At 52.6% G+C, this 56,931-nt stretch carries 51 protein-coding genes and 6 pseudogenes (2 of these 57 cut by a window edge); 29 read left to right on the top strand and 28 right to left on the bottom strand.

All coding sequences use genetic code 11. The features are described 5' to 3' along the window. Nucleotides 1-5,218, top strand: the 3' portion of a protein-coding gene (locus JMJ04_RS30995) for a non-ribosomal peptide synthetase/type I polyketide synthase (protein WP_201374208.1). 8,663 nt of this gene lie to the left of the window's left edge; 5,218 of the gene's 13,881 nt are visible here — the last part of the coding sequence; the start codon falls outside the window, past its left edge; the stop codon is at nt 5,216-5,218. A gap of 96 nt (nt 5,219-5,314) precedes the next feature. On the opposite strand, the gene JMJ04_RS30990 is transcribed toward JMJ04_RS30995, so the two are convergent. Then, nucleotides 5,315-7,882 (bottom strand): tetratricopeptide repeat protein, encoded by a 2,568-nt coding sequence (locus tag JMJ04_RS30990; RefSeq protein WP_201374207.1) that lies wholly within the window; start codon nt 7,880-7,882, stop codon nt 5,315-5,317. Between the two features lie 150 nt (nt 7,883-8,032). After that, the gene (gene thrC / locus JMJ04_RS30985; RefSeq protein WP_201374206.1) at nt 8,033-9,175 is read right to left on the bottom strand and encodes a threonine synthase; all 1,143 of its coding nucleotides are present in this window, start codon (nt 9,173-9,175) and stop codon (nt 8,033-8,035) included. A 404-nt stretch (nt 9,176-9,579) separates the two neighbouring features. Between thrC and JMJ04_RS30980 the strand changes: the two genes are divergently transcribed. Further along, nucleotides 9,580-10,425: a metallophosphoesterase family protein gene (locus tag JMJ04_RS30980; RefSeq protein ID WP_201374205.1), complete on the top strand. Its 846-nt coding sequence runs from the start codon at nt 9,580-9,582 to the stop codon at nt 10,423-10,425. A 29-nt stretch (nt 10,426-10,454) separates the two neighbouring features. Here the strand turns inward: JMJ04_RS30980 and JMJ04_RS30975 are convergent, their stop codons facing one another. Further along, the gene (locus tag JMJ04_RS30975; protein WP_201374204.1) at nt 10,455-11,498 is read right to left on the bottom strand and encodes a sensor histidine kinase; all 1,044 of its coding nucleotides are present in this window, start codon (nt 11,496-11,498) and stop codon (nt 10,455-10,457) included. Nucleotides 11,499-11,943: 445 nt separating this feature from the next. Between JMJ04_RS30975 and JMJ04_RS30970 the strand changes: the two genes are divergently transcribed. From JMJ04_RS30970 to JMJ04_RS30945, 6 genes are all read left to right on the top strand, one after another. Beyond that, a complete protein-coding gene (locus JMJ04_RS30970) occupies nt 11,944-12,366 on the top strand; it encodes a MarR family winged helix-turn-helix transcriptional regulator (RefSeq protein ID WP_201374203.1) in 423 nt (140 codons plus the stop codon). A gap of 67 nt (nt 12,367-12,433) precedes the next feature. Beyond that, complete coding sequence (locus tag JMJ04_RS30965; protein WP_201374202.1) at nt 12,434-13,249, top strand: SDR family NAD(P)-dependent oxidoreductase; 816 nt, start codon at nt 12,434-12,436, stop codon at nt 13,247-13,249. A 293-nt stretch (nt 13,250-13,542) separates the two neighbouring features. Continuing rightward, the gene (locus JMJ04_RS30960; RefSeq protein ID WP_201374201.1) at nt 13,543-14,208 is read left to right on the top strand and encodes a hypothetical protein; all 666 of its coding nucleotides are present in this window, start codon (nt 13,543-13,545) and stop codon (nt 14,206-14,208) included. 216 nt (nt 14,209-14,424) lie between these two features. Continuing rightward, nucleotides 14,425-16,533: a histidine kinase gene (locus JMJ04_RS30955; protein WP_201374200.1), complete on the top strand. Its 2,109-nt coding sequence runs from the start codon at nt 14,425-14,427 to the stop codon at nt 16,531-16,533. A 12-nt stretch (nt 16,534-16,545) separates the two neighbouring features. After that, on the top strand, nt 16,546-17,187 hold the full coding sequence (locus JMJ04_RS30950) for a response regulator (RefSeq protein ID WP_201374199.1): 642 nt from the start codon (nt 16,546-16,548) through the stop codon (nt 17,185-17,187). A gap of 38 nt (nt 17,188-17,225) precedes the next feature. Next, nucleotides 17,226-18,515 carry a hypothetical protein gene (locus tag JMJ04_RS30945; protein ID WP_201374198.1) on the top strand — a complete coding sequence of 430 codons (1,290 nt, stop codon included), beginning with the start codon at nt 17,226-17,228 and terminating at the stop codon, nt 18,513-18,515. A gap of 331 nt (nt 18,516-18,846) precedes the next feature. On the opposite strand, the gene JMJ04_RS30940 is transcribed toward JMJ04_RS30945, so the two are convergent. The 4 genes from JMJ04_RS30940 to JMJ04_RS30925 form a co-directional block, all read right to left on the bottom strand. Next, on the bottom strand, nt 18,847-19,377 hold the full coding sequence (locus JMJ04_RS30940) for a type 1 glutamine amidotransferase domain-containing protein (RefSeq protein ID WP_201374197.1): 531 nt from the start codon (nt 19,375-19,377) through the stop codon (nt 18,847-18,849). Nucleotides 19,378-19,401: 24 nt separating this feature from the next. Then, nucleotides 19,402-20,055 carry a nitroreductase family protein gene (locus tag JMJ04_RS30935; RefSeq protein WP_201374196.1) on the bottom strand — a complete coding sequence of 218 codons (654 nt, stop codon included), beginning with the start codon at nt 20,053-20,055 and terminating at the stop codon, nt 19,402-19,404. A 373-nt stretch (nt 20,056-20,428) separates the two neighbouring features. After that, the gene (locus JMJ04_RS30930) at nt 20,429-21,022 is read right to left on the bottom strand and encodes a DinB family protein (protein WP_201374195.1); all 594 of its coding nucleotides are present in this window, start codon (nt 21,020-21,022) and stop codon (nt 20,429-20,431) included. 111 nt (nt 21,023-21,133) lie between these two features. Then, nucleotides 21,134-21,274 carry a hypothetical protein gene (locus JMJ04_RS30925; protein WP_201374194.1) on the bottom strand — a complete coding sequence of 47 codons (141 nt, stop codon included), beginning with the start codon at nt 21,272-21,274 and terminating at the stop codon, nt 21,134-21,136. 599 nt (nt 21,275-21,873) lie between these two features. On the opposite strand from JMJ04_RS30925, the gene JMJ04_RS30920 reads away from it, so the two are divergent. Continuing rightward, nucleotides 21,874-23,223: an RNA-guided endonuclease InsQ/TnpB family protein gene (locus JMJ04_RS30920; protein WP_201374193.1), complete on the top strand. Its 1,350-nt coding sequence runs from the start codon at nt 21,874-21,876 to the stop codon at nt 23,221-23,223. 163 nt (nt 23,224-23,386) lie between these two features. On the opposite strand, the gene JMJ04_RS30915 is transcribed toward JMJ04_RS30920, so the two are convergent. The 3 genes from JMJ04_RS30915 to JMJ04_RS30905 form a co-directional block, all read right to left on the bottom strand. Beyond that, on the bottom strand, nt 23,387-24,148 hold the full coding sequence (locus JMJ04_RS30915) for a DUF4386 domain-containing protein (RefSeq protein ID WP_201374192.1): 762 nt from the start codon (nt 24,146-24,148) through the stop codon (nt 23,387-23,389). 36 nt (nt 24,149-24,184) lie between these two features. Next, a complete protein-coding gene (locus JMJ04_RS30910; protein WP_201374191.1) occupies nt 24,185-24,433 on the bottom strand; it encodes a hypothetical protein in 249 nt (82 codons plus the stop codon). 187 nt (nt 24,434-24,620) lie between these two features. Then, a complete protein-coding gene (locus JMJ04_RS30905) occupies nt 24,621-27,335 on the bottom strand; it encodes a winged helix-turn-helix domain-containing protein (RefSeq protein ID WP_201374190.1) in 2,715 nt (904 codons plus the stop codon). Here JMJ04_RS30905 and JMJ04_RS47170 point away from each other — a divergent pair. Further along, nucleotides 27,334-27,516 carry a hypothetical protein gene (locus tag JMJ04_RS47170; RefSeq protein ID WP_236038544.1) on the top strand — a complete coding sequence of 61 codons (183 nt, stop codon included), beginning with the start codon at nt 27,334-27,336 and terminating at the stop codon, nt 27,514-27,516. The two genes, JMJ04_RS30905 and JMJ04_RS47170, sit on opposite strands and share 2 nt — an antisense overlap. Before the next feature lie 534 nt (nt 27,517-28,050). Then, on the top strand, nt 28,051-29,349 hold the full coding sequence (locus tag JMJ04_RS30900) for an erythromycin esterase family protein (protein WP_201374189.1): 1,299 nt from the start codon (nt 28,051-28,053) through the stop codon (nt 29,347-29,349). 146 nt (nt 29,350-29,495) lie between these two features. On the opposite strand, the pseudogene JMJ04_RS30895 reads toward JMJ04_RS30900, so the two are convergent. From JMJ04_RS30895 to JMJ04_RS30880, 4 genes and pseudogenes are all read right to left on the bottom strand, one after another. Continuing rightward, nucleotides 29,496-30,035 (bottom strand): annotated as a pseudogene (locus tag JMJ04_RS30895) (peroxidase-related enzyme). Further along, a complete protein-coding gene (locus tag JMJ04_RS30890; RefSeq protein ID WP_201374188.1) occupies nt 30,016-30,372 on the bottom strand; it encodes a carboxymuconolactone decarboxylase family protein in 357 nt (118 codons plus the stop codon). The pseudogene JMJ04_RS30895 and the gene JMJ04_RS30890 overlap by 20 nt, the downstream one beginning before the upstream one ends. A gap of 92 nt (nt 30,373-30,464) precedes the next feature. Then, nucleotides 30,465-31,337: a TIGR03621 family F420-dependent LLM class oxidoreductase gene (locus JMJ04_RS30885; RefSeq protein WP_201374187.1), complete on the bottom strand. Its 873-nt coding sequence runs from the start codon at nt 31,335-31,337 to the stop codon at nt 30,465-30,467. Nucleotides 31,338-31,666: 329 nt separating this feature from the next. After that, the gene (locus JMJ04_RS30880; RefSeq protein ID WP_201374186.1) at nt 31,667-33,265 is read right to left on the bottom strand and encodes a UxaA family hydrolase; all 1,599 of its coding nucleotides are present in this window, start codon (nt 33,263-33,265) and stop codon (nt 31,667-31,669) included. Between the two features lie 69 nt (nt 33,266-33,334). Between JMJ04_RS30880 and JMJ04_RS47165 the strand changes: the two genes are divergently transcribed. Further along, on the top strand, nt 33,335-33,592 hold the full coding sequence (locus tag JMJ04_RS47165) for a hypothetical protein (RefSeq protein ID WP_236038543.1): 258 nt from the start codon (nt 33,335-33,337) through the stop codon (nt 33,590-33,592). 494 nt (nt 33,593-34,086) lie between these two features. Here JMJ04_RS47165 and JMJ04_RS30870 read toward each other — a convergent pair whose 3' ends face one another. Further along, entirely contained in the window at nt 34,087-34,506 is a 420-nt protein-coding gene (locus JMJ04_RS30870) for a winged helix-turn-helix transcriptional regulator (protein WP_201374185.1), read from the bottom strand. Nucleotides 34,507-34,739: 233 nt separating this feature from the next. Here JMJ04_RS30870 and JMJ04_RS30865 point away from each other — a divergent pair, with 233 nt between their 5' ends. Further along, nucleotides 34,740-35,267 (top strand): DoxX family protein, encoded by a 528-nt coding sequence (locus JMJ04_RS30865; RefSeq protein ID WP_201374184.1) that lies wholly within the window; start codon nt 34,740-34,742, stop codon nt 35,265-35,267. A gap of 16 nt (nt 35,268-35,283) precedes the next feature. Here the strand turns inward: JMJ04_RS30865 and JMJ04_RS30860 are convergent. Next, nucleotides 35,284-36,144 (bottom strand): annotated as a pseudogene (locus tag JMJ04_RS30860) (RNA-guided endonuclease InsQ/TnpB family protein); the annotation flags it as partial. 62 nt (nt 36,145-36,206) lie between these two features. On the opposite strand from JMJ04_RS30860, the gene JMJ04_RS30855 reads away from it, so the two are divergent. Beyond that, complete coding sequence (locus JMJ04_RS30855) at nt 36,207-36,836, top strand: transposase (RefSeq protein WP_201374183.1); 630 nt, start codon at nt 36,207-36,209, stop codon at nt 36,834-36,836. Here the strand turns inward: JMJ04_RS30855 and JMJ04_RS30850 are convergent. Next, nucleotides 36,790-37,407, bottom strand: coding sequence for a response regulator (locus JMJ04_RS30850; protein ID WP_236038541.1), 618 nt, complete (start codon nt 37,405-37,407; stop codon nt 36,790-36,792). The two genes, JMJ04_RS30855 and JMJ04_RS30850, sit on opposite strands and share 47 nt — an antisense overlap. A gap of 912 nt (nt 37,408-38,319) precedes the next feature. On the opposite strand from JMJ04_RS30850, the gene JMJ04_RS30845 reads away from it, so the two are divergent. The 3 genes from JMJ04_RS30845 to JMJ04_RS47160 all read left to right on the top strand — a co-directional run bounded on the left by JMJ04_RS30845 (nt 38,320) and on the right by JMJ04_RS47160 (nt 40,388). After that, nucleotides 38,320-38,703 (top strand): VOC family protein, encoded by a 384-nt coding sequence (locus JMJ04_RS30845; RefSeq protein ID WP_201374182.1) that lies wholly within the window; start codon nt 38,320-38,322, stop codon nt 38,701-38,703. Nucleotides 38,704-38,994: 291 nt separating this feature from the next. Then, nucleotides 38,995-39,822: an SMP-30/gluconolactonase/LRE family protein gene (locus JMJ04_RS30840; RefSeq protein WP_201374181.1), complete on the top strand. Its 828-nt coding sequence runs from the start codon at nt 38,995-38,997 to the stop codon at nt 39,820-39,822. A 203-nt stretch (nt 39,823-40,025) separates the two neighbouring features. Continuing rightward, nucleotides 40,026-40,388: a PQQ-binding-like beta-propeller repeat protein gene (locus JMJ04_RS47160; protein WP_236038540.1), complete on the top strand. Its 363-nt coding sequence runs from the start codon at nt 40,026-40,028 to the stop codon at nt 40,386-40,388. A 284-nt stretch (nt 40,389-40,672) separates the two neighbouring features. Here the strand turns inward: JMJ04_RS47160 and JMJ04_RS30830 are convergent, their stop codons facing one another. The 3 genes from JMJ04_RS30830 to JMJ04_RS30820 form a co-directional block, all read right to left on the bottom strand. Then, nucleotides 40,673-41,146: an MBL fold metallo-hydrolase gene (locus JMJ04_RS30830; protein WP_201374180.1), complete on the bottom strand. Its 474-nt coding sequence runs from the start codon at nt 41,144-41,146 to the stop codon at nt 40,673-40,675. Beyond that, nucleotides 41,116-41,469, bottom strand: a complete 354-nt coding sequence (locus tag JMJ04_RS30825) for an MBL fold metallo-hydrolase (protein WP_201374179.1) — start codon at nt 41,467-41,469, stop codon at nt 41,116-41,118. Before JMJ04_RS30825 ends, JMJ04_RS30830 begins: the two co-directional genes overlap by 31 nt. A 473-nt stretch (nt 41,470-41,942) precedes the next feature. Next, nucleotides 41,943-42,287: an antibiotic biosynthesis monooxygenase family protein gene (locus JMJ04_RS30820; RefSeq protein ID WP_201374178.1), complete on the bottom strand. Its 345-nt coding sequence runs from the start codon at nt 42,285-42,287 to the stop codon at nt 41,943-41,945. A gap of 613 nt (nt 42,288-42,900) precedes the next feature. Between JMJ04_RS30820 and JMJ04_RS49510 the strand changes: the two genes are divergently transcribed. The 4 genes and pseudogenes from JMJ04_RS49510 (at nt 42,901) to JMJ04_RS30800 (ending at nt 45,222) form a co-directional block, all read left to right on the top strand. Next, entirely contained in the window at nt 42,901-43,368 is a 468-nt protein-coding gene (locus JMJ04_RS49510) for a helix-turn-helix domain-containing protein (protein ID WP_201371899.1), read from the top strand. After that, complete coding sequence (locus tag JMJ04_RS30810) at nt 43,272-44,024, top strand: IS630 family transposase (protein ID WP_236038646.1); 753 nt, start codon at nt 43,272-43,274, stop codon at nt 44,022-44,024. Before JMJ04_RS49510 ends, JMJ04_RS30810 begins: the two co-directional genes overlap by 97 nt. A 94-nt stretch (nt 44,025-44,118) precedes the next feature. Beyond that, nucleotides 44,119-44,607 (top strand): annotated as a pseudogene (locus JMJ04_RS30805) (MOSC domain-containing protein); the annotation flags it as partial. 198 nt (nt 44,608-44,805) lie between these two features. Further along, entirely contained in the window at nt 44,806-45,222 is a 417-nt protein-coding gene (locus tag JMJ04_RS30800) for an MGMT family protein (protein ID WP_201374176.1), read from the top strand. 250 nt (nt 45,223-45,472) lie between these two features. Here the strand turns inward: JMJ04_RS30800 and JMJ04_RS30795 are convergent, their stop codons facing one another. Next, the gene (locus JMJ04_RS30795; RefSeq protein WP_201374175.1) at nt 45,473-46,060 is read right to left on the bottom strand and encodes a TetR/AcrR family transcriptional regulator; all 588 of its coding nucleotides are present in this window, start codon (nt 46,058-46,060) and stop codon (nt 45,473-45,475) included. Nucleotides 46,061-46,191: 131 nt separating this feature from the next. Here JMJ04_RS30795 and JMJ04_RS30790 point away from each other — a divergent pair, with 131 nt between their 5' ends. The 3 genes and pseudogenes from JMJ04_RS30790 to JMJ04_RS30780 all read left to right on the top strand — a co-directional run bounded on the left by JMJ04_RS30790 (nt 46,192) and on the right by JMJ04_RS30780 (nt 47,990). Beyond that, nucleotides 46,192-46,491, top strand: a complete 300-nt coding sequence (locus JMJ04_RS30790; RefSeq protein WP_201374174.1) for an FAS1-like dehydratase domain-containing protein — start codon at nt 46,192-46,194, stop codon at nt 46,489-46,491. A 45-nt stretch (nt 46,492-46,536) separates the two neighbouring features. Further along, nucleotides 46,537-46,902, top strand: a pseudogene (locus tag JMJ04_RS30785) (1-deoxy-D-xylulose-5-phosphate synthase N-terminal domain-containing protein); the annotation flags it as partial. Nucleotides 46,903-46,931: 29 nt separating this feature from the next. Then, on the top strand, nt 46,932-47,990 hold the full coding sequence (locus tag JMJ04_RS30780) for a 1-deoxy-D-xylulose-5-phosphate synthase N-terminal domain-containing protein (protein ID WP_201374172.1): 1,059 nt from the start codon (nt 46,932-46,934) through the stop codon (nt 47,988-47,990). Between the two features lie 471 nt (nt 47,991-48,461). On the opposite strand, the gene JMJ04_RS30775 is transcribed toward JMJ04_RS30780, so the two are convergent. Beyond that, on the bottom strand, nt 48,462-48,833 hold the full coding sequence (locus JMJ04_RS30775; RefSeq protein ID WP_201374171.1) for a response regulator: 372 nt from the start codon (nt 48,831-48,833) through the stop codon (nt 48,462-48,464). Between the two features lie 910 nt (nt 48,834-49,743). Here JMJ04_RS30775 and JMJ04_RS30770 point away from each other — a divergent pair. Further along, on the top strand, nt 49,744-50,331 hold the full coding sequence (locus JMJ04_RS30770) for a DinB family protein (RefSeq protein ID WP_236038539.1): 588 nt from the start codon (nt 49,744-49,746) through the stop codon (nt 50,329-50,331). A 716-nt stretch (nt 50,332-51,047) separates the two neighbouring features. On the opposite strand, the gene JMJ04_RS48200 is transcribed toward JMJ04_RS30770, so the two are convergent. Together JMJ04_RS48200 and JMJ04_RS30765 are read right to left on the bottom strand one after the other, a co-directional pair. Further along, a complete protein-coding gene (locus tag JMJ04_RS48200; protein WP_268887389.1) occupies nt 51,048-51,182 on the bottom strand; it encodes a hypothetical protein in 135 nt (44 codons plus the stop codon). Beyond that, nucleotides 51,179-51,523 (bottom strand): hypothetical protein, encoded by a 345-nt coding sequence (locus JMJ04_RS30765; RefSeq protein WP_201374170.1) that lies wholly within the window; start codon nt 51,521-51,523, stop codon nt 51,179-51,181. Before JMJ04_RS30765 ends, JMJ04_RS48200 begins: the two co-directional genes overlap by 4 nt. Before the next feature lie 233 nt (nt 51,524-51,756). Here JMJ04_RS30765 and JMJ04_RS30760 point away from each other — a divergent pair, with 233 nt between their 5' ends. Beyond that, a complete protein-coding gene (locus JMJ04_RS30760) occupies nt 51,757-52,038 on the top strand; it encodes a hypothetical protein (RefSeq protein WP_201374169.1) in 282 nt (93 codons plus the stop codon). On the opposite strand, the gene JMJ04_RS30755 is transcribed toward JMJ04_RS30760, so the two are convergent. Then, nucleotides 52,004-52,570 carry an RBBP9/YdeN family alpha/beta hydrolase gene (locus tag JMJ04_RS30755; protein WP_201374168.1) on the bottom strand — a complete coding sequence of 189 codons (567 nt, stop codon included), beginning with the start codon at nt 52,568-52,570 and terminating at the stop codon, nt 52,004-52,006. The two genes, JMJ04_RS30760 and JMJ04_RS30755, sit on opposite strands and share 35 nt — an antisense overlap. 310 nt (nt 52,571-52,880) lie before the next feature. On the opposite strand from JMJ04_RS30755, the pseudogene JMJ04_RS47155 reads away from it, so the two are divergent. Beyond that, a pseudogene (locus JMJ04_RS47155) lies at nt 52,881-53,169 on the top strand (ISL3 family transposase); the annotation flags it as partial. Nucleotides 53,170-53,247: 78 nt separating this feature from the next. Here JMJ04_RS47155 and JMJ04_RS49505 read toward each other — a convergent pair. Both JMJ04_RS49505 and JMJ04_RS30740 read right to left on the bottom strand, forming a co-directional pair. Beyond that, entirely contained in the window at nt 53,248-53,547 is a 300-nt protein-coding gene (locus JMJ04_RS49505) for a hypothetical protein (protein WP_476630028.1), read from the bottom strand. A gap of 184 nt (nt 53,548-53,731) precedes the next feature. Then, nucleotides 53,732-54,583: an NAD-dependent epimerase/dehydratase family protein gene (locus JMJ04_RS30740; protein WP_201374166.1), complete on the bottom strand. Its 852-nt coding sequence runs from the start codon at nt 54,581-54,583 to the stop codon at nt 53,732-53,734. A 181-nt stretch (nt 54,584-54,764) separates the two neighbouring features. Between JMJ04_RS30740 and JMJ04_RS30735 the strand changes: the two genes are divergently transcribed. After that, on the top strand, nt 54,765-55,586 hold the full coding sequence (locus JMJ04_RS30735) for a helix-turn-helix transcriptional regulator (RefSeq protein ID WP_201374165.1): 822 nt from the start codon (nt 54,765-54,767) through the stop codon (nt 55,584-55,586). A gap of 211 nt (nt 55,587-55,797) precedes the next feature. Further along, nucleotides 55,798-56,283 (top strand): annotated as a pseudogene (locus tag JMJ04_RS30730) (RNA-guided endonuclease InsQ/TnpB family protein); the annotation flags it as partial. 344 nt (nt 56,284-56,627) lie between these two features. Here JMJ04_RS30730 and JMJ04_RS30725 read toward each other — a convergent pair. Then, nucleotides 56,628-56,931 carry the 3' portion of a zinc-binding dehydrogenase gene (locus tag JMJ04_RS30725; protein ID WP_236038538.1) on the bottom strand. It continues 110 nt past the right edge of the window, so the window shows 304 of its 414 coding nt (coding positions 111-414); its start codon lies beyond the right edge, outside the window; the stop codon is at nt 56,628-56,630.

Below are 56,931 nucleotides of genomic sequence, written 5' to 3'. Positions count from 1 at the left end.
CGGCATTGGCCTGGCTCGCGGCTACTGGCAGCGTGCCGGGCTGACGGCCGAACGTTTTGTGCCAGATGTATTTAGCAAGCAGCCTGGTGCCAGGTTGTATAAGACTGGCGACCTTGCGCGATATTTGCCAGATGGCTCGCTTGAGTACCAGGGACGAATTGACCACCAGGTGAAGGTGCGTGGTTTCCGCATCGAATTGGGAGAGATCGAGGTGGCCCTGACACAGCACCCAGAGGTCCGTGAATGCGCGGTCAGTGTGCGCGAAGATCTTCCTGGTGTGAAACGCCTTATCGCCTATATTGTCTGGAGACAATTGGGAGTACATCTAGAGCACCAGTTGTTGCGCGACTACCTTCAGCAACGCTTACCGGAGCATATGGTTCCGGCACTCTTTGTGCCAATAGAGCAACTTCCACTCTCTCCAAGTGGTAAACTTGATCGTAGAGCGTTGCCAGCGCCAAGTGCTGTCCAGCAAGAGCAGAGTGGCACATTTGTGGCACCACGGACACAAACCGAACAGATTATGGCTCAGATCTGGGCAGCGGTGCTCGGGCTAGAACAAGTCAGTGTCACCGACAATTTCTTCGCGCTAGGCGGTGACTCCATCTTGAGTATGCAGATCATCGCACGCGCCGCGCAAGCCAATATCCGGCTCACACCCAGACAGATATTCCAACAGCAGACCATAGAAGCTCTCGCAGGTGTCGTGAACACCTATACTCCTTTTCAAGCAGAACAAGGAGTAGTCACGGGTGCGGTTCCACTGACCCCCATTCAACAGTGGTTCTTCGCGCAACGCCTGGAACACCCGCATCACTGGAATCAATCGGCGCTGTTGAAGTTGGCCGAAGACGTTGATGTAGATCTGCTTGAAAAGGCTTTTGCGGCCCTTCCACTACATCACGATGCCTTGCGCCTGCGCTTTACTCAGTACGAAGGAAACTGGCAACAGGTCAACGCAGATGATCGACATCTTCCAGCATTTTTCACCACCATCGACCTCGCCGGAAAAAACTCTGAAGAGCAAAAATGTATTATCGAGCAAACGCAGGAACAGGTCCAGGCTAGCCTGGATCTGGCAGATGGCCCACTGCTGCGTGTTGTATGTTTCCAGCGTGGGCAGGCTCAATCAAGCATCCTTCTGGCCTGTATTCACCATCTGATCGTAGATAATGTTTCCTGGCAAATCCTGCTAGATGATGTGCAGGTTATCTATCGAGCACTTCAGCAAAACGCCCAGTTCCATTTGCCACCAAAAACCACCTCCTACCAGCGCTGGGCACAATATCTGATACACTATGCGCAAACGGACGAATTACTCCAGGAGCTTGATTTCTGGTTGGGAGAGAATCGCGGACAAGTGGCGCCACTACCAGTTGACAGCGAAAACAACGCCGCAGACAACACCATCTCTTCCGTACGTACCTATACGCTCAGCCTGAGTAGTGCAGAGACCAGCGAACTGCAAGAAATGATGACGCGAGCATATCAAATCCCCATAAGTGATGTGGTGCTGGCCATGCTTGCCCTGACATTTGCGCGCTGGGCAAAAACCGACACAATTCTGATAGACGCAGAGGGACATGGACGCGAAGAAATATCAGAAGAGCTAGATGTTTCGCGCACAGTAGGCTGGTTCACATCTATCTATCCTCTATATCTACAATTGCAGCAGACGCAGAGTGAAAGCGACGCCTTGCGACATACACTGGATAGGCTACATGCCCTGCCTAATAAAGGGTTTAACTATGGAATTCTACACTATCTGCGCGAAGACCCTGAACTACATAGGCGTTTTCAAGCTCTGCCAGCCGCAGAAATTTTGTTTAACTATGTTGGGCAGCTCGATCAACTCATCGCCTCAGCCGCACTCTTTAAAGAGATTATTCCGTCGAGTGGCTTTGACCGGAGTCCCACAGGCAACAGGAAACATCTTTTCGAGATTATCAGTGGCATCAGAAACGGCCAGTTGTATGTAGACTGGCGATATAGCACACAGAAGCATCATCCTGCGACTATCGAACACCTGGCGGCAGGCTTTAAGCAAGCTTTACGTGCCTTGATTCAACAAAGCCAGTCTGTGGAAGCACGCCTTATGCTCTCGGCTCAATATAATCATCTCCAGCTTACGCCAGTGCAATTTGAGCAGATCATGGCAGAACTAGCGATTCAACCACAAGAAGTCGCAATCATTGACACGCTCTCTCCTGCACAGCAGGGTATGCTATACGAAAGCCTGAGTGCTCCAGGTAAAGGCATTCATATAGAGCAATGGCTCTGCACATTGACAGGCAAGTTAGACATAGATGCCTTCAAGCGAGCCTGGCAATGGGAACTGGATCGACATGCCATTTTCCGTACCGGCTTTACCTGGGAAAATCGAACTGAACCATTACAAGTGGCATTGCATCACGTCCCGCTGGCACTGGATCAGCATGATTTACGCCATCTCTCTCCCACCGAGCAAAGCAGCTATCTTGATCGCTATATGGAGGAAGAGCGTAAGCGTGGCTTCGACCTAGTGCATCCACCACTGATTCGCCTCGCCCTATTTCAGTTAGAGGATAAAACCTACTGCTTTGCATTGACCTATCATCATATTCTTATGGATCTCTGGTGCCACCATTTTGTGGTCAAAGAGGTCTTTGCTTGCTACCAGGCCTATAGCCAGGGGCAATCGTTTCATCTTGAACCGAGTCTTCCTTATACTGAGTATATTGCCTGGCTCAGAAAACAGGACCTTACCGCTGCGGAACATTTCTGGCGTCAAAGCCTGCATGGTTTTATCCATCCCACCGCGCCGGGACGCGAGGGACAGCCTGGTCAACCATCCAACACACGCGAAGGACACGCATCCCAATCACTTCCGCTTGCGCCTGCCACTATGGCAAGGTTACAACAACTAGCGCGCCAGCAACGCTTCACACTCAATACCCTTTTCCAGGGCATCTGGGCTTTGTTGTTGAGTTGTTATAGCGGAGAAGAAGACGTGCTCTTTGGCGTCACTGTCTCAGGAAGACCTCCCGAGTTAGCTGGGGTCGAAAACATGGTTGGCCTGTGCATTAATACCTTGCCATTACGCGTACGCACTGCGGCTCATACTCTGCTCTGGCCCTGGCTAACCGAACTTCAAAATTACAATCTAGAATTACGCCAGTATGAATACACCCCTGCTGGTTTTATTCACGCCTGGAGTGATATTCCCGCTGGAGATGCGCTCTATGAGAGCCTGCTCGTCATTGAGAACTTTCCTGAAAGTTTCTCGACCATGACAGAATTAGCCGACACCCTGGCAATTTCAAGCTCTAAATTAATGGGTGCGCAAACGCGTCACGCACTCGCTCTACTCGTTACGCCGGGAGAAAACGCGAGTGTAGGTTGTATCTACGATGAGCAACGCATCAGTCAACGTATGGCACAGCAGATCCTTGAACATTTTCGCTTGCTCTTAGAACACGTAGCGACAGACGGCAATCAACCGTTGGGAAGCTTACAAAAATATATCCCAGAGCAACAGATCCCCGTGCTTTACCCCGCTCGCGTCAAACAGGTTACAACCAGTAACCTGCCCCGCACCAACGAAGAGCAACTATTAGCACAGATCTGGCAGGAAGTATTGGGCAGCGAACAGATCGACATTCATGCCAATTTCCTGGAAATGGGGGGACATTCTCTGTTAGCAACGCAACTCGTATCACGTATCCGAACCACATTCCAGGTAGAACTCCCGCTGCGTAGTTTCTTTGAGTCGGCAACCATTGCCGGCCTCGCAGTCTTGATTGCAAACACCCCACACAAGCCTGGCTTGCTGCAAGGCTCCATTCCCGTGGCAACGAGAAACCAGCCGTTACCTCTTTCTCTCGCGCAGCAGCGGCTCTGGTTTCTCGACCAGATGTATCCCCAAAATAGTCTTTATAACATCACTCGTGCCTTGCGTATTCAGGGGGAACTGCACAATGAGGTTCTAAAGCTCAGCATTGTAGAGATTATACGCCGACACGAAGCCCTACGTACCACATTCCCCACTATAAATGGAGAGGCGGTGCAAAAAATTGCCCCCCTGGCAAACCTTCCCTGGTCGGAAATCGATGTACGCGACTTACCGGGAGAAGAGCAAGAGGCTCAGGTTGTAGCACAAATCCAGGCCGAAACGCACGAACCGATGGATCTCGCTAACGGGCCATTGATCCGCGCCGTACTCGTAAGGCTGGGAGACGAAGATCATCTACTGATCATAACCATCCACCATATTATTTTCGATGTCTGGTCTGAGGGAGTCTTGGTACGTGAACTCCTGGCGCTCTATCAAGCCTTCACTTCCGGACAACCCTCGCCGCTGGCTGAGCTACCAGTGCAGTACGCGGATTTTGCCGTCTGGCAGCGTCAGTGGTTGCAGGGCAAAGTTCTCGACGAACAGATCGCGTATTGGCAGAGGCGACTTCACAACGCAAGCGCCCTTGTATTGCCCACCGATCACGCTCGTCAGGCATTCCCCAGTTATAAAGGAGCGATGCAACCATTTTCCATTGGGCAGGAACTCTCAGGCGCCCTGGCTCATCTCAGCCAACAAGAAGGCGTTACCGTGTTTATGACCCTTCTCACCGTGTTTATGAGCTTGCTCCGCCTCTATAGTGGTCAGACAGATATCGTAGTTGGCACTGACATTGCCAATCGCACGCGCACGGAGACAGAACAATTAATAGGCTTTTTTGTGAACCTGTTGGTACTCCGTGGAGACCTCAGCGGAAATCCATCCTTCATCCGCTTACTCCAGCAAGTAAGTGACATGGTTCTCAATGCCTACGCACATCAGGATCTGCCATTCGAGAAACTGATTGAGGTTCTACGCCTGGAAAGAGAAAGCAATCAGGTATCCTTGACCCGTGTCTTGTTTGTGTTCCAGAATACACCCTGGGTTGAGTTAAAACTGGATGGTCTTACGTTTATGCCTGTGAGTGTAGAGCAGGATGTGACACGCTTTGAACTAGCTTTCTTTCTCTGGGAAACGCCAACAGGGTTCATGGGAACCGTTAACTATAGTACCGACTTGTTTGAGTCCGCGACCATTACGCGTATGATCTCCCATTTTAAGACCTTCTTGCAGCGTGTATGTGATCAACCAGATGCGCGCCTGGATGCCATCAAACTCTTCAATGAAGAAGGAGAAACCGCCCGACGCTCTTCACAACTGCGAAAACTAAAGAAACAGAAAAAATAACTCACACAATCCGAGTGACGCCCCGACCTTTAGTGGTGGATTTACAAAGTGTAGGGTCCATGCCAGCATGGACCCTACTAAAGGCAGAGGGTATCATCACCTCCTTGATACAGGAGTAAGGCAGTCAAGCCATTGCCTGACCTCATCTGCAAGTGGACTTCTTATCTTCTCAAAGATCTGCAAGCTCTTCTCACCCTCCTGCAGAGCCTGCACTTTTTCATTACGAAGCAAGTGAACTCGCGCCAACCCATAACGAGCTTTAGCTATATGAAATACATTCTCTTCAGGTGCACAGGCCAGAGCGGCCAGGAATGTGTCTTCTGCTTTTTGGGGGTCTCTCCTTTTCAAGTATATCTTCCCCATGGCTGAAGAAATGCCACTCACAAAGTAACGATTGCCCTTTTGTTGCGCAAAATCAAGCCCCTCTTGAAGATAATCCATGGCCGTTTCATCTTCTTCTCGCTCAATCGCACATTCTCCCAACTTCAACAATATTGCGCTGAGCGCTGGATGCAGACACATTGAACGCGCCAACCCGAGACTCTGCTGCAAGTATGTTTCGGCCTGCTGATGCTCCCCACGTTTAAGGGCGAGGTCGCCCAGATCCAGGAGAAAATGACAGATTTCTGGACGTGAACCCATTTGCTGAGCCAGCGTTAAGCCTTTATGGAGATACTCCTCTGCTTCGGCATATCTTTCATATTCACAGAGCGTGGCACCGTATACACCACAAATATACGTGAGAGATTCTGGCTCCCCTGCCCGTGTTGCTATCTTTAAGCCTTCTCGCCAATACTGTTCCGCCTGTGGCATATCTCCCTGACACTCGGCTATAAGCCCCAGGAGACCGAGCAATCGGCTCAGTTGTTTGGGAAGTCTGTTCTGACGAGCATACGAGAGGCCTTCAAGTAAATAGAGTCTGGCATCTGCATATTTTCCTTGCAACAAAATGATGTGGCCCAGGTGAGCCAGGATCTCACTCAAAAGTGCGCCAGCGTGCTTTTGGGAACGCAGCAACGTGAGACATTCCAGTGCCAGTTTCTCTGCCTGCTCATAGCGGCCGGCAACTTTAGAGATATTGGTCAAATCCCGTAAAATTTCCGCCCTTCGAGGCATGTCCTTACTGAGCTCTGACGACAAAAGAGCCTGGTGGAGCAGGGTTTCAGATACAGGTTGTAGGCCACGATCATAAAGAAACTTTGAGCACGCCAGCGCACCCCGTATCACCAGATCATGCTGCTTGTACTCAAATGCCAACTGAACCGCCTTAGTAATAAGGTGTAAATCTTGCTCCAGTAAGTGATAGTTGGTGCTGGACTGCTCAGCGAACTTGATCATATAGGAGAGCATACGCATTTCAGCTTCACTATTGCGCCCCTGCAAACGCTTATAATCAGAAATAACCTGATGCATTTGATAGCGACCCCGCTGGCCAATTTCAATCATCCCTTGATCCATCAGGTAGTCAAGCACATCCGCATCGACCGCAGCCACAGCTAGAGCAGCCTCCTCAGAAAATGTATCCGGTTTTGGTGGAAACACAGCTAGCGCGGATAACGCCCTGCGTGAACGCTCGTCTAATCGCTCCTCGCTCATATGAATAATCGTCTGCAAATTATACGATACGTTAGAGTGTTGGTGTGTGTTTTGCTCATAACGTATCATAGGAAGCGCAAGTTGCAAGCGTTTCTCAGCCTCCTGCAGTTGCAAAAGAGCTGATTGAGTACGCCGACTCTGAAAATGGCGTGTTTGAAGCAACAGATAATTACCAATCAGGATCAACGCCAGAGGCAGCCCACCAACCGACTCAACGAGCATGCGTGGGGCATCGGGACTTAACTCAATCAGAGCGGGTGCTATTTGCGTAATCAGTTTGACCCCATCATCCAGGCTCAGTTCCGAAATCTGTTGCGCCTGATCTCCAGCAAAGTATAAGGCAATTTCAGGGATACGTGTCGTAAGCAAGTAAGAGCAATAAGGGCCTCCTACTTTGCATTTAAGAGCCTCTTCAAGACTCCAAACATCATCAATAATAAAAAGCATACGGCGCGTCCCGATAGCCGAACGTAAAGCGTACAACCATTCATCATAGCTATGCGGAGATTTGTTCCCACTATCTCCCAGACCAAAGAGCGTTCCCCAACGACTCAGCGCTGTCATTATATTGGCTTGAGGCCCCAAAGCGGCCCAGAGGATACCGTCCTTGAAGTAATCACGTATCTCTGGATTATTCGCCAGTTCTATAAGCAGCGTTGTTTTTCCGACTCCTGGAAGTCCATAGAGCGCAAAAAGCTGTCTCTCTTCCTGATGTAAGAGACGTTGAGCAAAATCTGCCAGTAGTTGATCCCTTCCTACAATGTCCTGAGCAGTAGAAAGGCGAAAAGGCAGCAGAGAATCATAGATGGGAAATTGTGGCTGGACAATAACTGATTCAGCTGATTCTTTAGAAAATCCTAACTCTTTGAGAGATTTATCAAAGAGTTCACAGAGACTTTGACGATATGCCGGTCCAGGTTGGGCGGTCCCGTTCTCCCAACGACTGATCATAAATGCATGTGGAGCACCGATACGATCAGCAACCTCTTGCTGCGACCACCCTTGCTCCTGGCGTGCCCTTCTTAGAAGAAAATTTGGATAAGATTGTGCCGCTTTTCTCACAGGCATCCTGAAATCCTTTTCTTACTTTCTCAATATATGTCACAGCATAAGCTGACACTCTCCACAAAAGGAGAAAATAGAAGCACAACCTTTACTTTGATGTAACATCAACAAAGGCGTCTCCTTCCATATAAATGGAGCCTGTTTCTCCGGGATCTAAATGTGTTTCAAGCGAACACGTTTAACCTCATCAATATCAGCCGATACCTCATAGATAGGACGGTATTGCTGTGGGTGTAAATATTGTGGAGTTTTGAAGCCAGATCCAGTGACCAACACCACAAGCGTTTCCTGCTCTTGTATAAGGCCTTGTGCAAGAGCCACTCGCGCGCCAGCAAGGGCTGCTGCTCCAGCAGGCTCGGCTAGAATGCCACCTGCTGCGGCAAGCAGTGTGATAGCTTGCAATATCTCCTCATCGGAGACAGCTACGAACCCTCCCCCGCTCTCAGAAACATCCCGCAAGGCCATGGCCCCATTGATAGGCACACTCACAGCGATGCCATCGGCAATAGTTGCACCACTGTGAGCCAGGGGAATAGTCTTACCTTCCCAGGCTCCTTTCAATGGTTGGCAATGCTCAGCCTGTACGCCAATAATGCGCGGCACGCGCGTGGTCGCGCCACATAGCATCAGCTCGCGAAAGCCTTTGGCGATACCATTGAGCGTGACACCATCGCCAACGGGTACGACAACAGCATCAGGTACCAGACGTCCTAATTGATCCCAGATTTCAAATGCGACGGTTTTTTTGGCCTCCAATGTTAGGGGATTATAGCCTGTATTACGGTCATACCAACCAAAGGTACGAGCAGCCTCACGTGAAAGGCGCACAGCAGCTTCATACCCCCCTTTCACTTTAAAAATGGTAGCGTTGGCCATCTGCATATAATGTAGTTTAGTGTCCAAAACATTAGCAGGCACAAATATAACAGCCTCAAGGCCACAAGCGGCAGCCCCTAATGCGAGAGACAAGGCAACATTACCTGTCGAGGCACAACTAATGGTATGAATACCATGATGGAGAGCATGCTCTAAAATCAGCGCAGTAGCCCGGTCCTTGTTTGAACCCGTCGGAGAACGCGTTTCGTCTTTCAACCATAGCCCAGGGAGACCTGTGTGCTGCCTTAGTTGTAGCGGCGCTACCAGTGGTGTGCCACCAACAGCCAGAGGATATAGGATATTATGTGACGTTGGCAAAAGCGCAAGATAGCGCCACATACCATCACCTGACCAGCTGTCCTCTGGTAAGAGAGCGGGGCCATAAGCATACTCCAGTTCAATACGTTCGGTCTCATCCACAGTATCAAACTGCTCGATCGCGTCAGGAAATCTAAAAGTCCCGTTTTTATTTATTATTCTAAAAGAAGTAAATTTCCCCATGTATCAACCTTCTTGCAATATGTGGTCATTATGCAAAAAATGAATAACTTGTTCTCTGTACAAGATATACCGTGTTTGGCCTTATTACAAGTATTCATAGGCACTCCCAGGGTAAAATTTCCTAGTAGCCCAGCGTAGATAACTACGCTAAACATGGAAAAGGAAGAATTTGTCGCAGATACCCCTGTATGCCTTTTCGGAGGTTGAAGTCAGCTTCTCCTGGCAGAGGAAGAGGAACAAACTCATGATGCCTAGAATTGGGAAGTCCTGCTGGCATTAGCAAAAATAGAGACTTTTGGGTGCAGCTCTGGTAAAATAAGGCGATGAAACTCTACGCGATTAGTGACTTACACATTGGGCATGCCACCAATAGGCAGGCGCTGGAGGAACTTCCTTCTTACCCGGACGATTGGCTGATTCTGGCTGGTGATGTCGGTGAGACATTAGATCATCTGCGTTATGCCCTGTCTCTGTTGACCAGACGTTTCGCCCAGGTTATCTGGGTTCCTGGCAATCATGATCTATGGACTATTCCATCTCAAAAAACATCCTCCGACAACTTGCGTGGTGACGCCAAATATGCTGCCCTGGTCTCCATTTGCAGAAGCTATGGAGTGCTGACCCCCGAAGATCCCTATGTGCAATGGCCCGGAGCCGGGACTCCATACTTGCTTGCACCACTTTTTCTTCTCTATGACTATAGCTTTCGGCCAGCCGAGATTCCCGAAGATAAGGCACTCGAATGGGCGCTTGAGGCCGATATCCTCTGTTCTGACGAATATCTACTCCACCCCGACCCCTATCCCTCCAGAGCGGCATGGTGCGCGGCACGCTGTGCATATACCGAAAAGCGTCTTCAAGTAGTAGAGCCTACCACACCCCTGATCCTGATCAACCATTTTCCCCTTTACGAGCCCCTTGTGCGCCTTAAGCGTATTCCACGCTTCTCTCTCTGGTGTGGAACACGGCGTACCCATGATTGGCATAAGCGTTTTCCGACGGCGATGGTCATCTATGGACACTTACACATCCCTCGTACTGATGTGGTAGATGGTGTGCACTTTGAAGAGGTTTCGCTTGGTTATCCGCAACAGTGGAACAGAGAGAAAGGCATTCAGGGATATCTGCGCCAGCTCCTCCCATCCCTAACCGAAAGTTCCCCACGCTAAAGCCTTTACAATTACACACAAGACAGAAATCAATCACAGGGTACATTCGACATATCCTGGCGTGCTTGAAAAGGAATCTGCACAGAACAAATGATTCCCTGGGCTTCAGAAGAGGTTATCCATACGCGTCCACCATGTCGCTCAATGATCTCTTTGCAGATCGTGAGGCCAAGCCCCCACCCTTCTCTGTTTGTGGCTTCGGCGGAAGGTGTACGATAAAAAGGTTCGAAAAGCTGCTCCTGCTGCTCTCGAGTAAATACAGGCCCCTCATTCTGGACCTGGAGAAGCATATTGGAAGGTTCTACACTCAGAGAAACATTGATCGCAGTATGTTCTGGCGAGTACTGAATGGCGTTTCTGACAACGTTAATGATGACCTGGGAAAGTCGTTCGTAATCGGCTTGCAGGATGAGAGGAATTGGTGGGCATATAAACGTAATCGTGCGCTTTGAGAATGCACGCTGATCCTCGATGACTTCACGACAGAGCTCACCAAAATCGCATGGGCTCAGCCGTAATTGAATATCTCCTGACCGGAAACTGCTCAGATGAATCACTTCCTCCATCAAGGCGTGCAAAGCGAATGCTCGCGCGAGAATTTTTTCAAAATGCTTCTTCCATACGAGCGGCTCTGTCGCTGCACCTTCTCCTTTGTTCAGGCGACGCAGGGCGAGTTGCGCCTCTCCAAGTATCGTGGTAAGCGGGGTCCTCAATTCATGGGCTGCCCGGATGAGAAAATGGTCCTTGAGACGGTTCGCGCGCTCAAGCTGCTGATTAGCGGCTGCCAGTTCCTGCGCGTACGCATGTGCCTCTTGTTTTGCGACAAGGGCACGTTTGTATTGCACTTGATGTTGAGCCGCAAGACAAGCAATCGCAATTTGCGCAAACACAAAGGGGATGAGGAGAGTGAAATCATACCAAATACTCAAGGCAAATAAGTTATATTGAGGAACGACAAAGATGCTGAAGACAAAGAACCCTATGGTCATGGTAACCAATGCGGGACCAACACCCCACATAAATCCGACAATGACAGCAACCAGACAAAACGGCGTCCAGATAAAGTGTGGCATTTTGAGAAGGTGGTTCACAAGTGCGGCAAGAAGGACAAGAACGAGCCCAACTCCATAACCGACAAAAGGCTGGTGCCACCTTCCCTTCCTGATGGCCAAACGTTGAGTATTGGTTCCATGACGCCGAAAATATCGGTTTACTCTTCTCATACGTATCATGCCTCTACTCATCACCTCTTGCCTCATAGCATTCTTGCACGAGAAGAGTGTAGCCTTCAGCTTCCAGACAATGTGCCAGCTGACACACTGAGAAGCATGCGATAGTTTCTCGTGAGAGGATTTCTCATTAGGTAGAGGGTGCATCCTCCTTTTATCACTCTACGCCCCAAGAAAACCGCAACAACATCAACCACAACTGATCCTCTCTTGCTTGACAATCTGCGCCTATTCGCGTTATACTCAAGACAGTACAGTTAGCCAGCAAAGTAAAAAAACAGAGGAACACATGCATCCATTTGAAGACGATGTAAGCTACGCTCTCATTCAGTTGATCAAAGAGCACCGCAGGCAAGCCGATGAAGCACTGAAACAGCTTGGTTTGCATGCAGCGCAAGAGTTTATGCTTTTCCTACTTTGGGAAGAAGATGGCTTATCTCAATCTCAACTGGCTGCTCGCCTCAAGCTAGAGCTGCCAACGATTACCAAATCAGTGCAACGTATGGAACGTGCTGGCTTGGTAAGGCGTTGTGTTGATGAGCAGGACACACGTATTTCGCGTGTCTATCTTACCGAAGCCGGGCGCGCACTCTATGAGCCCGCTATGCAAGTATGGAAGAATCTCGATGCTCGCATCTGCCTCCATATGACTGAACTTGAACAGGCGCTGTTGCGTCGTCTGCTTCAACAAGCTCTTGCCAACTTTTCCTAGAGGAAGGCTCTTCATCTTTTTTTAATTTTTTAAATAGCCGGCTAACTATAAAAGAAAGGATACGCACATGAATATGGAAGTCCCATTGATGAAGAATCGTATTGCCTTAGTAACAGGAGGAAGTCGCGGCATTGGTGCGGCGACAGCGATTCAACTTGGAGAGCATGGGGCGAGGGTGGCCGTGAACTATTATCGCAATGCAATGGCTGCTCAAGAGGTCGTGGAGACCATTGAGAAGGCGGGAGGCAAAGCGATTGCCGTTCAAGCGGATGTCGCGAAGCAGGAGGAGGTTGAACAAATGGTTGCGTACGTTCGCGAGACCCTCGGGCCTATTGATACGCTGGTTCTCAATGCCCCGGCCTCAAGCAGCAATCCTACGTCTTCGATCCCTGCCCACGAACAACTTCAGGCGATCCTTGCCCCTTTCACAGGAAGTCGTTGGGACATTTTGGAGTCATTTGTCCGAGGCCAATTACAAGCTGCCTACTATCCCAGTCAGGCAGTTCTTCCAGACATGATCAAGCAACAGCGAGGAAGCATCATTTTCGTCAGTGCCACCCATGCTCGTCGAGCAAATGCAGGAGGAATAGCCGTCGCAGTCTCTATAGCCAAAGCCAGCGTGGAGACGATGATGCAGCATATGGCAGAGGAACTTGGACCCTCCGGTATTCGGGTCAATACGGTGGGTGGGGGAATGATTCTCACCGATCTCAATGCCGGCGCACCACAGGAGATGAAAGACCAGATGGCCCGCAAGACCCCTTTACGGAGAAATGGACGACCGGAGGATATGGCCTCCGCCATTATCTATCTGGCTTCCAATCAGGCCTCTTTTATCACTGGGGCCTATCTCACGGTGGATGGCGGCAATTTCATCATTTAAGGGGTTGAATTAGGGCACCCTGGAGGTGCCCTTGAGAGGGCTGCGCCCATTTTTGAGATCCATCATATCTTTCTCATGCAAGTGGGTGCCCGCTTTCACATTTTCTCTCGCAAAACTACCTGGAACGTCCCAAAAAGTGTCCCAAAAAAGTTGGGGCATTTTTGAGGACATAGTCAGACGACCTTGGGATAGTTCACCTGCTACAGTTACAGGCAGGAGCGATGGGGGCCAGATCACGCAAGCCTCAACCTCCATCGTGTTTTTGAGCTATCTCTTGAAGGAGGAAAGATCTCATGTCATCAAGCACCTCGTACCGTCTGAGCGGCATTGCCTTGCTCAGCGGTAGCATTCTTTCGGTCGTCTACTATGTGACTCAGGCGTTTAGCAGTGACACGGATGTGAAAGCGTTGACCAGTTCCCTGTTTTTGACCAGTAGCATCATTGGGTTTCTTGGTGGATTGCTTGTTCTGCTTGGGCTGCCAGGGGTATACACCCGCCAGGCGAAACAAGCGGGTATCCTGGGGCTGTTAGGCTTTCTGAGCCTTGCATATGTGACGCTTATGCAAGGCGTTCTGATTCCCTTCACTTCGATTACTATTCAGTCGTTCCTGGCTGGAAGCACAAATCCCGCGATCCAGGCACTTGCCACCAGTGCACCGCCTGCTATGGACCCGTTCTTCTTCCTCAGCCTGGTCGCACAGATTCTTGGGAGCCTCTTGTTTGTTATTGCCACATTGCGCGCCAGAATTTTCCCTCGCTGGCCTTCCTGGCTGCTCATCGCCACCCTGGTCGCGGGCTTTCTGAGTTTTTTACCCTTCTTCCCACATGCGTTGGGGAATCTTGCTCCCGTCCTCACGTACATAGCGCTGGCTGGTTTCGGGTACTTCCTGCTTGCGTCAGGAAGTAGTACAACTGTGCAATCTACACCTGTCAGTGTTGGAGCGGAAGCTCGCTCCTGAGTAGGGAATTCTTGCTGTGCATGGGCTTGATGACTCACGCGCAGCAAGAATATCTATGAATAAAACTATGCTTCCCTTTACTGAATAGAGTAGAAGGAGCCTCCAGAGGTAAAATCAGGATGTTTTTCTTGTACGAATGTCTCTTTTCAAATAAAATAGTAGCGCTAAATGATGATATACTGAAGTTTAACGGCATAGAGCAGGAGGCACGCAGCGATGAACATCGCAGAAAGAGAGACGACAACCATAGGGGCACATCGTCATCCTGATACCCATTTGCAAGGGCATCAACTCCTGATAGCGCGGTTCTGCTGGGTAGTGCTGGCGCTGGCAGTTGTTGTCCTCAATATCCTGTCTTTTCCCGCAGCCATGGCATCGTTTCTTCCGCCAGAAATCATACGCGAATTGCACGATCTCCATTTCTCTCTGCCCCTCTATCTGATTCTGGGCATTGGCATGAATGGTCTATGCCTGCTTCTCTATCTGGCTATGGCTGTGCTGCTTTTCTGGCAGCGTTCCGATGATCGTATGGCCTTCTTTTGCTCGCTGATGTTGCTGACTTTTGGGAGCGCTGCAAGCGGTTTCTTGCCACAGGTGTCTTCTGCGCCTCTAGCCTGGAATCTGGTGGTTTTTCCCCTCTTCTTACTTGGCCAGTCTACCTTCCTCACGTTCTTCTATCTCTTTCCTTCCGGGCGCTTTGTTCCGCGCTGGACTCGCTGGTTTGCGCTGCTCAATCTCTTGTATTGGACCGCGTCGTTCTTCTTACCAGAGGTAATGTCTGGCCCGCCGGGTGCCTTGATGTTTGTTTTCGGGATCACAGCAGTCATTGCTCAGGTCTACCGTTATCGCTCAGTGTCTCCATCCAAAGAGCGCCAACAGACAAAATGGGTAGTCTTCGGTTTTGTAGCCGCCATTCTGCTTTTTATTCTCTCTCGCTTCCTATTTTTCGTTTTGCCACCAGCTTTGCAACGTTCACAGGTGGCAGCTACCCTCTTGGGTGGTGGGAGCGTCTATCTGGCCTTGATGCTCATCCCGATCTTTCTTGGCATTGCTATCCTGCGTGACCAACTCTTCGATATTGATCTCATCATCAATCGCACCCTGGTCTATGGAACGCTGACCGCGTGCGTTGTTGGCTTCTATGTGCTGGTGGTTGGCTATCTGGGCGCGCTCTTTCGTACCAGTGGAAACCTGCTGATCGAGCTTCTCGCTACCGGCCTGATAGCTGTGCTGTTTCAACCGCTGCGCAACTGGCTTCAGCGGAGCGTTAACCGATTACTCTATGGCCTGCGTGATGAGCCGTACGTGGTGTTGGCCAGGCTTGGACAGCGCTTGGAAACGACCCTGGATACTGATGCCGTCCTGCCTACGATCGTGTCGACGATAAAGGAGGCACTCAAGCTCTCGTACGCAGCCATTGAAGTGAAGGAAGGGTCAGTAGCGATGCTAGTTGCCTCCGCTGGTTCTCTTTCAGCGCGAGAGGCTCTGCGACTGCCCCTGGTGTACCAGAGCGAGCCAGTGGGAACACTGCTTGTCGCGCCTCGTGGAGGCGATGATACGCTCACACCCGCCGATGTGCGCCTCTTAGATGACCTGGCCCATCAGATCGGGATCGCCATCCACACGGTACGCCTGACCAGTGATTTGCAGGCCTTGACCAGAGACTTGCAGCGCTCACGGGAGCACCTGGTAACGGCACGAGAAGAAGAGCGGCGCAGGTTGCGGCGTGACCTGCATGATGGCCTGGGGCCGCTACTGAGTGCAGTCATGCTGAAAGCGGGGCTGGTGCGGACACTTTACCAGCGCGATCCGGCTACAACCGATGCGTTGCTGAACCAGCTTGAAGCAGAAATCGAACTGGTCATCACAGATATTCGGCGCCTGGTCTATAACCTCCGGCCTCCAGCACTCGACGAACTGGGGCTTTCTGGCGCCATACGTGAGTATGCAGCAAGGCTTGGGGGTGAAGCGCAGGCGCTCAAAGTCATGGTGGAAATCCCCACGCTGCCTCTGCTCCCCGCTGCCGTAGAAGTCGCAGCTTATCGGATTGTGCAGGAAGCCGTAACGAATGTCATTCGTCATGCCTGCGCACGCACGTGCCAGGTGCGTCTCCTGGCAGATGAAACCCTCCGAATTGAGGTGCAGGATGACGGCACAGGCTTTGAGGACACACACACAACCGGCGTCGGCCTTCTTTCAATGCGAGAACGGGCAGAAGAATTGGGAGGCTCGTTCACTCTGGAAAAAGCCCGACCTTGTGGAACAGCGATCATTGCGCATCTCCCACTGGTGGAGAGCAGTGTCGAGACGAGCGCACACGTGTAAAGGAGCAAGGAGATGGAAGCTTTAACCGTTCTCATTGTGGACGATCATCAGTTCTTTCGTGATGGGGTGCGTGCGCTCCTGGATGCTCAACCCGACATGAAATGCGTGGGAGAGGCGACAACTGGCGAAGAGGCGATCCACCTTTCGGCCGAGGTACAGCCAGATGTGGTGCTCATGGACGTGCATATGCCGGGCATGAGTGGAGTAGACGCAACACACCAGATCATGAAAAACAGTCCCCAGATTCGCGTCCTGGTGGTAACCATGTTCGAGGACGATCACCTGGTCTTTGCCGCGATGCGTGCGGGTGCGCGCGGCTATCTGCTCAAGGGTGCTCGGCATGAAGACATGGTACGAGCGATACGAGCGGTGGGCAACGGCGACGCTATCTTCAGCCCGGCGATTGCGACCAGGCTGGTCAGCTATTTCTCAGCGTTGCCGCCAGTGCATCTCACACCAGTCTTTCCTGAACTGAGCCAGCGAGAACGCGAAATACTTGCATTGCTCGCCCAGGGTTGCAAAAACGCTGAGATTGCTGAGCGCCTGGTCGTGAGCCCTAAAAGTGTGCGCAACTACGTTTCCAATATCATCAGTAAGCTCCAGGTAGCTGATCGCGCCCAGGCCATTCTACGCGCAAAGGATGCTGGTCTGTAATTTTGATGTACCAGGGAAGAAAAGAGAGCTAAAATCAGATGGAAGTTCAACAGAACCATAGTGAAACAGATCTGGCCACGAAAACGTACCTGCGCGGAGGCTGGCTACTGACGGCCCGCCTGGTCTGGGTACTTCTGGCCCTGCTGATTGTCGTGCTCAATGTGCTGGCGGTGCCTCCTGTCATCGCGTCAACCTTTCTCACACCGGGCGTCGTCCGCGAGCTGCACAGTCTGGGCTTTTCGCTGACGCTCTATCTGACGCTGGTCATCGGCATGAATGGCCTGTGCATCGGCCTCTATCTGGCTATGGCCGCGCTGCTCTTCTGGCGGCGCTCCCATGATCGCATGGCGTACTTTGGCTCGCTGACTCTGCTCACCTTTGGCGGAGCTGTGGGCGGCTTTCAGTCGAATTTCACCTCAAGCTCCCTGGTCTGGAATCTGATTGTTTTCGTGCCGTTTCTAGTGGGTCAGACCGCATTCCTTGTGTTCTTTTATCTCTTCCCCTCCGGGCGCTTTGTGCCGCGCTGGACGATCTGGCCCACGTTGCTGAGCGTGTTGTACTGGTGCGCGATGACCGCTGATCCCGACCTGAATAGTGGCCCTCTAGGGATCTTGATTTTGCCCTTCCTTCTGACCACAATCATCGCGCAGATCTACCGGTATCGTCGCGTTTCGACATTTCGAGAGCGTCAGCAGACCAAATGGCTGGTTTTTGGCTTTGTCCTGGCCATGCTCATTTTTATACTCTCGCGCGTGCTCGTCTTTATCCTGCCTCCAGCCGTGCTCAATTCGCAGGTCGCGGGGAACCTGGTGGGTGGCGGCAGCGCCGACCTAGCGTTGATGTTGATCCCCATCTTTCTCGGCATTGCCATTCTGCGCGACCGACTGTTCGATATTGACCTTATCATCAATCGCACCCTGGTCTACGGTTTGCTCACTGGTATACTGGCAGCGCTCTATATTGGCCTGACGATCGGCCTGGAGAGCCTGGTCGGGCTTATCGCGAGGCAAAGCTCACAGCCAGTCGGCATTGTGCTTTCCACCCTGGCGATTGCGGCCCTTTTCCAACCCTTACGTCACCGAGTCCAGAACGTCATCGACCGGCGCTTCTACCGGCACAAATATGACGCGCAGAAGACTCTGGCAGCATTTGCCTCCACCTTGCACAACGAGGTACATTTGCAAGAGTTAAGTGAGCACGTATTGGCGGTAATCAACGAGACCATGCAACCGGCGCATATCTCGCTCTGGTTGCGCGCGCCTCGGCAGAGCATCGAACAAGTGTCTCGTCACGTTGAACAACCTGAGAGGAGGAACAAGGATTCTTGAAAAGAGGAGGCTCCATTTTCCTTTCTTCGAGCTGTTTTCTCACCAAACGAAGCAGCCTGTTGAAAAATGTCTATACTGATGAGATTTAGACATTGTAAGTTCTTCGTTGACGCTCTGATTTTGAGGTATCAAAGCAAACTGATGAGGCTACTAGGAGTTTTTCAACAGGCTGGTTCGTTTCCTACGATGCCAGTTTCCTGTTCCTTGTCTCTTTTTGCAAGAGAGGAACAGGAAGTCTTGTGCACGATGAGTGCCGTCAAAAGACGGAGTGCTGCTGAATAGAGACACGATCAACCCTTGTTTTCAATGAGGAGATTCCGAAGGCGGGGCTTCATCCTCGTTCCTCAAGTCCTCTGATCAGTTCATAGCAAAAGCCGGGAAGATCATCGACCACTCGCCCCCACACGAGATTGCCATCGCGCAAGGCAGGCAGGTCGACCCAGGTCCCGCCGGCATTCTCAATGTCGTCTTTGATAGCCGTTGTACCTGTGGCCCTGTGTCCTCGCACAATGCCAGCCGAGATAGGGACCCAGCCACCGTGGCAGATGCTTCCAATGATGTTTCCTCGGGCATACACCTCGCCTACCAATTGTAAGAGCTTCTGGTTACGACGCAGGAAATCGGGGGCGAAGCCGCCAGGAATAACCAGCCCATCGAATGCGCTGGCGTCTTCCACCTCGTCAATGCTAATCTCTGGCGTGATTTCCAGTCCATGATAGCCACGTATAGTCTGGCGGGAGAGACCAATGATCACCACTTTCGCGCCTTCTTCGCGCAGACGCATCACAGGAACCCAGAATTCTAACTCTTCAACATGCTGGGCGACAAAATAACCAATGATTTTTCCTTGCAGGCGTAGCATGCCTTGCCTCTCTTTTCTAGCCTTCTACCATTGATCCCAGTGGATGACATTCTCTACGGAAGCACGTGGGGCTGGCTTAAAGTTTGTCCCTAAGGTATAGGCAACTGGCAAAAGCGCCGCCTGCGTAACCTGGTGGTAGGGGATGCCCAGGATTTCTGCGGCTTCCTCTTCATAGTCGAGGTGGAAGGTAGTCCAGGCAGCTCCCAGACCTCGTGCGCGAGCCGCCAGCATAAAGCTCCAGGTAGCTGGGAGAATTGAAGCCCAGCGACTGGCCTGATCACCGCTAGACAGGCCTTCCATGCGCCCATTCACGCAGGGAATCAGATGGACCGGTACGTTGTGGATATGCTCAACCAGGTAGGCGGTTGAATTCATGATGCGCTGCTGGGTGAGATACCGCTGCGGGTCATCGGCAAAGAGCTTGTTCACGGCGCCAGGGCTGGCAAGATATTGCTGGTAACTTCTCCAATACAATTCCGCCAGCGCCCGGCGTCGGCTTTCGTCGCGGATAACCAGAAAATGCCAGTCCTGCCGGTTGCTACCAGAGGGCGCCTGGAGCGCTATTTCAAGACATTCCTTCAGGACTTCCGGCTCAACGGGCCGTGAAAGATCCAGGCGCTTACGCACCGTGCGGGTAGTGGTCAGTAATTCGTCAGACGTCAGATGAAGAAGGGGCATACCTTTTTCCTTTTCTTCCTCTTGTGTGCTGCCATTCTCTGTTTTCGGACGGCTCACACAGTTGTATTATTCTTTGCCCCAAGTATAGGCAGCATGATCTATCACGTCAAGCAATTGATTTTAATCGTATTGATCAAGAAAAATGATCATTTGTAGGGATGATCTCGACGAGCCTCTCCCCGATCATTCGAGCTTGAGCCGTATCCGAGCCCGGTATGGGCTGAATATTTTCCACATCCAGTCTTTCCCCTTTTCTGTCCCTGTGAGCATGAAATGTCGCTTCAGCGACAAGGTCGCCCCTGTCGCTGAAACGGCCGCATCATTTCAACATATCCACCTATGAAAGAGAAGAGAACTGAAGACGTTCCTGTTCTTAATCCAACTCGACGACTGGCAGGCCGTGGACGCCGAGGGTGGTGGAGATTTCGCTGCCGTGATGGATGTCATGTTCGAGCACACCCCAGATGATTGACTGGAGCGAAACCGCGGGTCTCACTACTTTCGCCTGACGTGCTGCCTCCACCCACATCTGAGCGTATGGCTGGAGCGCGGGCTCCACCAGTTTCGCGTGCCGCGCACGTTCCGCATCATCCAGAGGCGGAACGACCTGCTCAAGATCAGCAGGGGTCAGGCGGGCAAGCGTATGCTGGATCAGTTGCCAGGTCTTCTCAAGTCCGGCAACCAGTTCTGCCGCCGGGTGGCATGGATCCACGTTCCCCTCACAGACTCCTAGAGCCCATAATTCGAGGGAAGTCAGATCGTCGCTCCCCTCGCCCATTCGCGCATGGAACCACCAGGCGCGATTTGCGACAATATGCGTCACGTACATGCCAATCGACCAGTGTTGTGGCGTGGTGCGCAAGGCAAGCTGCTCTCCGGTAAGGGGCGCGATGGCCGCGACCAGACGCTGCTGGTAGCTACCCCAACCCGCATAGAAGGGGAGGAGTGAAAGCTGATGTTCTGCCATGATAGGTATTCCTTGCTTTTTGTCTTCGAGAAAAAACAGTACAATCGTATCAACACGCGCAAGGACATGATGGAAGAGACCAGAGGGAGGAGAGAGAGAGCAGGTCATCGCTTACACGATGATCGAAGAGGCGGATGCCGCGACAGGGGAAAAGATGGCATCCATCTGCGGTGCGTGTGGTAGATGGGGAACATCGGCGATACGTTCGCCAAAGTTCCATGCCTGACACCTCTTTGCTGCACGCTTCTCCATATCTCTGAGCACCATCAAATACTTGCGTTCTCACTATCCGCCGTCTCGGCTCCGGCCTCGCCAGAAGGGCCGTCGAGCATGAATTATGCCCTGCGGCATTCCAGGCATAGAATGGCTAAGCGCTCATGCCTGATGAGAGACACGCGATAGATGAAAGCAAAAATGGTAACGTCTGTTTCACTGTTTGAATAGGAAACAGGATGGAGTTAGCAGCACACTGGCATAGATGTCAGAACCTCCCCAAAAACATGTGACTACTTCACGAGTATACAGAGAGAGAGATAATTCTGTCAAGGATGGGTTGGCGAACGGGCGAATCCGATCCGGGACGCTTGGATCGGTAGATGAGAGGTACCCAGGCACATGACACGGGCGGACCAGCAAAACACTTGCCCCATGGCAAAGTGATTCATGATCCAGGCGGCGCGGATACCCTTGCGTTTCAACCAGGGGAGGAAGCGTCGCCATCTCAGGTACTTCACAAGGTGTAGAACATTTGTTATACTGATGGGCATGGATGCATAGCACATCACATTATATTACAGTACACATGGTACCTACAAGCTGGTTTCCCATATTGTCACGAGAAAGCGGACGACATGAAGCAGATCATCACCGCCAAACTGAAACTGCTGCCCACGCCAGAGCAGGTTGAGGCCCTGCGCCGCACCCAACTGGCGTATCGTGACGCCCTCAACGCGGTGAGTCAGTATGCCTTTGAGCAAGGCAAAACCAGCAGTGTCACGAAACTGCATACAGGCATGTATGCCGAGCTACGCACGCGCTATCATCTGCCCTCGCAACTGGCTTGTAGCGTGGAGCGACAGGTCGCCGCCACGTACAAGGGTCTGTGGACCAAGCTCAAGAAGAATAGTGAGCATCGTCGTGCCAAAATCACCAAGAAACGCTTTAAGGGTTTAGATCAGCCACCACACTACAGATCTCTGAGCATACAGTACACCTATGAACGCGACTACACTTTTCAGCGAGAGAGCCAGGTCAGCATCGGCACACTTAACGGACGCATTAGCATCCCCTACCAGGGATACAACAAGCACACGGCGCTCATTCAAGAGGGGACCCCCATCGGTGATGCCAAACTCTGGTATGATCGCCCAAAGAAGCAGTTCTACCTGCTCGTGTCCCTCTCCATAGAGGTGTCTGATCCCACTCCTGCACAGCTCCAAGAGGTCGTGGGGGTGGACGTGGGCATTCGCTACCTGGCCGTGACCTCAACAACAACAGGAAAAGCCAGCTTTCACACTGGGAAACGAGTCCGACACCAGGCCAACCATTACGCACGACTCCGCAAACATTTGAACCAAAAAGGCACTCGTGGCGCGAAACGTCGGTTGAGACGCATCGAACAACGAGAGAGACGGTTAAAATTGCAAGCCAATCATACCCTCGCGAAACAGATCATCGCACAGCACCCGCACACGCTCATGGGACTGGAGCACCTGACGGATATTCGAGAACACACCAAGCATCGCAAGCGCAAGAAGAACGGCAAAGGCGATGAGCCAGTCTCGCCAAAGGCCCGCAAAGCCAATCGGGTCTACTCGCAGTGGTCCTTTGCCGAACTGCACATGCTCCTGAGCTACAAGGCCGCGCTTGCCGGGTCACTCGCCGTCAAGGTGGATGCAAACTATACCTCAAAAGCCTGTCCGAGGTGTGGGCATACATCCGAGAAGAACCGCCCTCAGAAAGGGTTGCTCTTTGTGTGCGAGCAGTGTCATTACTGTCTGCATGCGGATCTGGTTGGCGCGAGGAACATCACCATGAGAGCGCTCCTGGTCTGGCAGGACTGGATCAGGACGGGATGTTTGTCACTCATCCCTGATACATCGGACAACGAAGCCAAAGCGGTGCGTCTGCGAAGATATGCCGAGTTGCGGTGGAGTCCAGATGTAACCACAAGCCTCCGGTCAGAGACCGGAGGTAGTTGACATCCTGGTTCTTGGAGACGAGCAAGCAGCCAGAGGCCATCAAAGCTGACGGAGTTCCAGAATATGTGTCAAATTCTGGTCTCGATCCTTTTCAGTATACTTTATCAGCAAGGAGGCACTCCGCACCGGCGGCCCCTCTCATGGCCGCCGGCTGCGGTAGCGTTCACTTCGCGGCGACGATGCGCTCGGGAGCTTCCGGTGTCTTGAAGCCCCTGAACAACAGCCAGAAGGGGAGAAGGATAATCTCGAACGTTGCGACGGGAAGGGCAAAGATCGTCCCGTTGCCTCCCGGTGCCACGTCGATCAGACCGAACCAGCCGGCGATGCTCCCGAACAACACCACGGCGTAGCCGATCAAACCAACCACAGAGATACCTCGCGGAACGAGTCGGAACCGGAACAACATCCAGGTAAAGAGCAATCCACCCAGCCCGAGCACAGGCAAAGAGAGCCCGGTCAGGCCAAGGAATTCCGCCTGCTTGAGGACGTCGCCAAGAGTCAGAAACCACGAGCCTTGGGGGGCATTAGCCTGGAGGAACTCCTGGCTCAACGGGATCAGCAGCAAGGTAGCGGCGGCACCGACCATCATGATGGTGCCCTCGGTGATTCGGGAAGCCAGATACCCTACTGCGAGGGCTTCATCGAGTTTTCTGAGCAAGGGAAACGCAAACACTGCGATGAAGATGATCCCGATGTTGTTGATCGACCACATCAGGGTCCCCAATTCGACGGCTCCCTTGTTCGGAAAAACCTGGGCCAGATAGTTGGAGGCGTTCAGAATCGAATCCAGGACAAAAGCTCCGGGGATACTGGCAGCCGCAGTCACCAGGAAAAGGGCCGCAATCATGATTTCTGCCCTGCGCTGGTTGGCACTGACGATGCGTTTTGATTTTGAGGTCTGCGTGGTTTGCTCGGTAGTAGTCATGTATTTGTCTCCTTTTTTGAATAAGAGTGATATGTGTCAATGCTTGATATCCGGCAGATCTGCCGGTTCGGGTTCAACGCGAATGACCGAGAGCAATGGCATGCCTAGATCACGCACTTTTCTCAGCAAGCTATGCAACGCGGCCTGATCAACTGGGCCGGTTAACACCGTCTCGCCCCGGTCTTCTCGCGTGATGGTCAGGCCAGAAAACCAGTCGGCCCATTGGTTCTCAAGGTGTCCCTTGATGCGAATCTCGTAATGTTGTGGCTCGTGCATTTTTCTCATATGGATCAATCTCCACGTCGTTGCACGCGTTCTTTTCTTTGATCAAATATACCCATGAATGTGGTGAGAAGGCATCACCACATGTAGTGATTGATGTGGTGATTTGGTAATCGGGAGGCTGTGAGGGAGAAAAAAAGCCCCAGCAGTGGTTCGACACATCTGCTGGGGTCGGTGGGAGCTGGGTTCGTTAGAACAAATCAAGTTCCTCAGCCCGGCGGACTGCTGCCCGCCGGTTGGTCACCCCGAGCTTGCTGTAAATGTTTTTGGTGTGGGTACGCAAGGTGTTGAGGGACACTACGAGTTCGTCGGCAATTTCTGGGCCGTTCAAGTCAGTTCTGAACAGTCGAAGCACTTCAAGCTCGCGTTTCGAGAGTGGCTCGATCAAAACCTGTTTGACAGGCGTTCTGTCTGAAGCTGAGTCCAGGGCTGTCAGGAGTTGACGAACATAGTTCGGGGCAATCCCGTGTTTCGCGGCTCCTTCTAGCAGGACCGTCATGGGTGGGGCTACGTCCACAAACATGCGGACGTAGCCCTCCGGCTCAGCCAGCGAGAGTGCCTGTTGCAGTGCCATGAGAGCAGCAGAGATGTCACCTTGCATCTGGTAGGCGAGCGCCTGGAGCACCAGGATTTCGATTACACTTCCCGTCCTCTCACCTTCTTGCGCTGCTTTCAGGAGGCGCGAGAGCAGTCCCATTGCCTCAAGCAGAGAGCGGTCTGCACGGTCGCCCTTAGACCTGGCCAGGAGCACCCTGGCCAGGGTGATGTGCTCGAACTCGCGCAGGTAACTGAGGTCGTCCTCAATGGACAAGCCTTGCTCACGCGCCCAGCTAAAGGCTTCGCCTAACCTCCCCTGCGCGACCCACACCCGTGTCACGAGCGCCGCTACAGGACGTACATTGGGGAAGAAGTCTCTCACATACAGGCGTTCTGCCTCGTGGAGCAGGTCGAGAGCGCCGTCCAAATCTCCCTGGGCCTCCCGTATGCGAGCCAGAGCAACACACCAACGAGACCGGTTTTGCGGGAACCCTGTGCGCTCGCCCAGCTCCTTGCTTTTCAGCAGGCACTGCTCAGCGGCATCCAGATCGTTCTGCTCTCGGTGGAGCTCGCTCATGCCCACATACAGATCTGCCGTTCCCCGCAGGGCAGGCTCCCCCAGCGCCATCGCCTCCTGCAAAGAGCGCTCGTAGGTCCGCATGGCCTCGTGGAGACGACCTTGCGCCATCCTGATATCAGCCAGGGCGATGGTGCCACTGATGGCGTCAGAGATGTTTCCGGCCATCTGCACACTCGCTATGCCATCGGCAAACATCCGGTGCGCTGCCTCTAGATCCCCGCTCACCCAGGACGCGAGCCCCAGGAGCGCCGCTGCTGCTCCGCGCCCGAGATGGTCTTCCTCAGGTACGAGGTCGAGCACCCGCCGGGCGTATTTTATGGTGTCGGGCACATCGCCCAGGACCTGGGCACGCGCGGCACGGTACACGGCTATCAAAGCCGGGAGCTGGCGAAATTCCTCTTCGTCCATGACAACCATCTCAGTTGATGGAGCAAGCGCAAGCGCCCTCGTGTCTGCCGTCGTATCCAGCCACCGTTCGGCGTCCCGCAGTCGGGCGTGGACGGCCTCGAGCTCGCCACTAGCCAATAATGCATAGGCATACCCAACACTGAGCACGGGCCTGAAGTGAAACAGCTCGTCGGGGAGCGCCTTGAGCCAGCCAAGCAACGTGGCATCCTGTCTACTCCTGCGCATTTCCGGGATTGCCAGCTCGACCAGGTCCGCCGCTCGCTCGAAGTCCTCGGCGGTCAGTGCGTGGCGGATCGCATCGCCCGCCAAACCATGATGTTCGTACCACTCGCTCGCGCGCCGGTGTAGTGTCAAGACCTGCTCGGGCCGCTCTACCAGCAAATGCGCAGCGAGCACGTCAGCAAAGAGGTGGTGATAGCGATACCAGTGGCGTGTGTCATCGAGCGGAACGACAAAGAAGTTGCCTCGCTCCAGGGCTTCCAACTGCGCGCCGCCTTCCTCCTGACCAGTGACGGCATCGCACAGCGGACCACTCAACCGGTCGAGAATGGAGGTCTGGAGTAAGAAGTTGCGCACCGGTTCGGGCTGACGCTGCAAGACCTCTTCGACCAGGTAGTCCACGATGTATCGGTGATCTCCAGCGAATGCCTGGATGAAGCCGGGAACATCCTGGTGGCCTTGCAGGGAAAGCGCTGCGAATTGCAGGCCAGCAATCCAGCCCTCGGTGCGGTCTGAAAGTCGGGCGATGTCCTGTGTGGAGAGAGTGAGGCCCATCACCTGGGTGAAAAAGGCGGCGGCTTCGGAGGAGGTAAACCGCAAGTCGGCGGCGCGCAGTTCGGTCAGGTGGCCCCGGGCGCGTAAGCGGGCCAGGGGGAGATGTGGGTCTTCACGCGTGGTGATGACCAGGTGCATGTGCGGGGGCAGATGTTCGACGAAATAGGTGAGGGCCAGATCAACCGATTGGGGCACAACCACGTGGTAGTCGTCCAGGACGAGGACGAACGGATCTTTGATGCTCGCCAGGTCATTGAGCAGGGCCGTCAGCATCGCTTCGGGTGGTGGTGGCTGGCTTGATTGGAGCGCACGCAAGACTCCTTCGCCAAGCGTGGGCGCAATCGTCTGCACAGCCGCGATGAGGTAGATCAGAAAGCGAGTAGGATCGTTCTCCCCTTCATCCAGAGATAGCCAGGCGGTTGGTCGCTTGATGCCCTCGACCCATGCAGTGACCAGCGTGGTTTTCCCAAAGCCTGCGGGGGCAGAGATAAGGGTCAGTTTGCGGTGCAAACCCTCGTTCAACCGCTCGATCAGGCGAGGGCGGTTGACCACGTGAGGCCGAAGCCGAGGTAGATACAGTTTCGTGGTGAGAATGGGCGTAGGCATGTCTGCTTCTTTTCCTTCTGGTGGTTTAAAGGAGGAAGTCACGCGTGGCAGTCGGAAACTGAAGCCGATTGCACCACTGCTCAAAGGCAAACGTCTTCATGCGTCGCTCCTTCTCATGTGCCTGGGGCCGCATGGAGCGCTAGATACCTCTGCGCGTAATCGTACTCCATTCTTCAACTAAAAACAAGGTGGTGAGGCATTTCCTTGCCATATAGACGCAATTCCCCTCTTGCTGCGAGAGACCGGTGGCAGCAGAGCAAAGGCTTCATAGTTGCGCACTCGGCTCGACGCTCATTCCAGCAGCCCTGGGAAGACTCGATAGTGCGTAATGTATTGCCAAGCTTCATGTAAAACTCCCAAGTCCGTGTTTGAGATTTTTTTGCGATACACTCCTCGTTCTATCACAGAAATCCAAGTATATTGAGCCTGCTATGATCCATGTATGTCCATACGCACGCGCCTTTCTCTCTTTCTACCCTCTAATCTTGCATCTGTGTTGTACTGTAGAGGCGTGATCCAGAAAAAGCCCGGCCAGCTTGGATCGGAGATGCATGCATGCAGCCTCCTGCGAGATCTGCCGAAGCCAGGAGAGTGATCTCTTGTCCAGGCTACCATGCACTCAGGCGGTAGACGAGAGCATGGGAGATAGAAGCAGCAGAAGGAGAAGATTTCTCATTGGATGAATGACACAGTGAAAACAACGGAGGGTAGACCAATGATGCACACAGCAGGAGTATATGCGACACTCGACGACTGGATTGCACACGAGGCGATCCCATTCTCGCTCGATTCTCGCCCGGACTTCAACGCCGCCGTTGATACGGTGATCGACTCACTTGGCGATGAGGTAGCATTGCTTGGCTTTGGAGAAGCACTCCATGGAGGGGAAGAGCTGCTTGTCCTTCGCAACCAGCTCTTCCAACGCCTTGTAGAAGCCCATGGCTACAGCGCCATTGCCATTGAGAGCAGTTTTCCTCGGGGACCCCTCGTCAACGAATACGTGCTTGGCCACGGTCCGGCATCCTATGAGGCGTTGCAGGATACTGGCTTTAGCCACGGTTTCGGAACGTTCGAGGCGAATCGCGAGTTGGTCGAGTGGATGAGACACTACAATGCTGATCCAGCTCACCCTACAAAACTCCATTTCTATGGTTTCGATAGCCCGACCGATATAATCGCAGATAGTCCCCGCCAGACACTGCACTTTGCGCTTGATTACCTCAGCGAGAGAGATGAGGCCCTCTGCCAGGAGTATCGCAAGCGCATCGACCCGCTACTCGGGCAAGACGCTGCCTGGGAGAATCCGGCTGCCGCGCTCGACCCGACGCAAGCGATAGGTCAATCACCGGAGGCAACCGCATTGCGGATCGAGACCGAGGACCTGATTGCAGAGCTGCGCGTGCGCCGTCCCGAATTCATCGCAAAGAGCGACGAGAGCCGCTATCGAGAAGCCCTCCACTATGCTGTGGTGGCTCAGCAGCTCCTGCACTATCATGCTACGCTCGCGCAACCGTCCGAGCAACGCCAGGCCCGCCTGCTCAGCGTCCGTGCCGCAATGATGGCAGAGAATCTGGTGTATATCGTCTCCCGTGAACAGGGGCGAGGCAACGTCTTGATTTTTGCCCACAATAGCCATCTCAAGCGGGGAAAGGTGCAATGGCAATGGGGGAATGAGACGGTGACCTGGTGGCCCGTTGGATCTCATCTTCATGAAATGTTCGGTCGCCGCTATGCCGTCATCGGCTCAGCCGTAGGCGAATCGCCAGCCAACGAGATCGGCCAGCCAGAAGCCGGTACGCTTGAGGCGCGGTTAACATCCGCTCCCGGGCCGGTGCGGTTCATTCTCACCCATCAAGGGCAAGGGCTTCCTGCAGAGGAAATGGCGACACTTCCGATTCGCTCTGGCAGCCAGAAGAACAGGAGCTATGAACCACTGGGCGCCCAAAGCTTCACCCATTTCGATGGGTTCGCTGTCCTGGATACAACGACATACAATGGGTGGGGCCATTTCTAGAAGGCTGGAGCGCACGTTCCGAGCAATAACGTCTTCTGATCGCGAGATGCGTGGACGCTGAGTTCTAAAGAGACCATTCCAATGTGAAGGCAAACCAAGAAGCAGAGAGCCTCCATTTTGGAGTGGTCGTTACCTATGAACTGTCTTCAGAGATACCCCATTGCTAACAGACGTTCTCCCGTCCGGGCAAAGCCTTCCTCAGATGGGATCTCTACATCAAACGCATCCGCAAGGCGATCAATCATGTTAAAAAGCGCACAGACCACCAGAGCATCTTCGATAGCCTGATCGCTCACACCTGCTGCGCGCAAAGGCATGATATCGCCAGGTCCAACTTCAAAGGGTGTCAGCGTCATCTTCTCCAACAGGCCCAGGGTTGCCCGTATCTTCTCATCAATGGGAGCTGTCTGCCAATCTTGCAAGACAGCATTGACCAGATCGCCCTCAAGTGCCTGCGACGCAACTGCGCCGTGAGCACCCGCTCAATAGGCACACTGATTTTTGCGGGAGACAAAGGCCGCGAACAACTCGCGCTCGCCGATGCTCCAGTCGGACTGTCCTCGCAGCACTTCCTGCAGGTAAGCGGAGAAAGATTGACCAAACACATACGAGCGTTAGGTCAAGGTGCGCCTAATATCGGAAGCTGGTTCGCCCTTCAACACCTGCTCAATGATTTTGAGTCGCATCAGATTCTCCTTTCAGCGCACTTAGGCCGCGCTCTAGTCGGGCCATGCCTGCCCCCAAAGCGGCGCTCAAGGTCAGCTCAAAAATGGCATCCTCACTATACCCTGCCGCGCACAAAGCCTCGATGTCCTGATCAGTGACCTTGTAGGCATACAGAGCGACTTTGGTAATATAGCGTTCCAACTCTGCAGGAACTTGCCCTGTTTGCTGAGATGCGCGCCCGTTCAACTTCGCAGACTGCGCCTCGACAGCATGTCGAAGTGTAGAGTCAACCTCGCCTGGACTATTGAGCACTCCATCGCTCAATGCCTGCGTGTATCTTGCATAACGGCTGTGCATTTAGGAACAGATACCTTCTCTTTCCTTCAGGAAGACATCGAGAAAGGGCTTCGACCGACCCGTCTTCCTTGCTGGGTTACTGTTTTGGAAAGCTATTTGCCATTCAAGTGAGCAACCATTGGAGCAAAGTTCTCTGATTGCCTTTCCTGAATCTGAATATAAGAGATACCCAGGTGTTCACGCTGCTCCAATAGATACTCCACTGCCTGCGCCGTGGTCATTGGGCGTGATTGCACTGGTATCCCTCCCTGGGTGAGAGGGCCAGCGGTGACGGGATTATCAGTTAATTCAATCCCAAATTCATTTCGGCTGAACTCCAGATGCTCAAAGCGCTCACCCGCGGCCTCTCGTATCCAGCCGATCTTCTCCTCTAAGGATGCATCGGTAGGATCAACTGATACTGGCATGATGATATTGGCCTCACGCGCTGCAAGAGTCAGCATGCGGCGACCTGAGCTGCCGATAAGGATGGGAGGATGTGGTTGCTGCACCGGTCTGGGAACGGGGCGCAGCTCTGTCGCTGTGTAGTACTTGCCGGAGAAATCGACGGTTTCGGTGGTAAAGAACTGTTTGATGATGGACAGCCCCTCCGCAAAACGAGAGACGCGTGTGCCAGCCTTGTCAAATGGAATGCCGAGTTGTTGGTAGTCTCGCGGCCAGTTGCCCGCACCCAGTCCAAGTTCTACGCGACCATCGGAGAGTTGATCCAGCGTCGCTATCTCTCTAGCCAGCAGGGCAGGATGGCGATAATCATTGACAAAAACATAGCTCCCGACTCGCAGTGACGTGGTGGCAGTGGCAGCCACGGCGAGAGCAGTAATCGTTGCCAACGGTGTCCCCAGAACATCTGGTACGAGCAGAGAGGAGTAGCCCAGTTCCTCTACGCGTTGTGCCAGCGTCACCCACGCTGAACGGGATGGATGACCGCCAGTGACAACCCCGAAACGAAATGCTTTTTTCACCATAAACACCCTTCTTTCAAGATAACAGATCCCCCATTATAGCATCAGTGCTCTTACTCTTGCCTTTTGCCTGTTTCTGAGAGTAACCTCTCGTTCAACTAGGAAGCTTCCTTGCTGCATACTCTATTGCTCAAGGAGATTCTGAAATGTGTCGTGAATGATGCCGTTACTGTAGAGGTACAGTGGCTTGATTCTGTTAGCTGTGATGGTAGTGATCTTGCCTTAAGCACGTCACCAGCATGACCAGGCTGGCAAATGGTAGGAAAAAGACTTTTCGCCTCTCTCGTATCAAAGATTTTGCCGACCCTATCGTTGCCCTATCGCCAGAGTGTTCACATGGTCGCTCCCAGAATCCAGGGAGCGAACTCTTCTTCACCGATATCCTGGGCCTCACTTTTACTCTTTTTGCCACTGGCCACAGCAATCACCTCCTCGAGAATCTGCCGTCCGATCTCCTCTGCACTCACCCCCTCGAGAATAGCCCCAGCGTTGAGATCCATATCATTGCGCATATTCTCATACAGAGGAGTATTTGTTGCGACCTTGATAGAGGGAGCAGGTTTGAAGCCAAAGCAGGAGCCACGGCCGGTGGTAAAGACCACAATGTTTGCTCCTCCTGCGACCTGACCCGTGACGGAAACAGGATCATATCCTGGCGTATCCATGACGACCAGCCCACGTTCCGCAATTGGCTCGGCATACTGGTACACAGCATTCAATGGAGAGGAACCCCCTTTTGCAATCGCTCCCAGTGACTTCTCATAAATAGTCGTCAGGCCGCCAAGTTTGTTGCCAGGAGAGGGATTATTATCCATTTCCATGTCGTTGATTGCCACATACTGCTCCCACCAGCGTAACCGCGCGAGCAGTTTTTCGCCCACCTCCTGGCTACGCGCACGTCGTAGCAGCACGTGCTCGGCCCCATAGATCTCTGGTGTCTCGCTCAGGACGGCGGTCCCTCCCTGCCGGATCAATTCGTCAGCACAGTACCCCAATGCAGGATTCGCCGTCACACCGCTCCAACCATCGCTCCCACCACACTGAAGCGCCAGCGTGAGTTCGGAGATGGGAACTGGTTCACGTCGCACTTCATTCACCCGTGGAAGCAGTTCACTGATCAGGCGCACTCCCTCTTCAACGGTCTGCGCAACGCCCTCATGCTCCTGAAGGGTGAGTGAGAGTGGTTCCTTCCACTGCCTCCCTGCACTCAGTCCCATCTCATTGATCAGGTTAGGAATCTGATTACTTTCGCAGCCCAGGCCCACCAGCAGGTAGGCACCAACATTGGGATGGGAGGCCATACCTGCCAGCACACGCTGCAACGTGTTGATCCCCTGGCGTCCCATCGCACAGCCACTTTTATGGGTTAGACCGATGATTCCATCTATTTGAGGATAGCGGCGCAGTATCTCTGGCCCAAAACGCTTCTGGATGGCCCGGATCGTACTGGCAGAACAATTGACGGTGCCAATCAGTGCCAAGTAGTTGCGCGTGCCAACCCTGCCATCGGGTCGTTTATAGCCCAGAAAGGTGCGCCGCTGGTGAAGCGGGACAGGGTCGACCAGGCGTAGCTCGCTCCCATACGTATACTGTTGGTGGAGTGTACCCACCGCGAGATTGTGGGTATGCACATGAGAGCCTGCTGCGATCGTTTGAGTCGCAAAACCGATGATCGAGCCATAACGAAGCACTGGCTGACCCTGCGCAATCCCTCGCAACGCCAGTTTGTGACCTGCCTGGATACGCTGCCCGACCTCAAGCAAACGGCCATCAGGCAAACGCAGAACAAGACCCCTGCTCAATGGCAGGCGAGCAATAGCAACATCATCGCCTGCCTGCAAGAGGACAGCAGCCTCCTGGAGGTCGATGGGTTTGTCATGAGAGAAAGCTCTTCCCTGTATCTGCAAACGCGGCTGTGATCGCTTGTCCATACATTCTCCTCCTCGCTCCTTTGAGAGTATATTCTTGCTTTAAATGTACCATATCTCCATGTTGGCACGATGCTAGAAGAAAGGGAGACTGCCTATGCGACGGGTGTGCTCCTCGCCACATTTGAGCGCCTAGATCGCGAGGGCAAACAGACTCAAACGTCAGTCAAGACGAACAGGAAGGCAGGCTGGGGGCCGAAGTGGATCCATGGGAAGCGAGCGATTGTCGAACCTGCTCGATTATTGACTGCCCGTGAACTTCGGCAGCGGGTTTGTGACTACTTTGGCTGTGAACAAACAGAACTTCTGGGACAACAGATCTCTTCATGATTTTGGAAGAGAACCATCCCATTAGGGCAGAAGGAATCGCCTCCAATAACGTCAAGAGGCTTTGAAAGCGGAGATCTGATAGGGCTATTAAGACAAAAAGATCTGCCTGGCACTATTTTCCCACAAAGAGTAGCCCCCTGCTTCTAAATCATCAGCGAACGCCGACAACAATGCCTGCCAACTTGTCGCAATGACAGGAGGGCAAATATCTCCAGAGTCGAAATCGAGGGCAATGATTTGTCCGATGTGTCCCGCTGGTCCTGGTGCCAAATCCAGACAAAGGCGAACCCCTTTCTGGTTCGCGAGAAAAGGCCTGCGCGTCGGGGGGATGGCTGAATTGCCGAGCACATCGAGGCGGTCCTGCTAGGAGGGCAGGAGGAGCTGCATCGAAGGAGTTTGATTGAGGTATTGAGGAGTTGCTCAGTTCTCCGCCGTCAGCAAGGCATAGCTGTACGCTGGTGAGAGACTCGCCCTCTCAAATGAAGATGCCCCGGCTACCTAACGTCTTTAACAGCGGGAGCCTCCCCATCGAGAGCGATGCACTCCTCACACGTTGGTGAGACGACCGAATCAGAAAGATGCTTGTTGCCAAACCGCTCAAGGGCGGCAATCACGTCACCCAACTCTCGGCCTTTTTCGGTGAGATGGTACTCGACCCGTGGAGGGATCTCCAGGAAAGCCTGCCGTTGCACAAACCCCAACTCTTCCAGGAGCCTGAGACGGCTGGCAAGCGTCTTGGAACTGATGTGCCCCAGCGTCGCACGTAACATGTTAAAACGCAGAGGACCTTGCAACAGGTTCATGACGATCAGCAATACCCAGCTATCCCCCAGCAGATGGATGGCCCGTCCTAAAGGGGTCGCTGCGCAGGCTTGATGCGTATCGGTTGGATGCTTCGCTTCGGATTCTTTCATAGGGACAAGTATACTCTCTTTTTCTTCAGAAAACAAGTTCCTTGACAAATTCTAGTTTCTAACTTAATATTAGTTTCGTAAGGAAAGTTAGATGGAAAGCAAAACCTTTCTGCTTCACTCTTTTCGCCTGGCTGCAAACACGCGAGAAGCGAGACACAGAAGTCTGCCATGGCTCTCCATCAGATCTCTATGAACCATAGTGCTAGAAAGAAAGAAAGAAAGAAAGAAACGATATGACAGTCACCATGAATAGCGCGCTCCTGCTCTTTCGCATCGTCATCGGACTTACAATGGCGGGGCATGGAGCGCAAAAACTCTTTGGCTGGTTTGGGGGCTCCGGTCCTGTTCGACTGCGTCAGGGCTTTGAGAAGCAGGGATATCAGCCAGCGTGGTTCTGGGTCGCCCTGGCTATTGTCGGAGAGCTCGGCGGCGGCCTCTCCTTTGCGTTCGGCTTCCTGACGCCATTGGGGGCCGCGGGCATGTTCGGCGCGATGGTCATGGCGGCCAGGACGCACTGGAAAAACGGCTTTTTCCTCCAAAAAGGCGGCTATGAATATCCCTTGATACTGGCGACTGCCAGCCTGACCATCGGCCTCATCGGGCCTGGGAGCTATGCGCTGGATACCCTCTTGAGCATCGCCCTACCAGAAGTACCCGTGTTTGGTGTGTTGGCAGGCGCGGCCCTGCTGGTCGATCTCATTGGAATCATGCTCACCTCCCGCGCCAGCGTCCAGCCTGAGCGTCCATCCAGCGCTTCCTGAGGATCTTCGCTGTCAATCACCTCCGGTCTCTGACCGGAGGCTTGTTCGTTACACCTGGACTCCACCGCACCTCGGCGTACCTTCGCAGGCGCGCCGCTTTGGCTTCACCGTCCGATGCATCAGGGGCCATTGACACAAACCCCGTCCTGATCCAGCCCTGCCGGATCAAGAGCGTCCTCAAGGTCACATTCCTCGCGCCAATCAGATCAGCGTGGAGCGTGTACCCACACTGCTGACACCCAAAGCGCAACCCCTTGTTCGGGCGATTCTCATCAGCCGTGTGCCCACACATCGGGCATGCCTTCGAGGTGTAGTCCGCATCCACCTTGACGGCGAGCGACCCGGCAAGCGTGGCCTTGTAGCTCAGAAGCGCCTGAAGTTCGGCAAAGGATCACTGCGAGTGCACGCGATTGGCTTTGCGAGCCTTCACAGACACCATCTGGGTGCCCTTCCCCTTTTTCGTGCGCTTGCACTTTCTGCGTCTGGTTCGCTCCCGGATATCGGTGAGCTGTTCCAGCCCAATCAGGGCGTGTGGGTGCTGCTCGATGATCTGTTTGGCGATGATGTGGTTGGCGTGCAGCTTCAACCGTCTCTCTCGTTGCTCAATGCGTCTGAGACGACGTTTCGCGCCACGAGTGCCTTTCTGCTGCAAGCGTTTGCGTAATCGTGCGTAATGGTTGGCTCGGTGCCTCACTCGCTTTCCTGAGTGAAAGCTCGCTTTGCCGGTCGAGGTGGAAGTGACCGCCAGGTAGCGGATACCCACATCCACCTCAACAACTTCGGTGAGCTGTGCAGGAGTGGGATCAGGAATCTCAATCTCTAAGGACACCAACAGAGAGAATTGCTTCCTTGGCTGATCGTACCAGAGTTTTGAGGCATGAAAACCTCTTGGGGTAAGATAGAAGCTGATCAAAGCCAAATCTTACTTGGAGGAGATTGATGCCCCTTCCAGAGCCTATTATAGAAGTTCTGACCGTCTTTCGGCCATTGTTTACCGCTCCAACATGGAGGAAACTGATGACGCTATTAGCCGGAACGTTGCTGGCTCGAGGTCGCCGAACGGTCGCAGCCGCCCTGCGTGCAAGCGGCAACGACCAGGCAATGAACTGGAGTCTCTTCCATCAGGTGCTCAACCGAGCGCAATGGTCTCCGTTGGCGGTCAGTCGTCAGCTTCTCCTGCTGATCGTCGAAACTTTCGTGCCTACAGGAACGTGCGTGGATCTGGTCATTGACGAAACGCTGGAACGGCGCTGGGGCAGCAAGATTCGCAAACGCGGACACTACCGCGACAGCGCCCGCTCGAGCCGTGAACGCTCCGTGAGCAGTCCTGGGTTACGATGGATCGTGATGGCCGTGGTTGTGCATCCGCAGTGGACCAAGCAGCGATGGGCACTCCCTTTTCTGTGTGTGCTGGCGACCACGCCAGAAGTCAGCGAACGCTTGGGCAAGCGCCACAAGACCATCGCGATGTGGGCACACCAGATGATCAGCCTCGTCCGCCGTTGGCTTGCCGACCGCAACATCAAGCTGATGGGCGACCTGGGTTCGGTCTGCCAGGTACAGCTTTGAGAGAACATATCCTCGCACCGTTTTTTTCGCTCAACACCAATTGCTCAGCAATACCAGCGTTGGTCTGCCCATCAGCGAGTAACTGGAGCACTTCCAGTTCGCGCGAGGTGAGATTGGCAAAGGCCGGAGGCGCTTTTCGTTTTGTCTGGCGTACTTCGGCAATCATGCGCGCTGCCACCCGCGAGTGGAGGACCGATTCGCCCCGCGCAGCTTTCCTGATACTCTCGGCAAGTTCTCGTGGACGAATATCTTTCAAGAGGTAGGAGAGAACTCCCGCCCGTAGCGCCGGAAACAGATGCTCATCTTCGACATACGAAGTGAGGACCACAATCTGGCTCCTTGGGCTGATCCGTTTGATCTGGCGCGTGGCTTCCACCTCATTCATCCCTGGCAAAAGCAAATCGAGCAACACCACGTCAGGGACCAATTCTTCTACCAATGGGAGAGCTTCCTCGGCGCTTTCTGCTTCCCCGATCACTCGAAGATCAGCATGGATGCCCAGCAGCGTCCGCACCCCTTGTCGCACGACCGCGTGGTCATCCACCACCAGAATGGTAATGGGATCATTCATCTACTCACCTCGTCTTCTGCTGGTTCATTGCCTGAGAATCGTGGGAGTGGGCAACGCGCGACGATCTGTGTTCCTGCTGTCATTTGACCGATTTCTTAGCGGCGTTGCCAGATAAAATGCCGACGGTTTTAGCGCCTGGAAGCAGACAGCCTGTACCGCATAACCTGGCGAACATCGTAGGAGCATATAATCATGCTTCAGATGTGCTTACTCCTGGCTGTTTCTCGTCATCATGTCAAATGAACTGGCAATCTGGCATGTTATCTGGCAAAGAATCAGGGGAAGAGTTACGGAAGGTTCCACCTTCCGCAAAGACACCTCGCCGTATGATGCTTGAAAGGGTGCGCACTCGAATTGAGCAAAAACTGGGATAGGAAGCGGCGTTGAACGTGTCTGACGCGAGGGGCATCATGGTCGGTGTGAGATCTGGCAGAACTGGGTAAGATCCAGTGACGACTCCCCACGGCTAAAGCTTTACACTTACACACAAGTTTGAAAGTTTGTAGAAGATCCGCATGACCATGCGAGAGAAAGACGCCAGGAAAAACGCGTAATGATACGCAATGATGTGCTTCAAGCCTGGCGAGACACACGGCTTCTTCTGAGATAAGCGGGCCACTTCTCGTGTGGAAAAAACGAGGCTTGTGCAGCGCATCGCCTCCACGTTTTTTCTCCAGATCCAATAGTTGTGTGTAAGTGTAAGGGCCCGATCCAGGGGTTTACGCTCGGCATGATAAGCTGCTGATTTTTTGGCAATTGTTCTGTTGAACGCATCTCTTCTTCGTCTGCCGAAGGGCAAGATTCGAGAAGTTTTTTCTGCTCACCAGGAGTATTCTGTTTCTACTTGCAAAATGCAAGGATATCATGTACATAGATCGAAAGAAAGTGTACTGTAATAACAAGGAGAGAGATATGTTTCAACCAAAAACAGCATTTAGCGGGTTTTCAGTGAATAATCTAGCAAAAGCTAAGGCATTTTATACTCAGGCTCTAGGGCTACACGTGGTCGAAGAGGGCGGCGGCCTCCGGCTTCATTTGCCTGGTGGAGGCACAGCGTTTGCCTATCCAAAAGACAATCACCAGCCAGCGACGTTCACGATGCTGGATTTTGTCGTTGATGACATTGATGCTGCGGTTGATGAACTCAAAAGCCGAAGCGTCAGCTTTGAGCGCTATGAAGGAATGGTGCAAGATGAGAAGGGCATCATGCGCGGCATCTCTCAAAAGATGGGGCCTGATATAGCCTGGTTTAAAGACCCGGCTGGGAACATATTAGCCGTGTTACAGGCGGAATAACCTCATACTGACATGGCTTCATCGCGTTTCTCTATAGTTCGATCATTAGTTTAAATTATGGAAAGAAGCTTTGAGTTCTTGCCCATTATGCTAGGTGGTTCTTGCTTCACGTTCTCGCGGGATGAGGCTCGCAAGAACGACTTCATAGGCGAAAGAAGAAGAGATGCGTTCAACAGAACAATTGCCAAAAAATCAACAGCTTATTTCCATAATTTACACTCTACTTGCAAGGTGCAAATAGAAACAGGAGGACAGAGATCCTGTGAATCTTTTGATAAAAGGAGTTTTCAGATGCCTGAACTGCAAACCTTGTTGACTGGTCTCGCGTTCGGCGAGTCGCCGCGTTGGCACGAGGACCGTCTGTGGTTTTCCAACTGGGGCACTCAGGAGATCGTTGCCGTCGATCTGGAGGGCAAGAGCGAAGTCATGGTTCGTGTGCCGACCACGATCCCCTTTTGCATCGACTGGTTACCCGATGGGCGTCTACTCGTCGTCTCGGGGCGCGAGGGACTTCTCCTACGCAGGGAGGCCGACGGGGAGTTGGTGACCCATGCCAACCTGAGCGACCTTGCTAGCATCTGGAACGAGATCGCTGTGGATGGTCGCGGCAACGTCTACATCAACGGTGGTGGCTTTGATGCTCCCGGAATCATCGCGCTAGTCACCCTCGATGGGTCGGTGCGCCAAGTGGCTGACGATATCGCTTTCCCCAATGGTATGGCCGTGACACCTGATAACTTGACGCTGATCGTTGCTGAGTCCCACGGAAACCGTCTCACGGCCTTCGACATTGATGGCGACGGCAGCCTGTCGAATCGGCGGGTCTGGGCCGCGCTTGAAGGAGCAGCCCCTGATGGCATCTGTCTCGACGCTGAAGGTGCCGTTTGGTACGGCGATGTCCCGAACAAATGTTGCGCGCGAGTGAGAGAAGGTGGTGAGATCTTGCAGGTGATCCATCTTGACCGTGGCTGCTTCGCATGCATGCTTGGAGGAGAAAATAAGCAAACGCTGTTCCTGATGGTAGCCGAGTGGCGTGGTTTTGAGAACATGGCAGATCAGGCACGAACGGGCATGGTTCTCACTACCCATGCGCCCGCACCAGGCGTTGGGTGGCCGTAGCCCAAGAGCAGCTCGGTGCGACCTCACGAGAAGGCGGCAATTATATGGAAAGCCCATGATGCGGTCTCCTGCCGCTGGTTCCAGTCCTGGTCTAGGAGAGGAAGTTGGATCATCTCTGGCTTCCTCGGTGGCTTTTTCCTCGCTGCATAATTGGTTCTTTTTTGCTCAATTTGACTGCGCACCCCCTTTCAAGCATCCTGGAGATGGAGGCACGAGCTGGCGAACACAAAGTGGCGCTCCACGATAGCGAGAGCGCCAGGCAGTTTCAGGCGCTGTTGAAAAAGCCTACAAAAGCGGCAAATGGAAAGGCAGAACCTTCGCAAAAAGGCATGTCTGATTCACCCTCAGGAGATGGGCAAATCTTCGAGGCCATCAATCCACTCAATGGGAACCTATACTGGTCAAAGGCTGTCAGCGGGTTGCTTTCAGGCGACCCCCAGATTCTCGCCTTCGGAGATATCCTTATTCTTCCCCAATGCAAGCAAGTCGTTAATCGTGCTAATGGCAATGTCCTGTGGCGTTTCTCTGGTGGCGACTTCATCATGAAAGGAGCCGTCGGTCAGTAGCAATCTTTCTGCATCATTCCAAAGAGATGATACGTTGGTTTCTTGTCAGGTAATGCGGTGAGCCCGGTGGTATGAGAGCGCTTGGTTTTTGTCTCATCACAATGTGGTTTGCATGTCTAGAGAAAGGAGGGCTATTCAGCAGTATGAGCCATACACTCAGGCGCGCTCACGCCACGCTTGAGGCGTGTGATGTGACAAGAAGTGATACCAATGTATGAGGATGTTGCTGAGCATGGCTCTTAGCTTCTTGCCAAGATCCCATACGTGTCAGTCATGGGAAGTCGTCACATATTGAGAACAACGGTTTGGCCAAACGGTAGGAAGCGTAATCGTTGTGTTAATCCAGTCGCAGCAAATGCTTGCTCAATTTCGGAACGCCCCTCAGTTAAGTGTGACCATCCTTCATAATGGATGGGAATGATGGTCGCCTTCTCAAAAAGGTTTGCGCACTCAATTCCTGCTTGTCCCGTGAGCGATAGAGGATCTGGGCCAAAGATATCAACATGAGAAGCTCCAAAGTGGAGAAACGCAGTGCTAACGTGATAACGCTGACCAATCTCTACGATATCTTCATAAAAGACCGTATCCCCCGAAATGTAGAGCGTACCATGCTGCTGTTCTTCCCACTCAAGCATCCACCCCGTGACATCGCCAATTACCGCTTTTAGTGCGGCGGGTCCATGACGTGCAGGCATCGCTGTGATATGGATATGCCAACCATCACTAGCTACGAGTTCGGCTGTTTCCCAGGTCTCCATACCATGAGCTCGATTCCCAGGTTCCGCGCTCCAGCAGGCGTCGTCAGAATCTGGCTTGCTTGCGAGAGATACGCACGACCAGCATGATCCAAATTATCAAAATGCTGATCATGACTGAGGAGAATTGCATCTACCGGCCCAAGCTGAGCAACAGGGATTGCTGGGTCTGCGGTTTTGACACGCGGTGCCGGTTTACTAGCATAATATGATCCAGCAGGATCAAAGGTTGGATCAGTGAGTAAACGTAATCCGCCGATTTCAAGGAGCATCGTTGGACCACCAATATGAGTAACCTGTACTGGGAGTGCTGGTGTCTGTGGCATGGTATTTCCTTTCGTTTCTGAATGAAGCACTACTTATGCTCTTCATAATCATGCGCTCACGATTCCCACCTAACGCAACCGTTCTCCCAATCGATTGCCTATCCCCCCACACCTCCTCAACGGCGATCCTACGCAACTATTCATTGAGATCCTGCTCTGACCAGGACAGCAAATTCACCACTCCTTGAAAGATCCTATGATGCTTGGCCAACTCCACCGCGAATTTTACTTCTCGCCTTCGTTGCCGCGAACTTCATCTGACATCCTGTATCCTGCCAGGAAAAGAAGGGGAAGCGTTACGCTGTTTGCGCTTGCGGCCCGAGGAGTACGATTATTGGTGGGAATCTTGCTGAACCCTGGTCTTGACCCTCGGGCACTTGAGCTGGTAGAACTGCGCCAGCAAGTTGAACAGGTGGCACAGAAATTTGTTCACAATGACAACCAGATGCCACATCTGGCTGTTGGTTGTCAGGCTACTGATGGGAAGCCTGTCTGTTCTGTGGAGCTTGTGCTCGATCGCGCTTGCCGTAATCCCATATCACCTCGGCAATCCTCATCCGATAATCTTCGAAAATGGTAGCTCGGCCCTTGGCCTGCGCGATATGATGCTCCCGCACTTGCTGCCATGTTGCAATTGCCTCCTCATCTCGCCAGAAGGAGAGCGAGATAAGCTTCCCTGGCGTGGAAAGGCTCTCAAATCGTTCGACAGAGATAAACCCATCGATATCGTCAAGCAATGGCCGTAGCTGAGCCGCAATGTCAAGATACTCTTGCCTGTGCCCCTCTTTCATGTAAACTTCAAGCATTGCTGCAATCATCGTTCTTAATCTCCTTTTTTATTCACACATCCTGCTCTTCGGCTGAAGCAGGGTGGTAATTTTCATACTATTTATGGTAAAAACGCATCACCTGACTAGTTATTCCAGGAGACAGTGACTAGGCAACCGCTCCAAAGAGCCTGGTAACCAAGGCAACCTTCCCTGTGAAAATCTTGTTCATATGCTATCTCCTCATTTCTTCCGGTTTATTGTACCAAACGGTACAAATAAATATAGCAGCCTTGACAGATCGTTGTCAAGAGGATACCATACCAATCGGTACAGTAAATAGCATATGATGAGAAGCTCTGTTGGCATGGGTTGGAGAGCTGAAGCTCTGAAAGCCTGATACGCGCTCTGCCCGCGCTCTGGAGTTTCTTGCTTTGCAGATTTTTCTTCCCGCCGGAGCTTACCTCTGCAGTGCTAATCTCAGAAGGGCTGATCTCATCGCTTCCGACCTTCCAGAGTTGATCTACAGCGGTATTCGCAAAGATTGAGCATTCTCTGAGAAGTGCTTGTAACGTTTTTGAGACAGCGAACGCACTATTCTAGAAGTAAATCCATTTAGCAATTGACAAGGGTGAGATACTCATGAAAAACCCAGGAGCTTGCCATGAAACATCCCATCCCTGTCACGTTGACTGAGACAGATCGTGCCTCGCTGCAAACGTTCATCCATGCAGGCAAAGCCAATGCCAGAACGTTTACCCGAGCCCACGCCTTGCTCAAAGCGGCCGATGGCTGGACCGATCAGCAGATTTGCGAGACCTTCCAGATCAGCCGCAATACCTCCATTCGAGTTCGGCAATTGTATCTGCAAGGCGGACTCGAAGCGGTCTTGCAGGACAAGCGGCAGCAGCGCCGTCGTCAGGCTCTCACAGGAAGCCAAGCGGCTCATCTGATTGCCATTGCATGCAGTCCCACTCCTGATGGGCATGACCATTGGACGTTGCGATTGTTGGCTGGCAAGGTTGTCGAGCTGGGATTTGCCGAATCCATCTCGCCAGAAACCATTCGCCAGCTCCTGAAAAAAACGAACTTAAACCTTGGCAACACGAGCACTGGTGCATCCCAACAGTAGGAGCCGAGTTTGTCGCGACGATGGAAGATGTCCTCTTCCTCATAGAGGTCGAGGACGATCCACACTCTCCCACTGTCTGCTTCGATGAGAAGTTGGTGGCTCCAGAGGCCGATGTGCGACCTTCTGTGCCAGCCAAACCAGGGCAAGTGGAACGCATCGATTATGAATACGAACGCTTGGGCACAGCCAACCTGTTTTTCTTTGTGGAGCCGCTTGCAGGCTGGCGTCACGTTGAGATGACCCAACAGAGGACCAAACGGGATTATGCTCATTGCATCCGCTGGCTCGTTGATGAGGCCTATCCGCACGCTGAGTACATTCGTCTGGTGCAGGATAATCTCAACACACATACCGCTGCGGCTCTCTATGAGACGTTTGAGCCCGCTGAGGCCAGACGCCTCTTGCAACGGATCGAATTCCATTACACGCCCAAACATGCTAGCTGGCTTAACATGGCTGAAATTGAGATTGGGATTTTTACCCGTGGCTGTCTTTCGCGTCGGGTGCAAAGTCTGTCTGAGCTACGTCAACGCATTGCGACTTTGGAGTCCGAGCGAAATGCTCAGCGTTGTACCATTTCCTGGCGCTTTACCTGCAACGATGCTCGTGACAAGCTTCATGATCTCTATCCTGTTATCAATAACAAACTGGACTGACTACTAGTGCGAGGATGCTACCCGGGAAGATGGATGGGATGGATGAGTTATGCAAGATCCTTGGAGTGAGGACAAGAGAAGAAAGGGAGCCTCTATGCCACAACTGCTCTCAGTGAACGTTGGCATGCCTCGCGATATCGCCTGGCGTGGAGAAACGGTGCGCACCGCCATCTGGAAGGAGCCAGTCCAGGGCCGGCGCATAGTCCGGCGGCTCAACATCGATGGGGATAAGCAAGGAGATCTGGTTAGGCACGGGGGAGAACAACGCGCAGTCTTCATCTACCAGATAGAGTCCTACCACTACTGGGAACGGCAGCTCAACCAGAATGACTTCGTCTTCGGACAATTTGGGGAGAATTTTACCATCGAAGGCTTATCCGACGAGGAGGTGTGTATTGGCGACCAATACCGGATCGGCGATGCTCTCTTTGAGGTGACACAGCCACGTGTGACCTGCTACCGTGTCGGTATCCGCATGAACAATCCCCAGATACCAGCACTGCTGGTTGCTCACCGCCGACCCAGCTTTTATGAGAGTTGTGGAACCGTATTCAGGCTTGGCAAAGAGGATAAAAAAGGAAGCATGTTACTTTTGTAACATGCCCAGAGTGATGATAAATACCGCTTTTTAGGCATGACATCTAGTACATCGAGACATATCATGGTCAGCATGAAAGCACAAGATCTTGCAACAGGCAAATATGAAACAAATCATTAACAAAGGTGGATAAGATTGATGTTCAACGAAGTGCCTCCTATGTATAATCAGGCAACAAAACTCATGGCTCAAGTTTTCACATTGGTCCAAACATGCCCTGCTGGTCGTGTCACAACTTATAGCTGGATTGGAAAAGCGCTCGGATATCCTCGTGGGGCACGTATGATTGGCTGGATCATGAAAGAGGTTCCCAGAGGAATTCCAGCCCATCGTGTCGTGAATAGTAAGGGGGAGTTGACAGGAAGCTGGGCATTTGGTCAACTGGGAGAGATGCGTCAGTACCTGGAAGTGGAAGGAGTGGTTTTCTCCCCCGATGGACGAGTGGATCTTAAAAGTTATGGCTGGGACCCCTTACAAGAGCTTGATGTTACTGATCTGCAGCATATTCTGGCGTCCACTAGCCCCTCAGTCAAAGTCAGTGAGCGACTGTTACACCTCCTGCGAAATGATCCAGCTTCACCTTTAAAGAAACAGAACTGAAAAATAAATAGCTCTTTGTGTAAGCTGCTATCTCTTCATTTTGTTTACGCCAGGGGCTATATTTCTTCCCACCAGCAGCAATAAATAGACAGGTTATCGAAGGTACAGTGCATTCGAGACAGAGAAATGTTGCATGTCCCAGTTTAGTTTTCTTCACTCACTTTAGCCGTGTTCCTCATTCCATAGAACCAACAGAGAGATACAGCAGTAAGAATAACAGGACTGTTTGCCAGACAGTCCTGCTGCACTGTTAGGTTGGCCAGGCTCGCAACGCCATTTCAATGACCTGCAGCAATTGCTCTCGACTCACCCCACTTGCAGCCTGAACGGCCATGCCTTGGGAAAGCGTGATGACATAACGAGCAAGGCTCGCAGGATCAGCGGAGGCAGGTAGATCCCCCTCCGCTTGCGCTTGCTCAAGGCGCTGACAGAGGGCCAGTTCGGCCACTGTCCGCCGAGCAAGTAACGCCTCCTTAATAGAAGCAGCGTCCTCCCCGCATGCAAGCGCTCCCTGGACCAGAAGGCAGCCTGCTGGTGTGTAGGGATCGGTCTGGGCATCAAGCGCTGAGCAGAGAAATCGTTCCACAACACCTCGGGCGGTGGGCTCCCCAAGAACCTCATGCAGATAGGCGGCAGGTCCCTGCACATAGCGATCCAGGATGAGGCGGAATAACGCTTCTTTATTGCCAAAGGCAGCATAGAGGCTGGGTTTGGTAATGCCCATGGCTTCCGTCAGATCTGACAATGAGGTCCCCTCATAGCCATTGCGCCAGAAGAGGCGAAGGGCCTGGTCGAGGGCGTGATCAGTATCAAACTCCCGTGTGCGTCCTGATGGCATAATTCCTCACTTTCCTCACATCCTAATACATTTTTCTATACCTATCGGTATAGTATCCTCTTGACAAAGATCTGTCAAGGCTGCTATCGGTATTTATACCGATTAGTATAAATAAAAAAGGAGAAAAAAAGATGTTTGACACCAACAAAGTTGGTCATAGCTTCCCACCATTTACCATTACGGTTGAACCGGCAAATATTCGGGATCTAGCCCGAACCTCTGGTGATGACAATCCCATCTACCAGTATCATCGGAAAGCTCAACAGGTAGGGTCTTTACATATTCCCCTGTTTCCCACAGCAGGGATGCTCTTCCACTTTTGGGAAAATACCCCCTTTGTTGAGCACCTTGCTGAACTTGGCCTTGATGTGGCTCAACTGATGTATCGAGAAGAAAGCTACGAGTATCTTGTTCCTCCCCAGGATGGATGATCGACGAACGGTTGAAGCCATCATCTATGTCCTGCGTACGGGTATCCATATGACCTTCTCGTGTGGGACACCGGGCACCAGGCCTATGTCCATAAACTCCTAACAGGACGTCGAGAGCGTTTTTATACTATTCGCCAGTTTGGAGGTCTTTCTGGCTATCTGCGTCGTGATGAAAGCCCTTATGATGTCGTTGGAGCCAGCCACGCAAGCACCTCCATTTCTGCCGCTCTCGGTCTTGCGGCTGCTCGCGATTTACAAAGAAAAGATTTTAAGGTAGTCGCCATTATTGGAGATGGAGCATTGACAGGTGGCATGGCACTTGAGGCTTTGAACAGCGCAGGCTACTTAAAGAAAAACCTCATTATCGCCATCAACGATAACGATAAATCCATCTCGGATAACGTTGGTGCTTTACATGAATATATGAAACAGCTCGCAGCGTGCAAACAACTCTAAGCGATCAGTCTTTGCGTCAAATGGCAAAAGACACTATTGAGCATTTACCTGCTATTGGTGAGATTGCCAGTCGTACAGAAACAAGTGTGAAACATTTTATTATACATAACAAGGATCACTCTATTTTCGAACAGCTGGGTTTCAAGTTCTTTGGCCCATTTGACGGTCATAATATTCCTTTGATGCTCAATGCATTCGAAAATATTAAGCACGTTGCAGGGCCCGTGGTGGTGCAAATCGTGACCAGGAAGGGCAATGGCTGGTATGCCGCTGAAAGCAATGCTACCAAATGGCATGGGCCTGGCGCATACGATTATAAAACAAGCGAAATAAAGAAGAATGCGGGGAATCCACCAACATATATACAGATCTTCGCACGGACGCTTACAATGATCGCTGAGAAAGACTCATCCATTGTTGGGATCACCGCTGCCATAGCTGATGGAACTGGTTTGGAAATGATGCGCCAACGATTCCCCAAACGCTACTTTGACGTTGGTATTGCCGAGCAACATGCGGTTATCTTTGCCGGTGGTATGGCTGCTACAGGTATCATCCCTGTTGTAGCCATCTACTCAACGTTCATGCAACGTGCAATTGACCAGATATTCCACGATATTTGTGCACAGAATCTGCATGTCGTTTTCGCATTAGATCGAGCCGGTATTGTCGGTGAGGATAGACATACTCAGCATGGCGTGTTCGACATCGCTTTTATGTGTATGTTACCAAACATGAAGATAATGGTCCCCAAAAATGAAGAAGAGTTACAACGTATGCTCTATACGGCTATCTATATGGATGGACCGGTCGCTGTGCGCTATCCACGTGGAAAAGCACTCGGTATCCAACTCAGCCCTGAGCCACAAATGCTGGAAATAGGCAAAGCTGAACTATTGAGTCCTACATCGATAGAAGAGGCTGAGCACGCTGATTGCACTCTTTTAGCTTATGGAGCAATGGTCACTCAAGCTGCGATCGCAGCAAAAGAACTTGCACAAGAGGGTATCAAGGTGGCGGTAGTGAATTATTCGTCCAATTGAGCGGGAAATTGAGCAACAAGTTAATGAGGAAGCAATGATTACCCGCAAGTATTGTCTTGCTGTCCGAAACGCTTTGACCGATGACGCCATTCCCCACTTTCTGCGCTTGGTCTCAAACTGTACGAGCGTCTCTCTTTGATCATAGCTTCTCTGGCCAGATTGCGGAAATCGGGAAGTTCCCGCCTCCTCTGGACAAATTGTACCTGCTGCTCATCAAGGAAGTAGCCGCAACAGAACCAGGTGAGGGGCCCATATCACCCACTATTGCTATCGCTCCACTCCAATCTATTCCTCGCTCCAAACCCTTCTATCTTTCCGTGACGCCTCTGGGGCGCCAGTCACTCTCTGTGGGACCGTGAAGCATGCTTCCTAGTGCAGGTTCCAGAGACCTGTTGTGCAATAGGGCCAGCGTTCCTGTGTTCAACGAAGATGAGGAACGCTCTCTTACACACTAGGTCTCCTGAGATTGCACTAGTTACTGCGCATCGCTCGCTCAACCAATTCAAGCAACACGTCCGGATCAAACGGTTTCTCAAGAGTATTGTAAATTCCTATACAAGCAGCTTGCTGGAGAGATTCCTCATCTGCACTGAGGGCAATAATCGAGCGCAATAAGGTTGAGTCTTGCTGTTGTATCTTGTGCAAGAATTGCAATCCATTGAGATGTGGCATTGTTAAATCAAGCAAGATCACATCGTGCACATTCCGTTGATAGTCCAGTTGGGCTAAGGCGTCTACCCCATCGAAGGCAGTGTCTACTTCATATGCTTCATCTTCCAACAGCTCTTGTAAGACCAATCGCATCATCTGGTCATCGTCGACGACTAAAATGCGCTTCCTCATTTCCACTCTCCTTCTGGCACTCAAGCCATTCTCTCTTAACGAACTCTCTTTCGGTTCCTATGGGCATGAGTCATCCATGACCGCTTCACGCGTATCTCGTAGCTTTGTACCAGGAGATGATGTGAGCACAGTGAAACATGCATAGCGTGTTTTGCCTGCGCCACCATCCAGCGAAATGTTTCCAGTTGTGTTGCAAGAATGATGAAGAAAACAAGATGAGCAGAGAATGCCTCCCCTTATTCTGTGTAGGCAACCGCTCCAAGGAGTCTGGTAACCAAAGCAATTTTCCCTGTGAATATCTTTGTCACTCGCTAAGAATCTCTCGGTCGCCGCGATCGCGGCGACCGTATATCTAAGCCCCTTCCACTCCACGCCTCTTCAAGGCGCCCATCGGCTTTCCTCAACAACCTGCCATCGGACATCGCGTTGAGCGAGCAATGCCGTCGCCCTCCACCGCGAACTTGCCTCTTCCCATCATTGCGCACATCTTGCCGTGGACGCAATAATGGGAAGAAGCCCTACACTTCAATTGTCTCACCGAACTCACTCCCAGGTACGCCCACTAACTGCGCAAGAATCTGTTGCCCTCGAGCAAGAATCTGGGCGAAGACCCCGCTCCGTTCCTGCTACAGTATGAGCAGCAGTTCTGCTTCACAATGGCTCTTTAGACCTACCCACGAGAGGTACAACATGAACAATCGTGCGGCTCTCAGTAGCGCCAACAAACCAGCGTATGGGTCTATCAGAGTACCGTATCGGCAACATTGGGCAGGAAAAAGCTCTTATCATTATCGATACGGTTCAAGATGGGCAGTATTGGTCATCTCGCGTTGTAAAAATCTCCGACGGGCCTCACTGGCCATGTTAGGAGCACGCATACGTCGTAGCCAGTGCTCCTGGCTACAAAAGAATGGAGAGAATTCCTATGCTCGATTTTAGCTCGGTGAAGAACGGCTCTAAAACATTCGCGGAACTGGCGGCAAGCCTGACCAAAGCTGATCTCTATCGGCTGACCGACGAAATGGTTGATACCATGCAAGAGATTATCGCAGACGCGGTGGACGCAGATGTGGTATTTGTGCCTGATGACCCGCAGGCCAATGATGCCTTTGGCAAACCTGAAGAGGTTCATCTGCCATGGACGCTCGGCCACATCATCGTCCACACCACGGCTTCCTCCGAGGAGGCGGCGGCGCTGGCTCTCGTGCTGGCTCGTGGCTTACTGATCGAAGGTCGCTCGCGCTACGAGGTCTATTGGAAGACCGTCACGAGCGTCGCGCAGATTCGCCAGCGTCTGGAAGAAAGTCGGCGCATGTGCAAAGCCATGCTCAACGCCTGGCCCGACGAGCCGCATCTGGATGTCACCTTCACGCATTCCCGCGTGGGCGAACTCAACGCCATCGGGCGCTTCCTCTTCGGCCTCTCCCACAACACCGATCACCTCGGCCAGCTCCGAGAAATCATGCGCCAGAGTCGCGAACTCCATCCCCGCACCTGAAGCTTTTTCAGAGAAGACGAAAAGTGGCGCTCTCTGGGATCTCTGTCCCCACCTGTCATTTCAGGCTCACCACCTCCTGCTGCATACTGGTCTCAACATGCTCAGGTTTCATACCATGCATCGGGGCCTGCAATGTGAAGTCCGCTTCCGTCTTTTACATGTCATAGAAACCAAGCAGTAGGTAGTACGGGCTGTGATTGGATGTAGCCATGATCCTGCTTGACAATATTGCTGAGATACTTGACTTATCGCAGTTCACAGGCTTCGGGAAGAAGCCCTACCGCTCTCAAGTCCTTGAACGTGAAGGCTGCCATTCCGCCTCGGAAGAGGAACGGTAGCCTTTTCTCATGATGGAAATGAAAAGGATATCTGACAGCATCGTTGACAGCAAAACCGATGAACTCTAGCGAATTCAGGCGGATAATCTGAACGTAGCTGAACACTGTTGTATGCTCACTGCTGAGCCTTGAATGAGGTGCTATAATAGGGCGTATTTTGTTCCCTAAGCAGAAAATATAGAGACTTTGCCTTCAATGGCTTCGCGCATTACCAATTTTCAATTGGGACAGGCATTCTTCATTCTCTTGAGCACACAAGCAGAGCATATATCTCTCCTCTCTGCTCTGCTTGTGTTAAACCCACCTTTTACAGTTCAGAAGGATTCAGTTGTGCAGAGAGCTGCTGCATATACCAAATAGCTTTCTCTATATCATCCTCTACTGTGTGAAGCTGGCAAGCTGGCAGGCGCACACTTTCCCACTTGTGGCATGATCGTTCACGGCAATACCAGCCTCCTTCATAAACACAATGTCCTCCATACTGATATTCTCAGGAATCCCACACGTACTCACAATATGCCTTTTTCTCCTGATGTTGAGCTTTCGTGCTTGCTGATAATCGCAGACCAACTGCGACGAGGCATGTTTGCCAGTAAGTCCTCTCTTGGCGCACTGGGAAATAGATCACGAATGAATGCATTCTCACGCTCGGTCCATGTCTTATGACCACCACGATAGGTGTATTCAGTTCCCCATTGCGGATCGAGCCATTGGACTTCAAAGCGTAACCAGTGCGCAGTCATTTCGTCAAGATAAACGCCCTTGACGATAACCTCCGCAAGTGATCGTCTCTCCACAAACGGGATACGTTCCCACTCCCCGGCGAGCCGATCAGCAAGGGTATAATAAGACATCAGCTTTTTACTCTCCTGATCGGTCTCCTTCTTGATGTCCTCTAGATAGCACACCTCACACGACCTGTATCTCAGCCCTTATTGCGCTTGCTCTCAGCAACATGAACTGTTTTTCTGGCTAACCGCGATACCAAAAAGGGAGGAACGTATGAGAAAAGGCTCTATTCGCCTTGAGAGGCTTGAAAACATCAATCAGCAAGCACTAGCCGTCCTGCTCTCCACTCGTTTAGAGCGTGAAGCACCTAGCGCGCCAGTTTGACCAGCCAGCGCCGTTACTGGACCTTGTAGAAGCTGTGAGCCTGGTCGATGTGAACGCATCGGCCTTTATTGCCGAGTGTGACGCGCTTGGTATTGAGAGCCAGACAGATACAAGCACCACGTATCGCCAGGCTAGGCACGCCGACAACACCGAGTACGCCGCGTATATCGAGCACCGCTATACGCCACCGCCAACGAGTACTAACCTGCAAAGAGGCTCTATCACCAGGCCCGCGCCTGGCGGTAGGACCTCTTGATGTCTTGAGCAAGCAGAGGCAACCCTTCTGTGAAAGAGTGTTCCTTCCCATCGAACACGCGAACTGTTGCCTGGGGCAGTTTTTCTTGATAGCGTCTAAGAGAAGAAAATGGGACTTCTTCATCAGAACGACTGTGATACAGGAAGAGTTGTCGGATCGGGGGGAGGCGTGAAGCAAAATCATCTAGCACAGCGTACTCAAGCTCCCAATCCTGCTTGCCCCAGTAGGGCACAGCCACCAGAAACAACCCGGCAATCGGTTTCTGGTAGGTTCCTTCTGCCAGATATTTGAGCAACATTGAACCACCTAAAGAGTGCCCAATGAGCAAGGCGTCAGCATCGAGCTTGCCTAGCTCTTGCTCAATCTGGTCCCTCCAGGCAAGGTATCTAGGATGGTTAGGATCAGGCATATCTGGAGCCAGGACTTGGTAATCGCTGCCAAGCTGTTGCCGCAGGGATGCAACCAATTTTCCACTGCCTAAAGGTTTGTGCTGATTGCCTGCACCCTGAATGAAAAGTATTTGTTTTCTCATTTGTCACCTCTTTTTCACATGATTTCTTTCGTCTTCATGTACTGCTTCTCGACGAAGGTGCATCTTCCACGCATGACTGCTCCCGCAAAACGGGCTGCTTCGACACGGGTGAGGTTGCTTGCAAAATGCAAGAAGACACAGTTGCTTCTTCCAAAACAAGAAGGTAAAATCGGAAACACGAGAAACATCGGATGACCAAATCTTTCATTCCTTTGCGGAAAGTTCCACCTTCCGTAGCCATTCCCCAATCAGGCCAGTCCATAAGCGAAATCACCGTAACTATGCGCCATTTCATGAGGCGGCCCATGCCACTCCTCGCGTCCTTGGAGTCGATGATTGGAGCTTCCATCGAGGTAGGAAATTCGCAACGGTCCTCATTGATCTGGAAAAGCGCCTCCCTATTGAACTTTTGCCTGATCGTGAGGCTTCTACTTTGGCAAAATGGTTGCAAGAGCATCCTGGGGTTGCGCATCATTAGCCGTGATCGCGGCGGTGCCTATGCGGATGGAGCAACTGAAGGCGCTCCTCAAGCTCAACAGGGAGCAGACAGATGGCACATTCTGAAGAATTTAGGAGAGGCTCTGGAAGGCTTTTCATCAGTAAGAAATCTCACCTGAAGGCCGCCATGCAGGATCCAACAGAAGCGACCACAAACCCTTCCCCCCTACAGGAGAGCCCTATGGGCAATACCGGGCGGCTCGAAGAAGTGAGTGTGCAACGCCATCAGGAAAAGGTCGAGGCTTGCCCAGGTTGAAGAGCAGGAAGTCACCGAGCTGAAAAATTTCGCGCGGGGTCTGCAAAAATACTACGACGCGGTCAAAGCGGGACGAACACTCCCCTGGTCTCAAGGCCCGGTTGAGGGGCACATTCACCGATTGAAGTTGCTCAAGCGCCAGTCCTATGGCCGGGCAGGTTTCCAAACCCTGCGAAAGCGGGTGCTGCGACGCGGCTAAAAATGTCTCGCTAGGCGAGTACATCTTTGAATCATCAACTTTGCGTTAGACCCAGCATCATACGGCGAAGTGTCTCGAGGAAACGGACTGAGAAGATGTCTGGATAGCAGCGTTCGCAGAGCAGGTCATCAATTGTTGCATCGTTGTGCTGAGTGGAAACATCGTGTTGCCGGTGAGTGACGAGTCTGGTCACTCACCGGCAACGGCATTAAAGTGCACCCGCATCTCTCGCCGCATAATACGAAGGATAGATGGGGCGGAAGCCTAGTTCATCTCGGATGCGGAGGGTATCGACGATCATTTCCCACGGATTCTTGAAGGAGGCATCTGCGTCACTTGCAACTTCTGGCAGGCCATTCAAGCGCCGCAACTCTGCGAGACTCATGGGTGCGTCATCGGCAACATTGTAGATCTGGCCGTCGATCCCAGGGGTGGCAATAGCGCGCAGCAATGCCTGCGAAACATCGGCATGATGCACCATATGCAGCCGTTTTGCTGGATGCCACTGCCGCTCGCCAAATATCGGCAGGGAATCGTGCACATGCGTATCTCCTTCCCCATAGACAAAACTCAGACGCAGGATACGCAATCCTAACCCTCGTGTGCGATATAGTTCCAGCAGCGCCTGTTCAGCCGCGACCTTGCTTTGCGGATAGGTGAATGCTGGCCGGAGGGGGTCATCTTCGCGAGCGGGCCGACTCTGATCTGGACCATAGACCTGGTTCGTGCTGGTGAAGACAAAACGCTCAACCCCTGCGGAAAGGGAGGCGTTCGCCAGAGCCAGAGCACCATCCTCATTGGTCGTCCTGATTTGCTCCTGGTCAGTTCCCCGGAAGAAGGCTGCCAGATGAACGACGATCTGGACTCCTGCAACAGCCGAAGCGAGGCGATCTTCCTGGCTCAGATCTCCCACGATCACCTCAGCCCCCAACTTGTGGAAAGCCTCAGCCTGTTCCGCTCGGCGAACGAGAAGCCGAACGTTATTTTCACGTTGCAACAGACGGGGCACGAAGTGACTTCCAACCTTCCCAGTTGCACCAGTGATAAGAATGGTTTTCATAATCATTTGACTCCTTGTGAATGAAAGCTTTTCTCCTGCTGTCGCAAGAGAGGTGTTGCCAGGTCTCTTCGCGCGTCTCGCTTGACCTGGATACCACATCCTTAGTATGCTTGAGGGACATTGAGATAACCAATCTCTCGTCATCGTATGATTGCGAGTAGTAGGATAAGGAGTGAAGCAGATGGAAGAGAGAGAACGCCGACAAGCACTCGCGGCCTTCTTGCGCACCCGCCGTGCCCGACTCTCTCAAGCAGAGGTAGGATTACCAGCACGCAGCAGGCATCGAACGCCAGGGCTGCGGCGCGAAGACGTGGCGGAATTGGCGAATATCGGGGTTTCGTGGTATACCTTGCTGGAGCAGGGAAAGGACGTTCATCCCTCAAAGCCTGTTCTGGAAAGCATTGCACAGGCGCTCAGGCTCACCCATGCAGAGGAGAAGTATCTGTTCCTGCTGGCAGGTCACACGCTGCCTGTGAAAGAGCCACCAGAGGAAGAAGAGGTTCCCCCAGAACTACGGCGCGTAGTGGACGTGCTGACTCCTCATCCAGCCTTTGTGATCGGGCGGCGCTGGGACATTCTCTTCTGGAATCGAGCGGCTGACCTGGTCTTTTGCTTTGATGAGCCCTTTCCACCGCACTCGCTCAATGTGGTCTGGCGCTCCTTTCAGATGCAAGGACACTCGCTCGATCTTGACTGGGAGGCGCAGGCGCGCAATCTGGTGGCCCACTTTCGTGCCGATTACGCTCGCTATCCAGGCGATGCCTCGTTTGAGGAATTACTCCATGATTTGCAGCACATGAGCCCATTATTTCGGGAATGGTGGGAGCAACATGATATACGAGGTTTGCCCAATGGGCCACAACCTATGATGCATCCAACGCTCGGTCCCCTGGAATTTGACCATGTGCAAGCCTCTTTTTCTTCCAATCTCCGTGTAAAAATCTATGCCGCTTCCCCTTCAACCGCTTCGAAGGTAGAACAGGCGTTGTCTGCTTCCTCTTGATGAGGGGATCGTAAGCAGCGCCTGTCTCGTTGCGCATCCCGTGGGTGAAGAAGGTACAAGTCACCAAACCCGTGGCAGGATGCCCCCGTCTTGTAAGCGGGGAGGAATGCCACGTTCCTTTTTGAGGAGGAGAAGCGGCGGAAGATGTTTGCCTGCTTCATCTCCCTTCTCCTTCTTGACATGCCGTTGATCTATTTGTTCTACTCCATAGATAAAAACGGTGATGACAGTCAAACTCAAACTCCAGGCAACACCAGCGCAGTTTCAGCTCTTTCGCGCCACGCAGCTCTCCTATCGCGATGCGCTCAACCACGTCATTCGCTACGCCTTCGCGCACGGCAAAATGAGCAATGCTGTTCGCTTGCAAGAGGGAACCTACCAGGAGATCCGCACCCGTTTTCATCTGCCCTCCCAAATGGCCTGCTCCGTTCCTCGGCAGGTGGGGGCCACCTACAAGACCCTCTGGACCAAGATGCGGCAGAATGCACACACCCGACAGGCAGGCTGGACCAGGAAGCACTACAAAGAGTGGGATCAGCCTCCCACCTTTGTATCTCCTACCCTGACCTACCAGTATGGCAAAGACTACAGCTTCAAGAAAGAGCAGCAGGTCAGCATCCTCAGCCTTGCGGGACGCGTGGTGCTTGCCTATAGCGGCTATGACCAGCATGTCGCCCTCATCCTGAAAGGGGCCGAGGCCACCAATCCTCCGCATCCTCAGGCTCTCCCGGCTCATCCCACGCTGGAAGAAGCATACCTCCTTTTCCAGGAAGAAATGGGGCAAGCAGAAAGGGCCGAGCCTTTCATTTCTCCCAAGCCAGTATGAGAGAGAGCATATCACACCCGTGCGGAAGGCGTCTCGATGCAGCAGTCGCAAACCTCGCAAGAGATCTCTTCCGCGCTCCAGGAGGACATTAGTTGTATGATACGTGATTCCGTTACCATCCAGATTACGCCGGAATCCCCACCCTCAACCCCGTCCATCCAGGACGGGGTTGAGGAAACAAATTGTGGTATGATCTGGATCGATACCACAGAACGTTACTTCATGACGCGCAAGACGATTTTCCCGCGCAGGTGCTGGCTCTCGCCATGCTCGTGTGCCTGGCGCGCTTCCCAAAGAGGCACCACCATCTCCAGAGCAACACGCACGCGCCCCGAGTCGATTAGTCTGCTCATTTTGCTCAGTTGTGCAGCATCAGGATGCATCAGACAGAGAGAAATGGTCACAGAAGCCGAAGCCGCCCGTTCGGCGGAATACTGGCCCAGGAAAATCGGGACCAGCCTACCGCCTTGTTTGAGAACATCGAGCAGGCGATCACCATCCTTGGCACCCACTACATCA

Origin of the sequence: Ktedonobacter robiniae (genome assembly GCF_016587375.1) — a bacterium.
Lineage (GTDB): Bacteria > Chloroflexota > Ktedonobacteria > Ktedonobacterales > Ktedonobacteraceae > Ktedonobacter > Ktedonobacter robiniae.
The sequence above is the reverse complement of the archived record's forward strand: the minus strand, read 5'-3'. Positions and strand labels throughout refer to the sequence as shown.

Bases quoted from the DNA above. Each gene is read 5' to 3' on its own strand.
- JMJ04_RS30960 (WP_201374201.1), top strand. From the start codon at position 13,543: ATGTCATCAAGCACCTCGTACCGTCTGAGCGGCATTGCCTTGCTCAGC.
- JMJ04_RS47165 (WP_236038543.1), top strand. From the start codon at position 33,335: ATGCTAGAAGAAAGGGAGACTGCCTATGCGACGGGTGTGCTCCTCGCC.
- JMJ04_RS30920 (WP_201374193.1), top strand. From the start codon at position 21,874: ATGAAGCAGATCATCACCGCCAAACTGAAACTGCTGCCCACGCCAGAG.
- JMJ04_RS30825 (WP_201374179.1), bottom strand. From the start codon at position 41,469: ATGCCACAGACACCAGCACTCCCAGTACAGGTTACTCATATTGGTGGT.
- JMJ04_RS49510 (WP_201371899.1), top strand. From the start codon at position 42,901: ATGAAACATCCCATCCCTGTCACGTTGACTGAGACAGATCGTGCCTCG.
- JMJ04_RS30910 (WP_201374191.1), bottom strand. From the start codon at position 24,433: ATGAGAAAAATGCACGAGCCACAACATTACGAGATTCGCATCAAGGGA.
- JMJ04_RS30950 (WP_201374199.1), top strand. From the start codon at position 16,546: ATGGAAGCTTTAACCGTTCTCATTGTGGACGATCATCAGTTCTTTCGT.
- JMJ04_RS47160 (WP_236038540.1), top strand. From the start codon at position 40,026: ATGGAGGCACGAGCTGGCGAACACAAAGTGGCGCTCCACGATAGCGAG.
- JMJ04_RS30940 (WP_201374197.1), bottom strand. From the start codon at position 19,377: ATGCTACGCCTGCAAGGAAAAATCATTGGTTATTTTGTCGCCCAGCAT.
- JMJ04_RS30800 (WP_201374176.1), top strand. From the start codon at position 44,806: ATGGCTCAAGTTTTCACATTGGTCCAAACATGCCCTGCTGGTCGTGTC.
- JMJ04_RS30945 (WP_201374198.1), top strand. From the start codon at position 17,226: ATGGAAGTTCAACAGAACCATAGTGAAACAGATCTGGCCACGAAAACG.
- JMJ04_RS30865 (WP_201374184.1), top strand. From the start codon at position 34,740: ATGACAGTCACCATGAATAGCGCGCTCCTGCTCTTTCGCATCGTCATC.
- JMJ04_RS30870 (WP_201374185.1), bottom strand. From the start codon at position 34,506: ATGAAAGAATCCGAAGCGAAGCATCCAACCGATACGCATCAAGCCTGC.
- JMJ04_RS30955 (WP_201374200.1), top strand. From the start codon at position 14,425: ATGAACATCGCAGAAAGAGAGACGACAACCATAGGGGCACATCGTCAT.
- JMJ04_RS47170 (WP_236038544.1), top strand. From the start codon at position 27,334: ATGTCTGCTTCTTTTCCTTCTGGTGGTTTAAAGGAGGAAGTCACGCGT.
- JMJ04_RS30890 (WP_201374188.1), bottom strand. From the start codon at position 30,372: ATGCACAGCCGTTATGCAAGATACACGCAGGCATTGAGCGATGGAGTG.
- JMJ04_RS30850 (WP_236038541.1), bottom strand. From the start codon at position 37,407: ATGAATGATCCCATTACCATTCTGGTGGTGGATGACCACGCGGTCGTG.
- JMJ04_RS30885 (WP_201374187.1), bottom strand. From the start codon at position 31,337: ATGGTGAAAAAAGCATTTCGTTTCGGGGTTGTCACTGGCGGTCATCCA.
- JMJ04_RS30765 (WP_201374170.1), bottom strand. From the start codon at position 51,523: ATGTCTTATTATACCCTTGCTGATCGGCTCGCCGGGGAGTGGGAACGT.
- JMJ04_RS30770 (WP_236038539.1), top strand. From the start codon at position 49,744: ATGGAGAGAATTCCTATGCTCGATTTTAGCTCGGTGAAGAACGGCTCT.
- JMJ04_RS30755 (WP_201374168.1), bottom strand. From the start codon at position 52,570: ATGAGAAAACAAATACTTTTCATTCAGGGTGCAGGCAATCAGCACAAA.
- JMJ04_RS30820 (WP_201374178.1), bottom strand. From the start codon at position 42,287: ATGATTGCAGCAATGCTTGAAGTTTACATGAAAGAGGGGCACAGGCAA.
- JMJ04_RS30965 (WP_201374202.1), top strand. From the start codon at position 12,434: ATGAATATGGAAGTCCCATTGATGAAGAATCGTATTGCCTTAGTAACA.
- JMJ04_RS30735 (WP_201374165.1), top strand. From the start codon at position 54,765: ATGGAAGAGAGAGAACGCCGACAAGCACTCGCGGCCTTCTTGCGCACC.
- JMJ04_RS30855 (WP_201374183.1), top strand. From the start codon at position 36,207: ATGCCCCTTCCAGAGCCTATTATAGAAGTTCTGACCGTCTTTCGGCCA.
- JMJ04_RS30930 (WP_201374195.1), bottom strand. From the start codon at position 21,022: ATGGCAGAACATCAGCTTTCACTCCTCCCCTTCTATGCGGGTTGGGGT.
- JMJ04_RS49505 (WP_476630028.1), bottom strand. From the start codon at position 53,547: ATGTACTCGCCTAGCGAGACATTTTTAGCCGCGTCGCAGCACCCGCTT.
- JMJ04_RS30935 (WP_201374196.1), bottom strand. From the start codon at position 20,055: ATGCCCCTTCTTCATCTGACGTCTGACGAATTACTGACCACTACCCGC.
- JMJ04_RS30900 (WP_201374189.1), top strand. From the start codon at position 28,051: ATGATGCACACAGCAGGAGTATATGCGACACTCGACGACTGGATTGCA.
- JMJ04_RS30740 (WP_201374166.1), bottom strand. From the start codon at position 54,583: ATGAAAACCATTCTTATCACTGGTGCAACTGGGAAGGTTGGAAGTCAC.
- JMJ04_RS30980 (WP_201374205.1), top strand. From the start codon at position 9,580: ATGAAACTCTACGCGATTAGTGACTTACACATTGGGCATGCCACCAAT.
- JMJ04_RS30990 (WP_201374207.1), bottom strand. From the start codon at position 7,882: ATGCCTGTGAGAAAAGCGGCACAATCTTATCCAAATTTTCTTCTAAGA.
- JMJ04_RS30975 (WP_201374204.1), bottom strand. From the start codon at position 11,498: ATGCCACACTTTATCTGGACGCCGTTTTGTCTGGTTGCTGTCATTGTC.
- JMJ04_RS30790 (WP_201374174.1), top strand. From the start codon at position 46,192: ATGTTTGACACCAACAAAGTTGGTCATAGCTTCCCACCATTTACCATT.
- JMJ04_RS30775 (WP_201374171.1), bottom strand. From the start codon at position 48,833: ATGAGGAAGCGCATTTTAGTCGTCGACGATGACCAGATGATGCGATTG.
- JMJ04_RS30925 (WP_201374194.1), bottom strand. From the start codon at position 21,274: ATGGAGAAGCGTGCAGCAAAGAGGTGTCAGGCATGGAACTTTGGCGAA.
- JMJ04_RS30905 (WP_201374190.1), bottom strand. From the start codon at position 27,335: ATGCCTACGCCCATTCTCACCACGAAACTGTATCTACCTCGGCTTCGG.
- JMJ04_RS30880 (WP_201374186.1), bottom strand. From the start codon at position 33,265: ATGGACAAGCGATCACAGCCGCGTTTGCAGATACAGGGAAGAGCTTTC.
- JMJ04_RS30915 (WP_201374192.1), bottom strand. From the start codon at position 24,148: ATGACTACTACCGAGCAAACCACGCAGACCTCAAAATCAAAACGCATC.
- JMJ04_RS30970 (WP_201374203.1), top strand. From the start codon at position 11,944: ATGCATCCATTTGAAGACGATGTAAGCTACGCTCTCATTCAGTTGATC.
- JMJ04_RS30795 (WP_201374175.1), bottom strand. From the start codon at position 46,060: ATGCCATCAGGACGCACACGGGAGTTTGATACTGATCACGCCCTCGAC.
- JMJ04_RS30830 (WP_201374180.1), bottom strand. From the start codon at position 41,146: ATGGAGACCTGGGAAACAGCCGAACTCGTAGCTAGTGATGGTTGGCAT.
- JMJ04_RS30840 (WP_201374181.1), top strand. From the start codon at position 38,995: ATGCCTGAACTGCAAACCTTGTTGACTGGTCTCGCGTTCGGCGAGTCG.
- JMJ04_RS30845 (WP_201374182.1), top strand. From the start codon at position 38,320: ATGTTTCAACCAAAAACAGCATTTAGCGGGTTTTCAGTGAATAATCTA.